At 44.7% G+C, this 57671-nt stretch carries 55 protein-coding genes and 1 other annotated feature (2 of these 56 cut by a window edge); of the genes, 8 read left to right on the forward strand and 47 right to left on the reverse strand.

Annotation, left to right across the window (positions count from 1 at the left end; translation table 11 throughout):
* The 24 genes from IAE45_RS08685 to IAE45_RS08800 all read right to left on the reverse strand — a co-directional run.
* Positions 1-842, reverse strand: the 5' portion of a protein-coding gene (locus tag IAE45_RS08685; RefSeq protein WP_194194948.1) for an acetylxylan esterase. It extends 73 nt beyond the left edge of the window; only the first 842 of its 915 coding nucleotides appear in the window; the start codon lies at positions 840-842; its stop codon lies beyond the left edge, outside the window.
* Complete coding sequence (locus IAE45_RS08690; RefSeq protein ID WP_144771022.1) at positions 835-1437, reverse strand: DUF624 domain-containing protein; 603 nt, start codon at positions 1435-1437, stop codon at positions 835-837. Before IAE45_RS08690 ends, IAE45_RS08685 begins: the two co-directional genes overlap by 8 nt.
* Before the next feature lie 13 nt (positions 1438-1450).
* Positions 1451-1594, reverse strand: a complete 144-nt coding sequence (locus IAE45_RS08695) for a hypothetical protein (protein ID WP_186366366.1) — start codon at positions 1592-1594, stop codon at positions 1451-1453.
* A gap of 127 nt (positions 1595-1721) precedes the next feature.
* The gene (locus IAE45_RS08700; protein ID WP_200125839.1) at positions 1722-3323 is read right to left on the reverse strand and encodes a sugar ABC transporter substrate-binding protein; all 1602 of its coding nucleotides are present in this window, start codon (positions 3321-3323) and stop codon (positions 1722-1724) included.
* A gap of 14 nt (positions 3324-3337) precedes the next feature.
* Complete coding sequence (locus IAE45_RS08705; protein WP_005227173.1) at positions 3338-4219, reverse strand: carbohydrate ABC transporter permease; 882 nt, start codon at positions 4217-4219, stop codon at positions 3338-3340.
* Between the two features lie 11 nt (positions 4220-4230).
* Positions 4231-5142, reverse strand: coding sequence for an ABC transporter permease (locus IAE45_RS08710; protein WP_005232388.1), 912 nt, complete (start codon positions 5140-5142; stop codon positions 4231-4233).
* Positions 5143-5494: 352 nt separating this feature from the next.
* Entirely contained in the window at positions 5495-6496 is a 1002-nt protein-coding gene (ruvB, locus tag IAE45_RS08715; protein ID WP_005227171.1) for a Holliday junction branch migration DNA helicase RuvB, read from the reverse strand.
* A 14-nt stretch (positions 6497-6510) separates the two neighbouring features.
* The gene (ruvA, locus tag IAE45_RS08720) at positions 6511-7101 is read right to left on the reverse strand and encodes a Holliday junction branch migration protein RuvA (RefSeq protein ID WP_200125837.1); all 591 of its coding nucleotides are present in this window, start codon (positions 7099-7101) and stop codon (positions 6511-6513) included.
* A 181-nt stretch (positions 7102-7282) separates the two neighbouring features.
* On the reverse strand, positions 7283-7714 hold the full coding sequence (gene msrB / locus IAE45_RS08725; protein WP_008376288.1) for a peptide-methionine (R)-S-oxide reductase MsrB: 432 nt from the start codon (positions 7712-7714) through the stop codon (positions 7283-7285).
* A gap of 88 nt (positions 7715-7802) precedes the next feature.
* Positions 7803-8201 carry a GFA family protein gene (locus IAE45_RS08730; protein ID WP_086293818.1) on the reverse strand — a complete coding sequence of 133 codons (399 nt, stop codon included), beginning with the start codon at positions 8199-8201 and terminating at the stop codon, positions 7803-7805.
* Between the two features lie 2 nt (positions 8202-8203).
* Positions 8204-8764, reverse strand: a complete 561-nt coding sequence (locus tag IAE45_RS08735; RefSeq protein ID WP_077453872.1) for a Maf family protein — start codon at positions 8762-8764, stop codon at positions 8204-8206.
* A complete protein-coding gene (mutL, locus tag IAE45_RS08740) occupies positions 8761-10869 on the reverse strand; it encodes a DNA mismatch repair endonuclease MutL (RefSeq protein WP_200125835.1) in 2109 nt (702 codons plus the stop codon). The genes IAE45_RS08735 and mutL overlap by 4 nt, the downstream gene beginning before the upstream one ends.
* 15 nt (positions 10870-10884) lie before the next feature.
* Positions 10885-13437, reverse strand: coding sequence for a DNA mismatch repair protein MutS (mutS, locus tag IAE45_RS08745; RefSeq protein WP_096742126.1), 2553 nt, complete (start codon positions 13435-13437; stop codon positions 10885-10887).
* Entirely contained in the window at positions 13421-13810 is a 390-nt protein-coding gene (locus IAE45_RS08750) for a YlbF family regulator (protein WP_005227164.1), read from the reverse strand. Before IAE45_RS08750 ends, mutS begins: the two co-directional genes overlap by 17 nt.
* A gap of 7 nt (positions 13811-13817) precedes the next feature.
* Positions 13818-14615, reverse strand: coding sequence for a TIGR00282 family metallophosphoesterase (locus IAE45_RS08755; RefSeq protein ID WP_005227163.1), 798 nt, complete (start codon positions 14613-14615; stop codon positions 13818-13820).
* A 150-nt stretch (positions 14616-14765) separates the two neighbouring features.
* Positions 14766-16001: a peptidase T gene (pepT, locus tag IAE45_RS08760; protein WP_200125833.1), complete on the reverse strand. Its 1236-nt coding sequence runs from the start codon at positions 15999-16001 to the stop codon at positions 14766-14768.
* A 37-nt stretch (positions 16002-16038) separates the two neighbouring features.
* Positions 16039-16461: a methylglyoxal synthase gene (locus IAE45_RS08765; RefSeq protein WP_008376307.1), complete on the reverse strand. Its 423-nt coding sequence runs from the start codon at positions 16459-16461 to the stop codon at positions 16039-16041.
* 118 nt (positions 16462-16579) lie between these two features.
* Positions 16580-17356, reverse strand: a complete 777-nt coding sequence (locus IAE45_RS08770) for a Cof-type HAD-IIB family hydrolase (protein ID WP_081118860.1) — start codon at positions 17354-17356, stop codon at positions 16580-16582.
* Between the two features lie 135 nt (positions 17357-17491).
* Entirely contained in the window at positions 17492-18241 is a 750-nt protein-coding gene (locus IAE45_RS08775; protein ID WP_233618990.1) for a 5'-methylthioadenosine/adenosylhomocysteine nucleosidase, read from the reverse strand.
* Entirely contained in the window at positions 18223-19095 is an 873-nt protein-coding gene (locus IAE45_RS08780; protein ID WP_142424753.1) for a MetQ/NlpA family ABC transporter substrate-binding protein, read from the reverse strand. Before IAE45_RS08780 ends, IAE45_RS08775 begins: the two co-directional genes overlap by 19 nt.
* 33 nt (positions 19096-19128) lie before the next feature.
* Positions 19129-19902, reverse strand: a complete 774-nt coding sequence (locus IAE45_RS08785) for an SDR family oxidoreductase (RefSeq protein WP_081118858.1) — start codon at positions 19900-19902, stop codon at positions 19129-19131.
* Between the two features lie 8 nt (positions 19903-19910).
* Positions 19911-20384, reverse strand: a complete 474-nt coding sequence (locus IAE45_RS08790; RefSeq protein ID WP_081118857.1) for an S-ribosylhomocysteine lyase — start codon at positions 20382-20384, stop codon at positions 19911-19913.
* 25 nt (positions 20385-20409) lie between these two features.
* Positions 20410-21540: a 5-methyltetrahydropteroyltriglutamate--homocysteine S-methyltransferase gene (locus IAE45_RS08795; RefSeq protein ID WP_200125831.1), complete on the reverse strand. Its 1131-nt coding sequence runs from the start codon at positions 21538-21540 to the stop codon at positions 20410-20412.
* Between the two features lie 50 nt (positions 21541-21590).
* Positions 21591-21848 (reverse strand) — a binding site (T-box leader).
* Positions 21849-21946: 98 nt separating this feature from the next.
* Positions 21947-22744, reverse strand: coding sequence for a formate/nitrite transporter family protein (locus IAE45_RS08800; RefSeq protein ID WP_077453877.1), 798 nt, complete (start codon positions 22742-22744; stop codon positions 21947-21949).
* 368 nt (positions 22745-23112) lie between these two features.
* Here IAE45_RS08800 and rpsD point away from each other — a divergent pair, with 368 nt between their 5' ends.
* Positions 23113-23724 carry a 30S ribosomal protein S4 gene (gene rpsD, locus IAE45_RS08805; protein ID WP_005227158.1) on the forward strand — a complete coding sequence of 204 codons (612 nt, stop codon included), beginning with the start codon at positions 23113-23115 and terminating at the stop codon, positions 23722-23724.
* 153 nt (positions 23725-23877) lie between these two features.
* Here rpsD and spx read toward each other — a convergent pair whose 3' ends face one another.
* The 4 genes from spx to IAE45_RS08825 all read right to left on the reverse strand — a co-directional run bounded on the left by spx (position 23878) and on the right by IAE45_RS08825 (position 28123).
* On the reverse strand, positions 23878-24327 hold the full coding sequence (gene spx, locus IAE45_RS08810; RefSeq protein WP_200125828.1) for a transcriptional regulator Spx: 450 nt from the start codon (positions 24325-24327) through the stop codon (positions 23878-23880).
* Between the two features lie 50 nt (positions 24328-24377).
* Positions 24378-24779, reverse strand: a complete 402-nt coding sequence (locus tag IAE45_RS08815; RefSeq protein ID WP_200125827.1) for an Asp23/Gls24 family envelope stress response protein — start codon at positions 24777-24779, stop codon at positions 24378-24380.
* 286 nt (positions 24780-25065) lie between these two features.
* The gene (locus IAE45_RS08820) at positions 25066-26508 is read right to left on the reverse strand and encodes a peptidoglycan DD-metalloendopeptidase family protein (RefSeq protein ID WP_200125825.1); all 1443 of its coding nucleotides are present in this window, start codon (positions 26506-26508) and stop codon (positions 25066-25068) included.
* A gap of 253 nt (positions 26509-26761) precedes the next feature.
* Positions 26762-28123: a citrate/2-methylcitrate synthase gene (locus IAE45_RS08825; protein WP_185932301.1), complete on the reverse strand. Its 1362-nt coding sequence runs from the start codon at positions 28121-28123 to the stop codon at positions 26762-26764.
* A 234-nt stretch (positions 28124-28357) separates the two neighbouring features.
* Here IAE45_RS08825 and acnA point away from each other — a divergent pair, with 234 nt between their 5' ends.
* From acnA to IAE45_RS08845, 4 genes are all read left to right on the forward strand, one after another.
* Positions 28358-31054, forward strand: coding sequence for an aconitate hydratase AcnA (acnA, locus tag IAE45_RS08830; RefSeq protein ID WP_200125823.1), 2697 nt, complete (start codon positions 28358-28360; stop codon positions 31052-31054).
* Positions 31047-32297 carry an NADP-dependent isocitrate dehydrogenase gene (gene icd, locus IAE45_RS08835; protein ID WP_200125821.1) on the forward strand — a complete coding sequence of 417 codons (1251 nt, stop codon included), beginning with the start codon at positions 31047-31049 and terminating at the stop codon, positions 32295-32297. Before acnA ends, icd begins: the two co-directional genes overlap by 8 nt.
* 104 nt (positions 32298-32401) lie before the next feature.
* Complete coding sequence (locus tag IAE45_RS08840; protein ID WP_200125819.1) at positions 32402-33256, forward strand: helix-turn-helix domain-containing protein; 855 nt, start codon at positions 32402-32404, stop codon at positions 33254-33256.
* 105 nt (positions 33257-33361) lie between these two features.
* A complete protein-coding gene (locus tag IAE45_RS08845) occupies positions 33362-33901 on the forward strand; it encodes a biotin transporter BioY (RefSeq protein WP_200125817.1) in 540 nt (179 codons plus the stop codon).
* Between the two features lie 92 nt (positions 33902-33993).
* Here IAE45_RS08845 and IAE45_RS08850 read toward each other — a convergent pair whose 3' ends face one another.
* The 6 genes from IAE45_RS08850 to IAE45_RS08875 form a co-directional block, all read right to left on the reverse strand.
* Positions 33994-34560 (reverse strand): nucleotidyltransferase family protein, encoded by a 567-nt coding sequence (locus IAE45_RS08850; RefSeq protein WP_200125816.1) that lies wholly within the window; start codon positions 34558-34560, stop codon positions 33994-33996.
* 30 nt (positions 34561-34590) lie between these two features.
* A complete protein-coding gene (locus tag IAE45_RS08855) occupies positions 34591-35340 on the reverse strand; it encodes a 3-oxoacyl-ACP reductase (RefSeq protein ID WP_200125814.1) in 750 nt (249 codons plus the stop codon).
* The gene (locus IAE45_RS08860) at positions 35337-35558 is read right to left on the reverse strand and encodes a DUF2829 domain-containing protein (protein ID WP_005227147.1); all 222 of its coding nucleotides are present in this window, start codon (positions 35556-35558) and stop codon (positions 35337-35339) included. Before IAE45_RS08860 ends, IAE45_RS08855 begins: the two co-directional genes overlap by 4 nt.
* 84 nt (positions 35559-35642) lie before the next feature.
* Positions 35643-36536, reverse strand: a complete 894-nt coding sequence (locus IAE45_RS08865; RefSeq protein ID WP_195265464.1) for a metallophosphoesterase — start codon at positions 36534-36536, stop codon at positions 35643-35645.
* Between the two features lies 1 nt (position 36537).
* Positions 36538-36915 carry an iron-sulfur cluster biosynthesis family protein gene (locus tag IAE45_RS08870; protein WP_005227145.1) on the reverse strand — a complete coding sequence of 126 codons (378 nt, stop codon included), beginning with the start codon at positions 36913-36915 and terminating at the stop codon, positions 36538-36540.
* Between the two features lie 15 nt (positions 36916-36930).
* The gene (locus tag IAE45_RS08875; protein WP_200125812.1) at positions 36931-37500 is read right to left on the reverse strand and encodes a GNAT family N-acetyltransferase; all 570 of its coding nucleotides are present in this window, start codon (positions 37498-37500) and stop codon (positions 36931-36933) included.
* Between the two features lie 107 nt (positions 37501-37607).
* Here IAE45_RS08875 and IAE45_RS08880 point away from each other — a divergent pair, with 107 nt between their 5' ends.
* Both IAE45_RS08880 and IAE45_RS08885 read left to right on the forward strand, forming a co-directional pair.
* Positions 37608-38060, forward strand: coding sequence for a YueI family protein (locus tag IAE45_RS08880; protein ID WP_142962365.1), 453 nt, complete (start codon positions 37608-37610; stop codon positions 38058-38060).
* Positions 38061-38074: 14 nt separating this feature from the next.
* Positions 38075-38494, forward strand: coding sequence for a hypothetical protein (locus IAE45_RS08885; protein ID WP_005232469.1), 420 nt, complete (start codon positions 38075-38077; stop codon positions 38492-38494).
* A gap of 71 nt (positions 38495-38565) precedes the next feature.
* Here IAE45_RS08885 and gshAB read toward each other — a convergent pair whose 3' ends face one another.
* Complete coding sequence (gene gshAB, locus IAE45_RS08890) at positions 38566-40830, reverse strand: bifunctional glutamate--cysteine ligase GshA/glutathione synthetase GshB (protein ID WP_081118845.1); 2265 nt, start codon at positions 40828-40830, stop codon at positions 38566-38568.
* Between the two features lie 246 nt (positions 40831-41076).
* Here gshAB and IAE45_RS08895 point away from each other — a divergent pair, with 246 nt between their 5' ends.
* Positions 41077-41445, forward strand: coding sequence for a BlaI/MecI/CopY family transcriptional regulator (locus tag IAE45_RS08895; RefSeq protein ID WP_077453891.1), 369 nt, complete (start codon positions 41077-41079; stop codon positions 41443-41445).
* Between the two features lie 282 nt (positions 41446-41727).
* Here IAE45_RS08895 and ftsY read toward each other — a convergent pair whose 3' ends face one another.
* The 12 genes from ftsY to recG form a co-directional block, all read right to left on the reverse strand.
* Complete coding sequence (gene ftsY, locus IAE45_RS08900; protein WP_142962363.1) at positions 41728-43020, reverse strand: signal recognition particle-docking protein FtsY; 1293 nt, start codon at positions 43018-43020, stop codon at positions 41728-41730.
* A gap of 1 nt (position 43021) precedes the next feature.
* Positions 43022-43840 carry a Cof-type HAD-IIB family hydrolase gene (locus IAE45_RS08905; protein ID WP_005227138.1) on the reverse strand — a complete coding sequence of 273 codons (819 nt, stop codon included), beginning with the start codon at positions 43838-43840 and terminating at the stop codon, positions 43022-43024.
* Positions 43841-43852: 12 nt separating this feature from the next.
* Entirely contained in the window at positions 43853-47431 is a 3579-nt protein-coding gene (gene smc, locus IAE45_RS08910) for a chromosome segregation protein SMC (protein WP_200125810.1), read from the reverse strand.
* 15 nt (positions 47432-47446) lie between these two features.
* Entirely contained in the window at positions 47447-48139 is a 693-nt protein-coding gene (gene rnc / locus IAE45_RS08915; RefSeq protein WP_005227136.1) for a ribonuclease III, read from the reverse strand.
* A 214-nt stretch (positions 48140-48353) separates the two neighbouring features.
* Positions 48354-50138 (reverse strand): oligopeptide ABC transporter substrate-binding protein, encoded by a 1785-nt coding sequence (locus IAE45_RS08920; RefSeq protein ID WP_200125808.1) that lies wholly within the window; start codon positions 50136-50138, stop codon positions 48354-48356.
* A gap of 16 nt (positions 50139-50154) precedes the next feature.
* Entirely contained in the window at positions 50155-51024 is an 870-nt protein-coding gene (locus IAE45_RS08925) for an ABC transporter permease (RefSeq protein ID WP_153883525.1), read from the reverse strand.
* Between the two features lie 63 nt (positions 51025-51087).
* Positions 51088-52044: an oligopeptide ABC transporter permease gene (gene opp4B / locus IAE45_RS08930; protein WP_086293775.1), complete on the reverse strand. Its 957-nt coding sequence runs from the start codon at positions 52042-52044 to the stop codon at positions 51088-51090.
* Positions 52044-52988: an ABC transporter ATP-binding protein gene (locus IAE45_RS08935; RefSeq protein WP_077453896.1), complete on the reverse strand. Its 945-nt coding sequence runs from the start codon at positions 52986-52988 to the stop codon at positions 52044-52046. Before IAE45_RS08935 ends, opp4B begins: the two co-directional genes overlap by 1 nt.
* The gene (locus IAE45_RS08940) at positions 52989-53996 is read right to left on the reverse strand and encodes an ABC transporter ATP-binding protein (protein WP_060791587.1); all 1008 of its coding nucleotides are present in this window, start codon (positions 53994-53996) and stop codon (positions 52989-52991) included.
* A gap of 323 nt (positions 53997-54319) precedes the next feature.
* Complete coding sequence (gene acpP, locus IAE45_RS08945) at positions 54320-54562, reverse strand: acyl carrier protein (protein ID WP_005227129.1); 243 nt, start codon at positions 54560-54562, stop codon at positions 54320-54322.
* Between the two features lie 110 nt (positions 54563-54672).
* Positions 54673-55692 (reverse strand): phosphate acyltransferase PlsX, encoded by a 1020-nt coding sequence (gene plsX, locus IAE45_RS08950; RefSeq protein ID WP_077453897.1) that lies wholly within the window; start codon positions 55690-55692, stop codon positions 54673-54675.
* A 45-nt stretch (positions 55693-55737) separates the two neighbouring features.
* A protein-coding gene (gene recG / locus IAE45_RS08955) for an ATP-dependent DNA helicase RecG (protein WP_200125806.1) crosses the window boundary here: on the reverse strand, positions 55738-57671 show its 3' portion. Its footprint extends 97 nt past the window's final position; 1934 of the gene's 2031 nt are visible here — the last part of the coding sequence; the start codon falls outside the window, past its right edge; it ends in the stop codon at positions 55738-55740.

Raw genomic sequence — 57671 nt, forward strand, 5'->3', positions numbered from 1 at the left:
TGCCCTTTATTTAAGTAAATACGCAATTCTTTCGGTCCAGGAATCTTTTTATAGGAAACGAAGAAATCTTCCATGGGACAGATCGGATCAGCACTGCCGACCGATGTATAAACAGGACCAGTTATTCGATGAGCAAAATACTTCAAATCAAAATAACTCATGACTTGATAGATCGTTTCCCGCGTTTCTGGAAATTGTTCGATATACTCTTGGATCACCTGGTAACTTCCTGTTTTCTGTTCGATCCGATGGACAAGATTGGAGTGGCTTGGCACATCGGCAAACGTCGCAAAAATCGGGACGTTCGTTAATGCGTTGACCAATAAGGCGATGCCGCCTCCTTGTGAGCCGCCTCTTAAAATAATGCGCTGCGGATCGATTTCCGGTATCTGTTGAAGGACTTCTAGTGTGCGCAGACTATCTGCGACCAATCGCTTCATATAAAAATCTTCTTTTTTCAAGATGCCGCGTCCAAAAGGTGCTTCATGCTGCGTGGTTTCATAAGGAACTTGATCTTGCGTGCGTCCTCCTTGTCCGCGATTGTCGATGACAAGACAGCCGCAGCCGATCAGTAACCAATGAGCGAATTGGAACGGTTCTTGCACATGATTCATATAGCCTAAAAAATCAATCACGATTGGACAATCTGCCGCTTGTTCTGGCAGCAGCAGATGCCCATAGATCGTTTCATTACCAAGACTTTGAAAAGAAATCGTAAAACAATCGATCCCTTTCAGCAAAGGTGCTTGTTTGGTTCTTTCAAAGGCTAGCGGAAGGGCGTCAAGTTCTTGTTGGACCGAAGCCCAAAAACAGGATCGATCAGTCGCTGTGGATTCAGTCATTTGTCTCTTCCCCCTTCGCTAATACTTTATTGAAAAACAACACTTGGATAAAGGCTGAGCCTGAGATCCCTAAACAAACAAATAAGAATAGGTTCACTTTGCTGCACAATACAAAAACAATGATTGGGATCACCAGTAAAATGATCGCATTCGCCGTACTGCTAAGAACCGCATACGCCGTTTCTTTCGCTGTTTCTTGCAATGATTGCGTAAACAAGCTGTACAAGAGGACGAACACGACAAGATACAGCGCAGCCAAGCTGACGAGGATCACAGCTAGAACACCAAAGTAAGGTGTAATCATCATCAAGGAATAGATCAACCCAGCAAAGACTGCCACATACGCAATAACAAGACCTTCTAAGAAGAGCCCACGTTTGAGGTTGCTTAAGAATGCTTGCTTGTATCGTTGCCAAATCGGGACATCCCGTTCCTTGTACAATTGATCGATCGTCTGATACAGCGCGATCAATGCTGGTCCTGCGAGAATCAGCGTCATTGCTGGAATCATAAAGAGAAAACTAACAATGATCATATCTGCTAAAAAAGCAAAGACCCGATAGTACCATCCTTCATAAGAAAATAGTCGATTCATTATGATCCTCCAATCAAAACTTGCTGATTTGTGCTGTGAGTGCTGCGTAAACTTGTTTCTTGCCTTCTTGTGATTTTGGGTCGTTTCTCAACGTACAGTTTTCTGGGTTGCAGGTCTCACTCAGTGTGCCAATCGCAGTGATTCTTTGTACGGTCACTACGCTCCCTGCGGTCGCCTAGTACTTTGAAACATCAGATTTTGCGCAAAGTGCGCGCAAAACCTGTGTTTCAAAGCAAAGGAGAGGAAAGGTCTTTTTTTTGGCTTCCTTTCCTCTCCTTTGGGGGTTATTTTAGTCGTTCGCGGTTTTCGGCCATTTTTTCAGTTTTAATGTCTTTGATTGCATCCCAGTTGTTTGAATCTAAGAAGCTTTCAAAGTCGGTTAGTGTGCTGTCAAATGTTCCTTCATCTTTTGAACGGATCAATGAGATGATCGTGCTGTTGATTTTGGTTTTGATGGCTGTGTTTGAACGTGCTTCAGCAGTTCCGGCATCTGGATCCGTATTTTCGATCACAAAGTGTGGATACAATTTGCCTTCGCCCCATTCTTGCATTTGAGTCAAGGCATTTTCGGTTTTGACTTTCAGTGCATTGACGCGGTCATTGTTAAAGTAGTTGAAACGGCTGATACCATATTTTTTGTTGTAGCCTTCGTTGTCGGTTTGTTCCATTTCTTTGATTTCTGGCAAGTAATCGATTTTGCCTTCATCGTTGTATTCATACGTCACGCCTTCAACACCGAATTTTGTCAAAATTTGTCCTGGTTCATCGATCAAGTACGTGAAGAGTTGGGTTACTTTTGCTGGATCCGCCGCATCTTTTGTGATGTAGTTGATCAACCAGCCAGAGATTCCTGTTTGGTTCAAGGTTGCTTCACGACCAGACGTGCTGGCAGGGCCATCGATTGCGATGTAGCGTGTGTCAGAGTTTTTCATGAATTCAGTGAAGTTCCCACCTTGTCCGCTCGTTCCTGCGACTAAGATCGTTGCATAGTCCCCTTGTTTTACTTTTTCATCATAGGTTGGGCCGTCATCAGTAAAGCTGTCATCACTGATGTTGCCGTCACGATACACTTGATTGAAGGTTTTCAACCATGAGATATATTCTTCATCTAAATTACGGTCGTAGAAAGCTCCATCTTCATCTTCTAATGGAACACCTAAGAAATCTTGCAATTTATCTAAGAATGGCCCTGCTGTTTCGCCGATCGTTGTGAAGCCCATCGGTGTCAAATCAGGGAATTTCTCGCTGATTTCTTTCATGACTTTCACATAGTTTTCTGGAGTCGAAACATCTGGTTTGCCTAATGCTTCATAGACATCTTCACGGATCACAAAGTTGTCATTGACGGGAATATTGCCGTTTTCGTAGTCCGCTGCAGTGTTGGAATAGTTTGGATAGCCATAAGTTTTGCCATCATCTAAAGCAAACCATTTGAAGGTATCTTCGGTCACGACATTCATCAAATACGGATCGTATTGTTCCGCTAAATCGTTTAATGAGTATGCCCAGCTATCAGCTTTTGTGGCTGCTTGACTGGTTTTATCCATCAACGTCACGATATCAGGCATATCACCACTTGAAATCAAGGCATTTAATTTCGAATCATCCCCTGAAATAAATTCAATATCAATGTTCAAATCTTTTTTGATTTGGGCTGTCGTCACATCTTCACCAAATGGCAAAGCTGTCCAGTCTGAATTGATGTACCATGTGATCTTGGTTGGTTCTTCTTTGGTATCGAGTTTCCATGCTGGTGTCTTTTCATCTAACTCATACCGATCTTTGATAGAAAAATCCGAACTGCTGGCATTGTCTGAGCTGCCGCCACATGCTGCTAAGCTGAGTAATGCTGATGCTGCCAATAAACCGCCTACTACTTTTTTCATGTCTATCCCTCTTTCTATTCTTTTACTGCACCGGCCATCATACCGCCGATAAAGTGTTTTTGAAGCAATGGATATATAATTAAAATTGGCACTGTCGTGATGACGATCGTAGCCAACTGAACCCCACGGGTCGTTGCTTGGACGATAAAGTCAGTACTACCGCTTTCAGTCATCGTACTCAAGTTGGATTGGACGATGATTTCATAAATCTTCATTTGCAGCGGATAGAGATACTCTTTTGTGATATACAGTTTTGTCGTCATAAAATCATTCCATTGGCCAACCCCGTTGAACAAGATGATGGTTGCCAATGCCGGTTTCGTTAATGGTAAGAAGATTTTATAGAAGATTTGGAATTCACTTGCACCGTCGATCTTCGCCGATTCTTCGAGTGAAGGCGGAATCTCACGGAAAAAGTTCATTAAAATCACGACATCATAATAGCTGAACAAAGCTGGAATAATGTAGACCCAGAAAGAATCCAGTAATCCTAGCGAGCGAATCAGCAAGTACGTTGGAATCATCCCACCACTGAAGTACATGGTGATGACCCCCATCGTTGTATAGATGTTGCGGCCAACCAAGCGTGATTTACTCAATCCGTAAGCCACGATCGCACAAAACAAGGTATGGGTCGCAGCCCCAAGAACCGTTTTTAACACTGAGATCAAGAAGGCACGAGGGATACTTGCGTCGGAAAAAACTTTCCGATAGTTTTCCCAGGTAAAGCCTTTGGGCCATAACACGAGGCCGTTGCCCGCTAATCCAGAACTAGAAGACACGGAGGAAACCAAGATATTCCAAATCGGTACGATGATCATCAATGAGAATAAAATCAAGATCACGGTATTGAAGAAGTAAAACCATGTGTTTTCTTTTGCTTTTCTTTTGATCATGTTTTTTCCTCCTATAAGATAACTGAATTGCCGTTGTTCAACTTGCGGGTCACTCGATCCGTGATCACCAATAAGATGACGGAAATGACCGCGATCCCCAAGCCGACAGCAGTTGCATAAGAGAAATCACCTTGCGTCAACCCCATTTTATAAACAAAGGAGTTGATGACTTCTGAACGGTTTTGGTTCTGTGAATTCATCAAAACTAATGTTTGATCTAGGTTTGACCCTAAGATACCGCTCACATTCAGAATCAAGTTTAAGGAGATGATCGGTGTCAGTAATGGCAATGTGATCGAGCGAATCTGTCTTAGCTTGCTGGCACCATCGATTCGTGCGGCTTCATAAAACGTTGGATCGATCCGCGACATCCCTGCCAAGTAAAGGATCGTTCCCCAGCCGACTTCTTTCCATAGATCAGAAAGGACCGCGATCCACCAATATTTGCTTGGATCCAATAGATGATTGACCCCTTTGTCCATCAATCCTACAGACATCAGCACTTGGTTGATAAAGCCGTTCGTTGACAGCCAAGAAATCATCATCCCACCTAGCACGATCCATGAGAAAAAATGGGGAATGTATGAAACCGTTTGAATAAATTTCTTCAAGCGGCCATCTTGCATTTCAAAAATCATAATGGCTAACACAATCGGGATCGCAAAACCTAATCCTAATTTCAATAAGCTGATGGCTAACGTATTTCTAACAGCTTCCCAGAAAAAACTGTCATTCATAATGATACGGAAATTCTCTAACCCGACCCATGGTGCTGATGAAATCGTGTCAATCACCGTATAGTTTTTGAAAGCGATTATAATTCCGTAGATCGGAATATAATTAAATACGATCATAAATGCCACGCCGGGAAAAACCATCCAGTGAAGCTGCCGTTGACTATAAAACTTTTGCAGTTTACTCATACACAAAATCTCCTTCTTTCTATCCTCGTAACACTACGTATATCTCCACACTTCGGTGAAACGTTTCTACAAAAAGATTATATCCGCTGCCATTCGAAAATGCAAGCCTTTCCAATTATTTTTTTCAGCTTTTCTTTTTTCACAAATCTTGTTGGGTTCCTCACAAATATAAAAGCTTTTATATCAATGTTTTAAGATGAAATTTTTTCCCTAAGAACTTCTAATTAATCAAATTTCACAAATATCACATTTTTCCAACATCGATTACTCCTCAGAAATTATTAAAAAATAAAAAGAAACGTTTCACCAAATGCACAAAAAAGCAGCAATCATTGCTGATTGCCGCTTCCTTCTATTCGCTTCTTTGCGGATAGCCAAAATGGTCATACGCTAACGGTGTTGCGATCCGCCCACGTGAGGTCCGTTTCAAAAATCCTTTTTGGATCAAAAACGGTTCGTACATATCTTCCACTGTTTCGGTTTCTTCCCCGATATTGACAGCGATCGTACTTAATCCCACCGGGCCGCCTTGATACAATTCGATCATCGTCCGAATCAATTTCTGATCGATATAATCCAAGCCAGCATGATCGACTGCCAAAAGCGCCAATGCCTGATCAGCAACGGTGCGATCGATCAAGCCATCTGCTTGCACTTGCGCATAATCGCGAACTCGTTTAAGCAACCGGTTGGCGATCCGCGGGGTGCCTCGGGACCGACGGGCGATTTCGATCGCTCCTTCTTCCACGATATCCGTTTCAAAGATGGACGCAGTCCGCTGCACGATCTCTTTTAAATCATGGTCTTCATAATATTGCATATGCGAAATGATCCCGAAGCGATCCCGTAGTGGTGCCGAGAGCATCCCCGCCCGCGTCGTTGCGCCGACTAAGGTAAATGGCGGAAGCGGAAAATGAACTGGGTGAGCCGTTGTCCCTTGCCCCACCATGATATCCACATAAAAATCTTCCATTGCCGAATAAAGCATTTCTTCGGCGACACGAGGCAAGCGATGGATCTCATCGATAAACAGAACATCCCCTGGCTGTAGCTCATTCAAGATCGCAATCAAATCCCCTGGTTTTTCGATCGCAGGACCGCTGGTCGTCTTGATTTGCACCTGCATCTCGTTGGCGATCACCATTGCCATCGTCGTTTTCCCTAAGCCTGGTGGACCATATAAGAGGACATGATCCAACGCTTCTTCTCGATTTTTCGCCGCTTGGATATAAATCGAAAGCTCCTGCTTGACTTTGTCTTGTCCGATATATTGGGCAAGGGTTTGCGGACGCAAGGATTTTTCGATGATCTCTTCTTGTTCAGTGCTTTCTGGCGAAACAATTCGTTCATCCATCGTCTACTTGCTCCTTACTTTTTCATCATCAATCGGAGAGCTTCCCGCAAGTACTCATCCGTTGATTTTGTCGTATTCGCCGCTAATTGTTTTTCGGCTTTCTTGACTTCTTTTTCGCTATAACCCAATGCTTTCAAGGCTTCCATTGCTTCATCTAAAGCAGTCGTTGCCACGCTTAGAGGAACGATCGCTTCTTCTCCCACCAATTCAGCCACTTTGCCTTTCAAGTCTAGGATCATTTGCTGCGCCGTCTTTTTACCGACACCTGGGAACTTAGTCAAATAGTTGACGTCCCCATTTTCGACTGCCGTGATCAACCCCGTATGGTCTTCATTGGCCATGATTGCTAACGCACTCTTTGGTCCAATACCTGAGACACTGATCAATTTTAAAAACAACTGCTTGCCTTCGATCGTGGCAAAGCCGTAGAGACTATGGGCATCTTCACGAATCACTTGGTGCAGATAGATTTTTACTTCTTGGTTCAACTTGCCGCTAAATGAATACGGATTGCCAAAAGCGATCTGATAGCCGATGCCATGGGTCTCAACGACGATATACGCCGGAAAGATAGCCGTTACTTTTCCTATGATATATTCGTACATGTGCTTTCCTTTCTGTACATACGTTCCCTTTATTGTAGCACAGACGAGAGGGCAAAAAAAGGACTGTGAACGAAGGAAAAGGCTTAGCAGGAAACAAACGGAGGAAAAACCGTTGTTTCAGTCGCATTTTTTCAAACGAGACATGCTGCTGCGTCTTTTTTTCGCACACAGTTCCTAATACTTACTCAACGAGTGATTTGAATTCGCCATAGCCTTTTTCATCCATTTCTGCCAAAGGGATGAACTTCAATGCTGCCGAGTTGATACAATAGCGCAAACCGCCTTTGTCCTGAGGACCGTCTGAAAAAACATGTCCTAAATGAGAGTCAGCTTCTTTGCTGCGGACTTCTACTCGATGCATGCCGTGAGAAAAATCGGCTTTTTCTTGAATATCTTGGCGACTGATCGGCTTCGAAAAGGACGGCCAGCCACAACCAGCGTCATATTTATCAGTAGAAGCAAACAATGGTTCTCCGTTGACGATATCAACATAGATCCCTTTTTCATAAAAATCATCATACTCGCCAGTAAAGGGGCGTTCGGTTGCATTTTCTTGGGTCACCGCATATTCGATCGGCGACAATTTTTCTTTTAATTCTTTTTTATCTGTCATTTTTTCACCTGCTTTTCCTCTAGACTCATCCTGTATGCTCTATCATGCCTTTTTTCTTAGCGAATGTAAAATGACTTGCTCAAATTATTTAAGGGTTTTGCAGCTTTTCCCAACGAGTCGTTGGTTCCGCAAAATGGTAAAACTGCGGTTGGTCTTTTGTATAGATTTCTTCGGTTAAGACAGCTTCTGGCAAGTTGCCAAATAACCCAGCCGCAAAAAAATAGGTGTGTGTTTCTTTGAGGTAAAAGAACAGACTCGAGCCGCATTGACTGCAAAATCCTCGCTGTGCCCACTCAGAAGAATCGTAACGTCGCAGCCACTTCGCTCCTTGAAGAGCCATCTGGTCCTCAGCGCATGGCGCAAGAGCAAACATTGGTCCGCCGTGAAATTTCTGGCAGAGACTACAATGACAAACCGTGATTTCTTTCGCAACTCCCGTCAAGTTGATCGTGACTTTGCCGCAAAGACAACTACCAGAAACATCCATCCTTATTCCTCCTCCGTAAACTCTTGCAACAACTGATAGACCGTAGCGACAGGAAACCCTACGATCGTATAAAAATCGCCGGTTATCGATGAGACAAATACTTTGGCCGCCCCTTGGATCCCATAGGCGCCCGCTTTGTCTTGGTACTCATCTAAGACAAGATACTTGTCGATCTCTTGATCCGTCAAAGGACGAAACACAACTTCCGTCGAAACCACTGCTTGGCGTTGCTGTTTGCCTTTTTGTAAAACGACGGCGGTATGCACCCAATGGGTCCGTCCGCTCATTTTTCGCAACATCGACCGAGCATCTTTACGGTCTACTGGCTTTCCTAAGATTTCTTCATCCACCACGACCGTCGTATCGCTCGCGATCACCAGATCTTCAGGATATGCTTGCGTAATAGCCGCCGCTTTTTCTGCTGCCATCCGTTGGACATAAGGGATCGCCGCTTCGTTCGGTCGGACTGACTCGTCGATATCCGCTGGTATGACCGCAAATTCCGGGACTAACTCCGCTAATAATTCTTTGCGCCGCGGCGACTGTGAAGCCAAAATAATCATTCCATGCCACTCCTTGCTCGATGAGGATCTTGAATTCGTTTGAACATCCGCTCCATGTCGCTGTTGGTGAAATGGATCAGCACCGGGCGTCCATGGGGACAGTTGAAGGGATTCTCGCATTTCGCTAAGTCTTGCAACAAGATTCGCGCTTGTGCTTCATTCAAATAGTGATTGGCTTTGATGGATCGTTTGCAGCTCATCATGATCGCTGTTGCTTCACGAAACTTTTTGACACTGACACTTCCTGTGGTCAATAACATATCGATCATTTCGCGGATGATGGCTTCTTCTTCACCGCTAGGATACCACGTCGGGTGCGCCCGGACGATGAAACTATTGGTCCCAAAAGATTCCAGATGGATCCCGACTTCTGCCAGCTTGTCACTTTGTTCCTGCAATTGCAGTGCATCGCTGTTGGGATAATCCAAAACGATCGGCACTAACAATTCTTGCAGATCATTGGTCACTTCGCCGATTTTTTCGCGGTAATACTCATATTTGATTCGTTCTTGTGCCGCATGCTGGTCGACGATATATAGCCCCGCCTCGCTTTGGGCAAACAAATAGGTCCCATGCATCTGCCCAAAATAATCCAGTTGGGGAAAACGCTCCTTCGCTGGTTCTTCTTCCAGCAACCGTTCGACCGTTTTCAGGTAGTTGCGGTCATCCCCATGCATTTCCGGGTGAAGAGTCGCTTGACTTTGCAGATCTTGCGCCGTAAGCTCTGGCGTCTCATCTGGAAGAAAGGCAGGCGCTTCTGGCAGCGGCGCTTTTGTTTCCGTCTGTTCTTCCACAAATGGTTTTCGGACAGGCTTATTTGGCAGCGTCTCTTCCAAACTGCGAAAGGTTTCCTCGGTTTCTTCCAACAGGTTGTCGCTAGATTCCTGTGGCATTTCTGGAAGTTTTCCACCTTCCTCCACAGGTTTTTCCACAGAGTTATCCACAGTCTGTTGATAAGTGTTGCCCTGCACCTCAAATTTCCCTGTTTCGCGATTATAAGACAACCCAGAAGTCGAATTTCCTGCTGACTCCAGTTTCAAGCCAAGCTGCTGGGCTTTTGGCTGATCGGCAACTTTTTTCTTAAAACGCAGATTGTCAGCCGCGTTAGGAATCAAATTGATTTCCCGCAGCGCCTCATTGATGGCTTTACTGATTAGTTTGGTCAGTTCTTCTTCTTTTGACAAGCGAACTTCTTGCTTAGTCGGATGAACGTTAACATCGACTAATAAGGGGTCCATTTTGATTTCAAGGACAGCTAATGGAAAACGACCGACCATCAATTTTGATCCGTAACCAGCAACGATTGCTTTATTCAAAGCGAAGTTGCGAATATAACGACCATTGATGATCGTGGATAAATAGTTGCGGCTGGCTCGGGTGACTTCTGGCAGTGACACAAAGCCAGTGACTTTAAAGTCGAGGTCCTCAGTATCGATCGCGATCATTTTTTTGGCGGTTTCCACCCCGTAGATCCCGGCGATGGTTTGTTTTAACTGCCCACTTCCAGTGGTGCTCAACATCTTATTGCCTTCATGAACGAGACGAAAAGCCACTTCTGGGTGGCTCAGGGCGATCCGATTGACGATATCGCCGATGTTCGCTAGTTCCGTTTGCAGCGTCTTGACATATTTCAAACGTGCCGGTGTATTGTAAAAGAGGTTTTCGACAGTGATCTTGGTTCCTTGCCGCAAGTTCGCAGGCAAATGCTCTTCAACAGCGCCGCCTTTTAAGCGCACAAAGGAGCCTTGTTGGGCGCCTTTGACTGCCGTTTCAATCGAGAGGATCGAAACCGAAGCGATACTAGGCAAAGCTTCCCCGCGAAACCCGAGGGTACGTATTCGAAACAAGTCATCTCGATTGTGGATTTTACTGGTGGCGTGGCGTTTAAAGGCAGTCAAGACATCCTCTTCTGCAATTCCTTCGCCATTATCGATGACCTGGATTTTACGCAAGCCTGCTTCTTCAATAAAAATATCGATTTGGGTACTGCCGGCATCCACGGCGTTTTCAACTAATTCTTTGACGACAGAAGCTGGTCGCTCAACGACTTCTCCTGCCGCGATTTGGTTCGCCAGACGTTCGGATAACTCTTGGATCTTTCCCATCTGCTGACCTTCTTTCTAAATTCGTTTTTGCAGCTCGTACAATGTATTCAGAGCATCCATCGGGGTCATTTCCAACAGATTCAATTTCTTCAACTGATCGATAACGCCGATTTCTTCCGTAGATACTTCGCTAAACAACGACAACTGCTGACTTTCTTCGACGACTGGTTTTGGCTGTACCGTCGGTTCATGTTCTTCCAGCGCTTTTAAGATCGTGGCTGCGCGCTGTAAGAGTGCACTTGGCAGTCCAGCGATTTTGGCTACATGGATCCCATAGCTTTTATCTGCGGGCCCTTCCATCATCTTATGCAAGAAGACGACTTCGCCTTCTTTTTCAACGGCACCAACATGGACATTGCGCAAGTGTGCCAATTCCTCATCTAAAACCGTCAGCTCATGATAATGGGTAGAGAAAAGTGTTTTGGCATGAACTTCTTTGTGGATATATTCAATGATGGCTTGTGCCAATGCCATCCCATCATAGGTCGCAGTCCCACGCCCTAACTCATCAAACAAAATCAAGCTGTTAGGCGTTGCATGACGCAGCGCTTGGTTGGCTTCCATCATCTCCACCATAAACGTACTTTGACCGGCGATCAGATCATCGCTGGCACCGATGCGAGTAAAGATCCGATCGAAAATCGGCATCTCTGCAGATTGTGCCGGTACGAAGCAGCCGATCTGCGCCATAATGACTAGCAAGGCAAACTGCCGCATGTACGTACTCTTCCCAGACATATTTGGTCCTGTGATCAACAGGATCTCTGTTTCTTCATCCATCACGATACTATTCGGAATGTACTCTTGGTGACCAAGGACTTTTTCCACTACAGGATGACGGCCGTCGATGATCGATACCGCTCGTTTTTTCGCTACTGTCGGCCGCACGTATTGGTAACGTTCCGAAACCGTGGCGAAACTTTGTAAGACATCGACCGCACTGACGGCTTTGGCTAACTTTTGTAGACGGGTGATACTCTTTTTCACTTCTTCACGAACGTCAAGAAACAGGCGGTATTCCAAATCCACCGATTTCTCTTCGGCTTCTAAAATCAAAGTCTCCAGTTTTTTCAACTCGGGTGAAATAAACCGTTCCGCATTGGCTAACGTTTGCTTGCGCTCGTAGCGAGAGGTATCTAAATTCACTAGATTGGCTTTCGTGATCTCAATGTAATAGCCAAAGACGCGGTTGAACCCAACTTTCAGGTTTTTGACCCCCGTCGCTTGGCGTTCGTTGGCTTCTAATTCCGCCAGCCATTGCTTGCCGTTACGCATCGCCGTACGGTATTCATCTAATTGTTGATGGAACCCGTCTTTGATGATGTTGCCTTCTGTGATCTGCAACGGGGCATCTTCATCGATCGCCGCTTCGATCAGTGCAACCAAATCATCTAAGGGCGTTAATTCCAGCAGCAAGTCATTCCACTCGCCACGGTTGATCCCTTGCAGCAATTGCGCGATCAAAGGCACTTGCTCCAAAGAAGATTTCAACTGCAGCAAATCGCGGCCATTGACATTTCCGAAGGCGACCCGTCCGACTAAGCGTTCCATGTCATAGACTTTCGTCAACGCTTCTTGCAGATCTGCTCGTTCAAAGAAACTGTCCAGTAACGATTGGACCATTTCTTGGCGGGCAGTGATTTTCTTTGGCTGGATCAAGGGACGATCCAACCATTGCTTTAACAAACGGCCACCCATTGCGGTTTTTGTCTCGTCCAACAACCACAAAAGAGTCCCTTGTTTTTTGCCGGTTCGAATCGACTGCGTCAATTCTAAGTTGAATTTGGAATAATGATCCATTTTCAAGGCATGATCCGGCTGATATTCAACGGCTTGCTGAATATGGGCTAAACTGCGTTTTTGGGTGATCGCCAAATAACTTAGCAACTTCCCTGTGACTACTTTTTCTAACTCTTGGGAGAGAGGTTCTGTTAAAAATTGAAATTCAGCATTTTCTTCCAACGTTTCTTGCTTAGAAAACACGACATTCAAGCGATTGGTCAGTGTTGTTCGCAATGATTCAGGGATCTCGCTGCACAAAACGACTTCTTTCGTTTGCAGAGCGGCTGCCTCGTTGACGACGGCTTCTTCATCTTCCAATTGCGCTGCTTTTAATTCACCGGTACTTAGATCGACATAGGCAAAGCCAAAACGCTCCCCTTGCTGCAAAACAGCTGTCAAAAAGTTGTTTTCTTTGGCGGATAGGCCTTTACTGTCCATCACCGTTCCCGGCGTGATCAGTTGAACGACTTCGCGTTTGACCATTCCTTTGGTGGTTTTTGGATCTTCCACTTGCTCACAAATCGCTACTTTGTAGCCTTGCTCGATCAAGGTGTCGATGTAATTGCTGGCGGCGTGGTAAGGCACCCCACACATAGGGATCGGTTCCTCCGCATTTTTGTTGCGGCTGGTTAACGTCAGTTCTAAAATTTGTGCTGCCTTGACAGCATCCTCATTAAATAATTCATAGAAATCCCCTAAACGATAGAATAAAAAAGCATCTTGGTACTGAGCCTTGATGCTTAAATACTGTTCCATCATCGGGGTATTTTTAGTTTTTTGAGGCATTGGTTTCATCCTCCTCGATGGCTTTATTCATTTTCTTTTGGATCTCCGTCGTGACATATTGCAGCAATTCATCTGCTTGCAGTAACGCTTGGCGATAAGCAACCACTAAAGGATGCTGCTCGTATTCGTTTGTCAATGACGCATAACGCTGCTCGGCAGCTTTTTTTGCTTCAGGTTTCTCATAATGCTCAAATTGAACGATCTCTTTTTGCGCTTGCTTCAGCGCTTCTTCCAGCTCCAATAGCCCTTGGTTTTGCAAGGCTCTTGCTTGGATTTCTTGAAATTCTTGAACGATCGGATGATCAGATAAGAGCTTTTGCAAAGCAGCCAGCTCTTGGGCAACGTGTGGTTCTTTGACTAATTGCTCTTCCATGCTTCTCCTATTCTGTAAACGGGCGATCTTCACTGATTTGGATCGGACGGATCGATTTTGCTTTACCAGTGGCTTCATCAATCTCAAGCAAGCAAGCCGACAAAATACTGCGGCCTTTTTCAATCACTTCAAATCGTTGCGGCAACGCCGTCAAAAATTTCTCAATGACTGGTTCGCGTTTCATTCCCAAAATCCCATCATAAGGACCAGTCATACCGACATCTGACAAATAAGCCGTTCCTTGGGGCAAAATCCGCGCATCATTGGTCTGGACATGGGTATGCGTGCCGACGACTGCCGAAACACGGCCATCCAAATACCAGCCCATCGCTTGTTTTTCGCTGGTGGTTTCCCCATGAAAATCCACAAAGATAAACGGTGTACGTTTGCGGGCAATCGCAACCAGTTCATCCATTTTGCGAAACGGATCATCAAGGTCGACCATGAACGAGCGAGCTTGCATGTTGATCACCGCCAATTCAATGGTGTTGACTTTCACAAATACCATGCCGACGCCCGGTGTTCCTTCTGGAAAATTGGCTGGACGAATCATTTTCTTCGCATCGCCAATAAATTCAAAAATGTCACGGTTGTCCCATGTATGATTGCCTAATGTCACGACATCGACACCATCTTGCAAAAATTTCTTATAGATTTTACCAGTGATCCCACGACCCGCCGCTGCATTCTCACCGTTCGCGATCGTCACCTGTGGTCGATACACCTTTTTTAATTTTGGAAGGTACTCCGTGATCGTTTCTCTTCCTAATGAACCAACTACATCTCCAATGAATAATACCCGCACACATTTTTCCTCTTCTCTTTTAGCTTCTTTTCTATTATAAGGGTTTTGGTCCAGAAAAAAAAGGTTCTTTCACTTGCGGTTCTTCCCTGCAGCAAAACAAAAAAACACGCTAGACTCTTTCGCATGGGTCTAGCGTGTCGCTCGATTCTCTTAGGAAACAGTGGTGTCCTCTTGTCCTACATGTTCCACGATCGCCACGATCAAATCACGGGCTTTTTCCATCGCTTCCACGGTAATAAATTCATATTGTCCATGGAAGTTTTCACCGCCGACAAATAAGTTCGGTGTTGGAATGCCTTTATAGGTGATTTTCGAGCCATCGGTCCCACCACGAAACGGCGCTTCGATCGGCGTCACGCCAATCGCTTGCATCCCTGCTCGGGCAGCTTCGATACTGCGGGGATCTTTCTTGATCAAATCCCCCATATTGTAATATTGGTCATACAGCGTATAGGTGATACGTTCTTGCCCATAGGCTGTGTTCAATTCGTCAATGATCCCCACGATGTTGGCTTTTCGCTGTTCAAAAAGCGTATGATCGTGATCACGAATGATATAAGAAACTTCTGCTCGACCAATATGTCCCGTCAAATTGTGCAGTAGGTAAAAACCTTCATACCCGCGGGTGCGTTCAGGAACTTCCTCTGCTGGTAATGCATCGTCGATTTGATGCGCGATTTTCAAGGCGTTGACCAAACGACCGTAAGCAGTCCCAGGATGCACACTCGTACCATCGATCGTTATATCGATACGAGCAGCATTAAAGGTTTCATATTCCATATGCCCCACACGACCACTGTCCATCGTGTAAGCAAATGCCACTGGAAAATCCGCCGCATCAAAGCGATCAGCGCCAGTCCCAATCTCTTCATCAGGACCAAAAGCAACCCAGACATCGCCACGTTTATGCGCATCCATCGTTTGTAAGACGCGCAGTGCGTCAATGATCTCTGCGATACCAGCTTTATCATCTGCCCCCAGCAGGGTCGTTCCATCCGTTGTGATCAACGTTTCGCCAATATAGTCTTTGAGGTTCGGAAATTCAGCAGTTGTCATATAAATGGCTTTTTCTTTATTTAAACAAACATCCTTGCCATCGTAATTTTCATGGATCTGCGGCTGAATATTTTCAGCTTCGAAATCTGCCGTATCTACATGGGCAATAAAGCCAATCGCCGTTTTTTCAGGATTACCAGGTAGACGTCCGATCACAAAACTATTCTTTTCATAGTAAGCAACATCCGCTACCCCCATCTCGATCAACTGATCTTTTAGTAAAAGAGCCAACTCAACTTGTCCCGGCGTCGTTGGGATGCTCTGACTCGTCGCGTCCGAGCGAGTATTCATTTTTGCATAGGTCAAAAAATCCTTTAAGATTGCTTTCAATTCTGCACGTCCTTTTTCTTCAATTATTTTGTTCTCCCTATAACGACAAGGGTCGATTGTCCGTTTCGTGGATCACTTGTCGAAAATCAGCAAAGCCAGCTGCTAACCCGCGCAGCAAGATTTCTGCCGTTCCCATATTGGTGGCTAAAGGAATCTCGTATACATCTGACAAGCGAATCAATGCCGTTACATCTGGTTCATGGGGTTGTGCGGCTAAAGGATCGCGCAAAAAGATCACCATGTCCAAATCATCTTGCGAAATCATGGCGCCAATTTGCTGATCTCCTCCCAGCGGTCCTGATTTGTAGCGGTGGACAGGCAACTGGGTTGCTTCTTCAATTCTCTTTCCCGTAGTTCCTGTTGCAAAAAGTTCGTGCTGCGCTAAAATTTCTCGATAGGCAGTCACTAATTTTACCATTACATCCTTTTTTCGATCATGAGCAATCAATGCGATTTTCATTTGCTGCATTCCCCCTTTTTTTCTATTGTACCAATTTATTTTCTTTGCGACCGAGAAAAAACAAAAAAACATAGCACAGATGCCGCAAACCGGCTGTGCTATGTCTAAAGGATTCCTTTTAAATCAGTTGTAATTCTTTTAAGGCTAACCAGATGCCATCTTCATCATTGCTAGCGGTCACCATATCTGCGACTTGTTGGATCTCAGAGACCGCATTGCCCATGGCCACACCGACACCTGCGGCGGTCAGCATCTCACGATCGTTTTGGCCATCACCAAAGCAGATCACATCTTCTTGCGCTATCCCTAATTGTTCCGCGACACACAGGATCGTTGCTGCTTTGGAGCCTTCTTTTGGAACGACATCCACACTGTTTTCATGCCAACGCACAAAACGCAGTTTGCTGTATTTCTCGTCAAAGAAATGCTCATACTCTTTTCCGTAAAAAGCCAATGCTTGATAGACTTCTTTTTCTTCAGGAAAATCCATGTCCAATTCAGGAAGTTGGGCACCAAAGGAATGCATCGCTGCTTCCATTTTAGCAATATCCAACGAAGACGCTCGTTTCGCTGTATCCATCCCGACAAATGCCGTGTCGATCCCAAGCTCTTGGGCTTCTGCCACGAAAGCAGCCAATTGCGTTTCATCGAGTAAGTTTTTATATACCTGCTGATGCGAAAGAAAAGCAGCTGCCCCATTACATAAAATGTAATTATCAAAGGACAACGAACGAATAATATCTTGGGCGTGGAAACGACTGCGCCCAGTGGCAACGGTCACGAAATGGCCAGCATCTCGTAAAAGATCAAGGGCTTTTAGCGTACTGTCTAGTGGCTGTTTGTTCGAGTCAAGCAAGGTTCCATCAATATCAAAGGCAAAGAATTTCCGATTCATAAAAGGTTAAGGCTCGCTTTCTATTAAGAAGTAACTAAGATTTTGGTCTTGGTTGCGGTCATTTTTACAAAAAACAGCAAGAAAAACCGTACATACTTATTCTTAACACAAATAGGCGCTGATTTCAACGCTCCGTTAAGGGATGATAGCTTCTTTCAAGAGAAATTTCAGAAACTGCTGAACTTCTATGAAGGCATGTCTCGCAGCAGTAGCTAGCTGCTGCTCAAAAACTTGCGGTGCCTCTGCCCCCGCAAGATCGGAGATCCCACGAATATTCACTACAGGTACCCGATAAAATTTTGCTATTTGTGCAATCGCTGTACTCTCCATATCCGAAGCCAGTGCCTCAGGAAAACGCGTTTTTACTTGCTCAACAAAGGCAGGGCTACTCATAAAGGAATCCGCCGTCAAAATCATTCCTTGGTGGCGCTTATAGGTTGCAGTTGATTGCGGAGTGTCGAAGTACCTTGTGATTTTCTTTTGCCAGTCTGACGGTAATGGATACACAGCAGGCATTTGCGGTACTTGTCCGAAATCATAGGAAAAACCCGTTGCATCCACGTCACTGTATAGCAGTTGTTGGGCAAAAACAACATCTCCTACAGCACACTTAGGATTCAGCCCACCTGCTGACCCCGTGTTGATGATGACATCCGGACGAGCCCCTTCACAGAGCAGGCCAGTCGCAAATGCGGCATTGGCTTTTCCAATGCCTGTTTCTATTAAAACCAGTGATCCTGTCATCGCCTCGTAGAACCACTGACTCTCAGTGATGCAACATTTTCCTTGTTTTCGTAACAGCTTTCCAGGATATATTTGATGAAAGGGTGCCAGCTCCTCCGACATTGCCGCCACAATTGCGATCGTTATTGGAGTTCTTGCCATAAGGGTTCAATCTCCTCTTGTACATCTACTTTCGTTCCACCAAAGTTTTCTTCAATATATTCTTTAACCGCCTGACTGTGGTATAATGCAGCCAATTTTTGGAGCGCTGGCTCTGCTTGTCTGTCTTTTGTCGTGACTAAGACATTGATGCTCGTTTTCGTATTTTGGTCGATCTCTTCTTTATAAAGGGAGTCTGTCAGCACATTCAGTCCTCCTTCAAACGCAACAGTGTTGCTGATCAATGCTAAATCAACGTCTTGTAAAATACGCGGGCCGGTTGTGTCATCGATCAAGCGAAACGAGAGATTTCTAGGATTGTCACTAACGTCTGAGGGTGTCCCTGTGCCATTATCAAAATCAGCAGATAGCGTAATCAATCCTGCCGTCTCCAACAAACGAAGCCCTCGTGCGGTATTAGCGGGATTGTCAGCTATTGCCACAGTAGCTTCTTCGGGAACTTCGGATAACGCCTCATATTTGTCAGAATAGATACCCATCGGTTCCATGTACGTCGTAGCAATCGGCACCAAAGCCGTCTCACTGTCTTGATTGAAACTCAGTAAATACCCTAATGACTGGAAGGCATTGACATCTACTTCACCATCAACTGTAGCAGTGTTAAGTTGGGGACCACTATCAATCTCCTTGACTTCGATCGTCAAACCGGCTTCACGAGTGGCATCCAGATCAGCGATAAATTTCCATATCTGAGCATCGCTGCCCACCGAACCAATCACAACTTTTTCTGTCTCCCCTTGCTCCTTTTGATCCTCTGTTCTTGTTTCTACTTGTTGCCCACAACCAACCAATAAAAGACCTGCACTCACTAAAGTTAGCCAAATCGCTTTTTTCATTACACAACCACCCTTTCTACTTTGATCCTTTTTTCATCCATGCATCGTCATTCCACCAGTAACGTTGATCGCCTGCCCTGTCAGATAACTAGCTAAGGGACTAGCTAGGAATAAAACCACATTCGCAACATCTTGTGGTGTCCCTGTACGTCTTAAGGGCACTTGTGAAGCATCTTCTGCTTCAATTTCTGCTACTGTGAGCCCCCTAAGCTTAGCACCGTCAACTCGTTCACGCTGTTTCATTTCCGTTTCAATGATCCCGGGGCAAACAGCATTGACCTGAATACCGTCAGCAGCTACTTCTAACGCCAAATTTTTCGTCAACCCAATGACCGCATGTTTAGAGGCTACATAGGCTGTCATCCCGCGATAAGGATTTTTCCCTGCTTGTGAAGCAATAACGACTACCCGGCCAGCTTTTTTGACCTGTTTCATCTCAGCAGTAAATGTTCGCAAAACGAGGTAGGCACCTCGCGTGTTGACAGCAAATACCCGATCGAAGTCTTCCGTTTGACTTGCTAAAAAATCATCCATGATCGAAATTCCCGCGACATGAATCAAAACGTCAGGAACCAGTTGCCGTTTAACTAATTCATCGCGCAGTCTCAAAACGGATGCTTCTTCACAAATATCGAGAAAACATTGGTAAGCATTAGCCGATGTTTGACTGAACGTATCTTTGTATTGACGATCCGCATCGATAACGACCGCTGATTCCGTCAAAAATGTACGCCGAACCGCTGCACCAATCCCTTGAGCACCACCAATGACAAGAACGATTTTCTGCTTTAATTGGGGAAATACCATACCGTCACCTAAACAACTTTCCGTTCAAAAGCATCTTCACTGATTCCTTGTTCGAGTACTGATTTTGCCCATTCTTTTGCAGAAAATAATGAATGATCTCGATAGTTTCCACAGCTTTTCGCATCTGTTCCTTGAACGTCTTCCCACTCGATCTCCGTTACGATTTGGGTCAATGTATCTTTTAATGCCCGTGCAACTTCAGCTGGCTCATAGCGTTCCCAAACAAGCAAATGAAAGCCGGTACGGCAACCAAAAGGAGAAATATCAATGATTCCTTCTAACCGATCCCGCAACAGTGCTGCTAACAGGTGCTCCAATGTATGGATCGCTCCAGTAGGGATCTCTGCTTTGTTGGGTTGAGCAAAGCGCAAATCGTAGTTGGTGATGGTATCTCCCTTTCCTCCAGTTTCTGTCGTGATCACACGAACATATGGTGCAATCACTTTGTTGTGATCCAGTGTAAAGCTTTCTACTTCTGCCATAGTTGTTCTCCTACTTTCTCATTTTTTAAACAGCGGGTACTCCCTGAAGCCCCCAAACTTCTTGGGCAACTTCCGTAATCAAGTTTATTTTTTTCCATTGCTCTTCTTCTGATAAAATATTGCCTTCTTCTGTTGAAGCAAAACCACATTGCGGGCTCAGGCTGAGACGATCAAGGGGGATATAGGCACTGGCTTCATTGATACGAGCAATTAGGGAAGCTTTGTCTTCTAATTGGCCGTCTTTGCTCGTCACTAATCCTAAAACAACCTTTTTGTCAGCCGGCACGTAACGCAATGGTTCAAAGCCACCGGAGCGCTCGTCGTCAAACTCTAAGAAAAAGGCCTCCACAGTCTCACGACCAAACAAAGTAGCCGCTACTGGTTCATATCCCCCGGAAGTAGCCCACGTCGAGTGATAATTGCCACGACAAATGTGGGTCGTCACATGAAGATCCTCTGGTAGATCTACTAACGCACGATTATTCAACTCCACGTATATTTCTTGTAATGCGGTTGGATCGAATGAACCATTGGTCATCGTTTGCCAGAAATTCTGATCAACTAGCATTCCCCACGTACAATCATCCAGTTTGATCTGTCGGCAACCAAGTGTATACAAGGCAAGGATCGTTTCTCGATAGGCACGACCAATATCCTCAAATAATACTTCTCGATCTGGATAAAAGCGGTCTACATAAGCTTCATTTGTATCACGAACCAATTCTGCATAAAACTGTGCAGGCGCCGGTATGCTTTGACGCACCGGTACTCCCTCGGCAACTTTGGCCGCAAACAGATACTCATCAAATACAGGATGCGAAGGATCAAAGGCAACCTTGCCAACAAGTCGCGCTGAATCCGCTCGAGTCTCTTCTCCCTGGAACAAGTATCCTTGCTCCATGAGCGTATGCTCGACCCCAGCAAGCCCCCAGAAGAAGTCAAGGTGCCAATAACTTCTCCGAAACTCGCCATCGCTTACCACCTTCAGGCCGGCTGCTTTTTGCTTAGCAATCAACTCCTTGATTGCTTGATCTTCCACTTCTTTCAACTCTTTTCCAGAAATAACACCTGCGGTATAGGCCTCTCTGGCTTTCTTGAGGGGTTCTGGCCGCAGAAAACTTCCAACGATTTCATGGTGATTGATTGATTGACACATCTGAATTCCTCCTTTTTTTGGGTAAAAAAAAATCCTTAAGAGAGTATTCTCCTAAGGATGTAATAACTTACATGGTACCACCTTTGTTTGTATCTGCCTTACAGCAAACACCTCTGCTCCAATGCGACGCTACTGCGTGATATTGGGATCCATGATAACGGAGATCGCCGTGCACCTCTAAAAAAATTTTTCTCGAAGTACCCACTCAAAAGCCATTTTCAGATTCGTTTTCTTCCGCCCATTTTCAGCTGTCAGGGCTCTCTGTCAGGAATTCCGCAAAATCTTACTTTCTTTATCAACGTGTTTTCTGTTTGATTTTTAACAAGGATATCAGAAGGTCGAAGAGCTGTCAATCCACTTTTTCGTAAAAAAAAGAAGCATCGCTGCTTCTTTTCCTTGATTATGATTAGTCGACATAGGTCGATTTTGAGTTGTTCAACCATGCATAGCCAAGTCCCATGACCAAGCCACCGCCGATATAGTTGCCGATAAAGGCAAAGACTAAATTATGGATCACACTGCCGACAGTCATACCTGCCAAGTGTCCGCCTGAAGCCCAGAAAGCTAAAGTAAATGCTGGGAAGTTAGCAATAACGTGTTCAAAGCCTAAGAAAGCAAAGATGAAGATGATGAAAATGATGGCCGCTATTTTTCCGGCGTCATCTTTCATCCGCATACTTACTAACACGGCTGTGTTTACTACGATATTGGCAAACATCGCTTCTACTAAAATTTGGATAGTGGATTTTTCTAATTTCGCAGTGATCGAGGTCAGCATAAAGTTATCTGCTGTCAGTCCTTGGAACGGACCTGTCAGCGCAACGATCGAGCCAAAGATCACGCCGCCGATCAAGTTGAATAAGACGCACGTAAACAAAATTTTCAATGCCAAAGGAATACTTAGACGTTTCCGGTAAACCCCAACAGTCATATATAACATATTCGATGTTCCTAATTCTGCGTTCATATAAAGAATCATGACTAAAGACCAGCTAAACATAAATGCATACAAAATTTTTCCTAACCCGTGAACCATCGATTCACCTTTCATAGCGATCGCAAAAGCAATAGCTGTTCCGAGGGTCAAGAATAAACAAGCCATCATCGCACGTACAGCGTAACGCAAATAACTACTCTTGATCAGATCGATTTTCTTTTCTATGGAAGAATCGATCTTCTCAAATAATGGGGATACTGGATTCATTTTTTCTACTCCTTTTATGAATAATTTCACTTCGTTATCATTTGCACAATACTTTCATATTCTAATGACGAAAAGCTGTTTTGTAAAGAGATATTTGAAAATATAAGTAATTAATGAAAAATTTCAAGATTTGTTTTCATCAAATCCAAAGTCAGTTCCATCTTGACTTTTGCCCCTAGTTTGTCGTATACTATTCCTTGTGTAAAATAATGCAGCAGGAAAATAACAGCTCGTCACCAGTTCGTTGCCCCTCGGGTGCAATTGCGTAACCGCGGCTGCAAAGGTGAAGATTGAAGAACGAACTGCACGAATGTGAGTTTTTCAACGGATTATTTTACTCCAAACTATTTTATTGGAGGAACTAAATTATGTCTCGTTATACAGGACCATCATGGAAAATTTCTCGTCGTTTAGGAATTTCTTTATCAGAAACTGGAAAAGAATTGGCACGTCGCCCTTACGCTCCAGGTCAACACGGACCAAACAGCCGTGGCAAAAAATCAGAATACGGCATGCAATTAACTGAGAAACAAAAATTGCGTCATATGTATGGCATGAACGAACGTCAATTCCGTACATTGTTTATCAAAGCAAGCAAAATCAAAGAAGGTAAACACGGTGTTAACTTCATGATCTTGTTAGAACAACGCTTAGATAACGTTGTTTACCGTCTAGGTTTAGCAACTACTCGTCGTCAAGCACGTCAATTAGTAAACCACGGTCACGTTTTAGTTGATGGCAAACGCGTTGATATCCCTTCATACCACGTTGAAGTTGGACAAGTCATCAGCGTTCGTGAAAAATCACAAAACATCTCAACAATCAAAGAAGCAGTTGAAGCAACAGCTGGCCGCGCGTCATTTGTAAGCTTTGATAGCGAAAAATTAGAAGGTTCATTAACTCGTTTACCTGAGCGTGATGAATTGTCTGCAGAAGTTGACGAAGCACTAGTCGTTGAATTCTACAACCAAAAACTTTAAGATTTCAACCGACACGATTCCTTTTTGGAATCGTGTTTTTTTTTGGAATCAACGGATTTACGGATCCTCTTAAGAAGACCCTTGAAAAAATACTAAAAAACCGACAATGATACATCGCTGTATTCATTTGCCGGTTTTGTTCCTATTATTTTATTAGATAAAGTTCGCAACAGATTCGCCTTCTTCTTGCTTTTGGCGATAATTAAACATGAGCAGCTCTGTTTGGCGTCGTTTGAAAATGATCTTTCGTAAGCTTCGTGGCACGAATTTACGAATATCTTCTTCATTGTACCCCACTTGGAGTTTGTTCTCATCTAATATAATTGGTCGTTTCAATAAGTTCGGGTATTTTTCGATCAATGAAAGCAGCTCTTCTAGCTTCAACTCTTCTAAATCAATGTCTAACTTTTGGTACACTTTCGAACGAGTAGATATAATGTCTTCCGTTCCATTTTTCGTTAAAGAAAGAATCTCCATTAGTTCATCACTATTTAATGGATCGCTAAAAATGTTTCTCTCTTTAAATGGTAGTTCATTTTCGGTCAACCATGCACGGGCTTTACGACATGACGTACAGCTGGGTGTTGTATATAGTGATATCATTTGTTCATTCTTCCTTTCTCTTTGATGTACTTCGATTTTTTGTCTGGTGCTCAACCTTCGATTTGATGGATCGTTTCCTGTTTGACGATATCGGCGATTCGAATATTGATCTCTTTGACTTTCAAAGAAGTCAAGCGGCTAATTTCTTCTAAGACCACTTCTTGGACTTGCGCAAAGAGTTTGGGGATATCTTTGCCGTAAGCCACGATTACTTCCAAATCAACTGCAACCTCTTCTTTGCCAACTTCCACATCAATACCAGACGCGACTTGCGGCTGTTCTTCAAGGTTTTCGGTCATATCTGAAAGAAATCTGCCATTTACACTAATCAAGCCATCAATTGACTGCAAAGCGACACCAACAATTGTTTCAATGACTTTCTCTTCAAAGGACAGTGGACTTGCTTGCGCTGCTTCATTAGACACATTCGTTGTTTGCTGATCGTCAGTCATTTTTCACACTCCTTGGTTAAATAAGAAAGGATACTAGAGACATCGCAAAGTCGCATACACGACCTTGTCTAAAGTGGACATTCCTCTTGGGAATTTTTTTCCCTACCTTTCTAGCATAAATTCTTTTTGTTTTTTTTACAAAGAAAAACACTTGTTTTCGGAATAAATTTATCATGCGAAATAAAATGAATGCGCTAAAAAAATCTCAAAGCATAATTTTCTTGAAATGATTCGTTTTTCTTGACAAAAAAAAGAAAGCAGCTACACTGCTCTCCTTTTTTCTTTGTTATTTTGACAAGGCATCTAATGGATCAATCAGTTGATGCCGGGCTAAACTAGGTGAAAGACTAACTTCAAAATGCAAGTGAGGACCTGTACTGTTCCCCGTACTTCCCATGGAAGCAATCACTTCGCCTTGTTCCACCGTCTGCCCAACCTCTACTAAATTGCGGTGATTGTGAGCATACAGTGTCGTCAAGCCATTTTGATGTTCGATCGCTACATAATTCCCCCAGGAAGCATGATATTCTGAGCGAATCACCGTTCCTGAAAGACTAGCCATGATCGGGGTTCCTTGAGGTGCTGCAAAGTCGACCCCACGATGGAACCCGCTACCCCGTGGACCAAACATTGATGAGATGACCGGATCACTAACCGGATAAATCATTTTTTCATTACCCGTTGGCAACTCTGCTTTCTCTTTGTCATAACTCGTCAACGCATAAGCTTCGATCAAAGCGTTCAATTTTTCATTGTATTGCGTATCTGATGCATACCGTCCCGTCAAATATTCCGTGGCATCTTCATAGGTTTCGGTTTCTGACTTCCAAGCGCCTTTATAAAAATTCGGATTGTGAGCCAATCCTTCTTTCAACAATTTCGCATAATCTTTTAAAGAAGATTCGATGCTGTCATACTGACGGAAGGTCGAACGGATGGTGTACAAATTGCCGTTTCCATCGTCTTCTTGTGTTGGGAAAGAAACCCCATTTCCTTCATATAGTCCTTTGATCCCAAAAAGATTATAGAACGGCTCCTGACTCAACTGACTTTGCCCACTACCGGATTCTAAGATTGCTTGGGCAATCATCACAGATGCGTAAAGATCTTCTTCTAAGCCGACTTTACGGGCATCCTCACCAATCTCCATAATAAAGTCCCATGTTTCTTTGACTGGGGTGACTTCAAATTTTGACGTGCCACCAGTCTGAGGTGTTGTGATTGTCAATTCAGGTACATTGGGCACTTCCTTGATCTCAGGCGTTGGCTGGCTCGGGTTCGTTTCTGGTTTTGTCGGTTGACTTGGTTCCCCCTCTGGATCTTGTTCCTCCGGTGCCGGTGCCGGAATTGGCGTAGGCTCGGGTTCTGGTGTCGGTTCCGGAGCAGGCTCAGTTGGTTCTGACGGTTCTGGACTTGGCTCAGGTTCCGGTGTTGGTTCCGGACTCGGCTCAGGTTCTGGTGTTGGCTCCGGGCTGGGCTCGGGTTCCGGCGTCGGTGCTGGTTGTGCCGGAACAGCTTCATCATTTTCAGCTGGCGTTCTTGGCACGTCAGACTCTCCGGTCGATGCTTCTGTAGTTGCTCCTCCGTCTTCACTTGACACAGACATCAATGCACTCGTTTGATCAACATTTGATTCACGACTCACAGCAGAAGCCGCAGCAGAAACCGGCAACAGGGTCAACAATTGACTGGAAATGACAGAGATTGCCATCCATTTTTTCATTTTCATTAAATAAGTCATCCTCCTTTGTCACACCTTCTATCATACCTAAAAAGCACCTAATTTTATAATCATTTTTTGCATCTCTGTGTGAAAAAAAGGAAAACACTGATATAGTGACGTTTATAACAATTTCCTTCACCAAATCTAGCATTTTATTCTCTTTTCTTCTATAAAAAATACGCCAAAAACCTGCTTTATTTATGTAAAAAGTGCTTTTCCTATGAAAAACAGCAGCGAGCGTCCTCCCTGCTGTTTTGATCTACCTTGATTCAATATCGATATATTCGCGATCGCTGGACACTTCTTTATAGGCGGGGCGCATGATTTTTTGTGCGTTGACCAGCTCTTCGATCCGATGGGCGGACCAACCGACGATCCGTGCAATAGCAAACATTGGTGTATACAGTTCTTCTGGTAGATCCAACATGTTATAAACAAACCCGCTGAAAAAGTCGATATTGGCACTGACTCCTTTGTAGATTTTGCGCTTTTCATTGATGACTTGAGGAGCAATACGTTCCACCATCGTATACAATTGATATTCTTGCCAAGCTTCTGATCCTTTTTCTTGCGCCAGTTTTGCCACATAATTCTTAAAAATCGCCGCACGGGGGTCGTTGTCGCTATATACCGCGTGGCCCATGCCATAAATCAAGCCTTTACGGTCAAACGCCTCTTTATCTAAGACTGCTTCCAAATAGCTGCGGATCGCCTGTTCATCGGTAAGGTCAGCAACGTTGCGCTTCAAATCCCCCATCATTTCTGTCACTTTGATATTGGCACCACCGTGTTTAGGTCCTTTCAAAGAACCTAGTGCTGCGGCAATCGTTGAATAGGTATCCGTCCCACTGGAGGTAACCACTCGTGTCGTAAAGGTCGAATTATTCCCGCCGCCATGTTCCATATGCAAAACGAGTGCCATATCCAATGTTTGGGCTTCTTGGAAGCTATATTCTTTCGTTGGGCGCAGCATAGTCAAAATCGTTTCAGCTGTACTCAACTCTTCGGTCGGGCGGTGGATATACATACTCTCCCCTTGATTGTAATGATTGTAGGCATGATAACCGTAGATTGCCAAGAGCGGAAAGACACTGATCAGCATCAGACTTTGTTCCAATACATTTTCAATGCTGATGTCATCTGCTTGTGGATCATAACTTGCCAGTGTCAAGATACTGCGAGATAAACTATTCATGATATCAGAAGAAGGTGCTTTCATAATGACGTCACGAACAAAATTGGTCGGCAAAGTACGTTTTTCTGCTAATAGGCAATGAAACGCCGCAAGATCTGTTTTATTTGGCAGTTCGCCAAAAAGTAATAAATATGCAACTTCTTCAAAGCCAAAGCGTTTTTCATTGACGAAGCCTGCAACTAACTCGTTGATGTCAATTCCGCGATAACGCAGTTCGCCACAAGCCTCGATCGGCTTCCCGGCAATGATTTTTTCTGGATAAATAGTCGAGATTGTCGTTAATCCAGCTAATACACCAGTTCCATTCAAATCCCTTAGACCACGCTTAACATCATATTCTGAATAAAGATTCACATCGATCAAATTGTATTTCTCACATTGCGATGCCAGATATGCCATTTTCTCTTTCTTTTCTAATCTTTCCACGGTGATGTTACCTCCAATCTTTCTCCGAACCAGCTACTTCAATGTTATTTAACCGTATACAAACATCGTTAAAATAACCATCCGAAAGAATCGCTGCTTTTTAACAAACTTTCACACATTATAGCATGATGTCGAGAAAATGAAATATTTTTCATAAATTTAATTGATTTTTTAAATTATCAACGTATAATTATTCCTAATAAGTACGATTATCTTCGTAAAAGGAGGATTCTTATGAAGTGGCAAACTCAATTAACCGTCAATGACACCCAATACACGTATATTGACTTAGCGAAAATCACCCAAGACTTAGGGGCTGATTTATCTCGCTTGCCCTACTCCATTCGAGTTTTATTGGAAAGTGTTGCTCGTCATCAAGACGAGGAAATTACAGAGGATTATTTACCATTTTTAGCGAATTGGCAGGCAGAAAGCCCTACTGGCGTCGTGCCATTCAAACCAGAGCGGGTCGTCTTGCAAGACTTTACTGGGGTACCGGCAGTCGTTGATTTGGCTGCCATGCGGGATGCGATGGTCGCTTTAGGCGGTGCCGCAGAAGACATCAATCCTGAGATCCCCGTCACACTCGTCGTCGACCACTCTGTGCAAGTCGATCAAGCTGGTAAGCCTGGGGCGATCGCTTTTAATACGGAGCGGGAATTTGAACGCAACGCAGAACGCTATCAATTCTTGAAATGGGCGCAAGGTTCTTTCGACAATTTCGAAGTCGTTCCGCCTGAAACAGGGATCATTCATCAAGTCAACATCGAATCATTGTCTGATGTGATCTTGCAAAAAACACACGAAGATCAACGTCTGCTGTTTCCTGATACATTGCAAGGAACCGATTCTCACACCACGATGATCAATGGTCTGGGGGTTCTCGGTTGGGGGGTTGGCGGTATTGAAGCGGAAGCTGCGATTCTTGGCGAGCCTTCTTTCTTCCCTACACCTGAAGTCATTGGAGTGAAGTTTATCAACGAGATGCCTGCAGGTACCACCGCTACCGATTTAGCACTAAAAGTAACTGAAGTGCTGCGAATCGAAAAAGTGGTTGGAAAATTTGTCGAATACTTCGGTCCTGGCTATCGTCATTTAAGTTTAGCTGATCGAGCAACGCTAGCAAACATGGCTCCCGAATATGGTGCGACTTGCGGCTTTTGTCCGATCGATCAAGAGACCTTGAACTACTTAGCAACGACCGGTCGCTCCACCAAGCTGATCGAACTCGTTGCCGCTTACGCCAAAGCCAACCATTTCTTTTATGATGAAACGACCGTGCCGACCTATACTAAGACGATCACCATTGATCTAGCAGAAGTTCAGCCGGCATTAGCGGGCCCCAAACGCCCGCAAGATCGGATTTTGCTTCCGGCGGTCCATCATGATTTTGAGCAATCTGTCACGGCAGCCGTTGGTCCTAAGGGCTTTGGTCTTTCGGAGGATGAATGGCAAAAAGAAGCCACCGTTGCTTGGCCAGATGCTGCACCTGACAAATTAGCGACCGGCGATATCGTTTTGGCGGCAATCACTAGCTGTACGAATACTAGCAATCCTTTCGTCATGCTCTCTGCAGGCTTATTGGCCAAAAAGGCCGTTGAAAAAGGTCTGACTGTTCCGCGTACGGTCAAAACCTCCCTTGCACCTGGCTCCCAGATCGTGACCACCTATTTGCAAAACAGTGGTTTATTGCCGTATTTAGAGCAACTCGGCTTTTATTTAGTGGGCTACGGTTGTACTACCTGTATCGGAAATTCCGGTCCTTTAGAAGCGCCGGTCGCTGAAGCAATTGAGGCAGAAAATCTATTGGTAGCATCGGTTCTGTCAGGCAATCGGAATTTTGAAGGAAGAATCCATCCACAGATCAAAGCCAATTATTTGGCTTCACCGCCGTTAGTAGTTGCCTATGCGATTGCTGGCAGCATTCGCAAAGATCTGACAAAAGAACCATTAGCTATCGTCAATGACGAGCCGGTGTATTTGTCTGATATTTGGCCTAGCAATGAAGAAGTCAATGCTTACGTTCAAGAATACGTCGGACCAGAAGCATTTCGCGCTGCCTATGAGCATCTTTTTGATGCCAATGAACGCTGGAATGCGATCGAAACCACCACGAGCGCATGTTATGAATGGGAGGAACAATCTACTTACATTGCTCATCCGCCCTACTTTGAAACATTGACCAAAGAATTGCCTAAACCAGATGTCTTAGCCGATCTGAAAGTCTTGGCAAAATTGGGTGATTCGGTCACCACTGACCATATTTCTCCTGCTGGCAGCATCAGTATGGATTCTGCAGCTGGAAAATTTTTACAAGAAAAAGAGGTTCCGTATCGTGAATTCAACTCCTTTGGCTCGCGGCGCGGCAATCATCAGATTATGATGCGGGGAACTTTCGGCAACATCCGTCTGCAAAACCAGCTGGTTCCTGGCAGTACTGGCAGTGTCACGCATTATTTTCCAACTGGGGAAACCTTGTCGATATTTGACGCCGCTATGAATTACCAAAAAGCCGGCCAAAGCTGTATCATTTTAGCCGGTAAAGATTATGGCATGGGTTCTTCTCGCGACTGGGCCGCCAAAGGAACACAATTGTTAGGCGTTAAAGTCGTTTTAGCAGAAAGCTTCGAACGGATCCATCGCAGCAATTTGGTCATGATGGGGATCATTCCTCTTGAATATCTGGCTGGTGAAAGTGCCGCCTCGTTTGATTTGGACGGCAGCGAAGCATTCTCGATCGCTTTGCCAGAAGAGCCAGTGGTCAAGCAGCTGATCGAAGTCACTGCGCAACGGACCGACGGAAAGACTGTTTCCTTTATGACCCGCCTGCGCTTTGATGCCCCTGCAGATATTCGCTATTGGAAGCATCAAGGAATTTTGCCAATGGTCATTCGAAAAAAAGCGGAATTAGGAGGAGCTGCCCATGCCTAACCAAACAACCCATCAAGCAACGACGATCACCATTCCTTACATTGCAGGAGACGGCATCGGTGCCGAGATTTGGCAGGCTGCGCAACCTGTGATTGATGCCGCTGTAAATAAAGCCTATGAAAATCAGCGCCACATCGAATGGCTAGAAGTTTTAGCTGGAGAAGCCGCCTTTGAACAGACAGGGGAATGGCTGCCGCAAGCAACCATCGATACGATCAAGGCCCAGCAATACGCCTTAAAAGGACCGTTGACTACCCCAATTGGCGAGGGCTTTCGCTCCTTGAATGTCACCTTGCGGCAAACGCTAGATCTTTATGCCTGTGTCAGACCTGTTCGCTATTTTACAGGAGTCCCTTCGCCTTTAAAACAGCCAGAAAAAACCGATATGGTGATCTTTCGAGAAAATACTGAAGATGTTTATGCTGGCATCGAATTTGCCAAAGACGACGACGCAACACAGCGTTTGATCCAGACACTGCAAGCAGACTTTGCCGTCAAGGCGATTCGTTTTCCTAAAACTGCCGCTATTGGCATCAAGCCGATCTCTTTAGAAGGCAGTCAGCGCTTGATCGCTGCTGCCATTGAGTATGCGATCACTCAAAAGCGTCCCACGGTGACACTAGTGCATAAAGGCAATATCATGAAATTTACAGAAGGCGGCTTTAAAAACTGGGGCTATCAGCTTGCAGAGACCACGTATGCCGCCCAGTGTTTTACAATAAATCAATACAACAAAATCAAAGCAGAAAACGGCTCAAAGGCAGCCGAAGCCGCCCTTGCTTCGGCAAAAGCGGCTGGGAAAATCGTTGTTAACGACGTGATCGCCGACAACTTTTTACAACAGATCCTTTTGTATCCAGAAAAATTCGACGTCATTGCCACTTGTAATTTGAACGGCGACTACATTTCTGATGCACTGGCTGCACAAGTCGGCGGCATCGGGATCGCCCCCGGCGCCAATATCAACTACGCTACTGGGGCAGCCATCTTTGAAGCTACCCACGGAACGGCACCGGATATCGCAGGACTTGGCAAAGCCAATCCTTGTTCCCTGTTGCTATCGGCGTGCATGCTATTAGAACATTTGAACTGGCCGGAAGCTGCTGCGATACTGACGCAAGCCATTGAACAAGCCTTGCAAAGTCAGCACGTCACTGCCGACTTCGCACAGTTGATGCCCGAAGCAGTCTGTTTAACGACACAAGCGTTTGGTGAACACCTCCTTCAGCTCATCCATTCGTAAACTCAAGCTGTGATTGAGTCGGCATTCGCCTGCTCAATCACAGCTTGATTGCGTTTCCACCTTCTGAGAAACTATACTTAGAGCATGAAAGGGGGAATTCATTTATGAGTGAATTCAACATGAGAAAAATTGGTCAGCAGATCGCTACCAAACGCAAAGAAAAAAATCTGACCCAAAGCAACTTGGCAGACCAGTTACTCGTCAGCTATCAGGCGGTCAGTAATTGGGAGCGGGGCAACTCACTGCCGGACATTGAAAAATTGCCGCAGCTAGCAGCGATTTTAGACCTATCCATCGATGAGCTGTTAGGGAAGCCAGCAGCTGCGGTTCAACATTATCAAGCAGGAACCGCACAGCCAGAAGAAATCGCCGAACTAGCTCCGCTGATCAAACCGCAAGAATTGTCGGCATTGATTCAAGAAGAGCCGTTTCAAGAAACTTCTTTAGACCTAGACTTATTGCCTAGACTAGCACCTCATTTGACCAGCGCCGACTTACAACACCTGTTAAATGGCGCCGAGAATATCCCAGAAGAGGTACTGGAAGAACTCCTGCCGTTTTTGAAAAAGCCCCAAGTAGAAGAGCTCCTGAAAGGCAACCACTATTCCATGGCTTTTTGGGAAGAGGCGGCGCCCTTTTTAACCCCCAACTTTTTGGCGGGAGAAGTCAAAGGTTGGCTTGAAACCCCTGACTTTCACTTTTCTGAGATTGAAGAACTGCTGCCCTTTTTACCTGCACCGTATCTGGATGAGCTCCTGCTGACCGCCCTAGAACAGCCAAACGTTGTCGCTTCAGAGCGCTTATCTTATGATAAAATCGAAGAACTGCTGCCTTTTCTGACAGAAGCAACGATCTGCCGGCTTGTTCAAGCACTGCCCTTCTCAACAGATGAGTTGGAAGAAATCGCCCCTTTCCTCTCCTCAAAGAACTTACTTGTCCTATTAAAAAAAGGACACTAAAAAAACAAGATTCTTCTTTACTTTTGGTAAACCACCGTTTATAATTTCGTTAACCAAATAAAATGATTTCAGGTTAACGAAATTATTATGAGAGAGAAGGATTCGATGAAATTATCATTACGTGAACAAATCCATGCCGCATTATTTGCGATCATTATTGCTGGTCTTTCCCAATTGACGATTCCGTTAGGTTTGATCCCATTGACAGGACAAACCTTTGCGATCGGCCTGGCGGTGACTTTCCTTGGCACGCGAACAGGAACGATGGCGATCATCATCTACTTGCTGTTAGGATTGATCGGTTTGCCCGTTTTCGCTGGTTTTTCCAGCGGTATCGGTGTTTTATTAGGACCAACTGGCGGCTATTTAGTCGGCTTCCTCTTTAACGGATTGCTTACTGGATTGGTCGTAGAAAAAACGGCGTTTCGCTACACAGGAGCAGTGATCGGCAATATTGTCGGTGCGCTGGCAACTTTGTTGTTTGGTACATTATGGCTGAAATGGAGCACGGACATGGCGTGGCCGGCTGCTTTTAACGGTGGTTTTGTTTTGTTTATTATCCCCGGGATCATCAAAGCCGTTGCCGCAGCTTATCTAGGTATCTTTTTAAGAAACCGCTTGGCGCAACGATTGGCTTTGCGTTAATAAAAAAACACTCGCGTCATATGCAGCGATTCCCATCAGTTAGCTTTTTCGTCTAACTTTTGGAAATCGCCGCATCACGCGAGTGTTCTTTTTTAGTTGTCGATCTCTTCAATCGACAACTGCGGCAAAATTTTCTGCCACTGCTTGATCGCTTGGCGTTGTCGGTAAACCGCAAGGTACTGTTCATTTTGGGCGAAATGCGGTGTTGGCCGCACCCGAATACTGCAAACATCCTGCCAACCAAAAGGCGCCATCAATTCAAGCTTGCCTTGATTCATTCGTGCCGCCACCGCTGTACAACGCTCTGGAAATTTCGTTAAAGCATCGAAGGTACTTGTATAAGGCGGCTCCTCGGCAAAATTGTGCTGGTGCATCACCGCTTGATTTCGAACCTCCCAAGGAAATTCAGGAAACGAACGACGCAGTTGCGCTTCGATCGCTGCTGTTTCTTCTACGCTTACAGTCGGATCATAAAACACGACATCAATATCCGTTAGCGGCACCTCCGCTATTTTTCCGCTGAGAAAACCCCATAAATAATTCCGCAGGTACCCGGCACAGAGCCAGCAATCCGGCAGCTGCAACGCTTCAATGATCGTAAGCAGTTGTCGACATTCACGATTTTTTGCAAACAAGTTCTGGATTGCTTGTTCCTTCATTGGCGTCCTCCTCTAATGGGCTCAGGCTAATTATTTCAAGGTCCAACCACCGTCGATGGGCACGATCGCCCCCTGCAAGTAACTAGCTTGCGGACTGGCAAGAAAAAGGGTCAGTGCTGCAACTTCTTCTGGTTGCGCCCAACGCTTGACTGGCGTCTCTTCTGCCACCCATTGCGCCATTTTCCCGTCACCGGCAAAATCAGCCGCATTCATCGGCGTTTGAATCGCACCTGGCGCGATGCCCTTCACCGAGATCCCTTGATCTGCAACATCCAATGCCAACTGTTTGGTAAACCCGACGATCGCGTGTTTTGCGGTTGTATAAGCGATCCCGCCCCCACCTGCGACCATTCCAGCGATCGATGCCATATTGATGATCGTTCCGCCGCCATTGGCTTGCATCAGCGGCAAAATTTCTTTCGTTAAATAAAACATGCTGGAGACATTGGTTTGAAATATCTCCTCCCACTCCATTGAGGTCGTCTCAGCGATCGTATGATAGTCGTCAAGCTTTCCTGCTGTATTTAACAAGACCGTGATACCGCCAAAGTGCGTCACACAAGCTTGGACCGCTGCAAAACAATTTTCTTTCACCGCTAAGTCACAACACGTGCCGAAAAAGCGGGGTTGGGCTAAAAGCGTATCAGGAAACGATTGGCAGTCAACCCCAAATACTTGGGCGCCTTCTGCAAGAAACGCCTCTGCTTGCGCTTTGCCGATGCCTGAAGCAGCACCTGTGACAAACACAATCGTTTTGTCATCGATCCACGCTGCCGTCATTCCACGATTTTCCAATCTTCCGCAAGAATGTCGCAAACAGTCGGTGCGAAACTCGAGAATCCCTCATCCGCTGTTTTGATCAAAAAGTAAGGGGTGACTGGTGCATTGTCGTAGACTTCACCTTCAACGAATGTCACATAAAGTTCAAAGCCGCCCCAACCTTCGCGAATGATTTTTTTGCCGGCTTTTAATTCTGGTAAGATTTCTTCAAATGTCATGATTTTTCTCCTTTGTGTGTTTCTTTTTTGTTTTAAATTGCGTAGGAATTCAATTACGAAACCAAGCAGGACTCGGTTGCTGCGCTAATACGGCAGCAGCGTGATCGCTTGCGCCAATTCCTCTACAAGATGCGCCGTTTTATAGTCCTCAAATGCCTCATGATGGTTTCGCAGCAGCGTCCGAACTTTCGTTGGCGAATATGCTTCTGCTAAGTGGTTTTCCAAAACGAAGCGTCGGGTCAACTGCCATTCATAATAGTAGCCGAAGGGACGGCAATAGTAGCTGGTTCCCGCAAGCTCTTTTTTCTCAAAGCGTCGATGGGTATGCCCAAAGACAACTGCCCGCACATTGGCGTACTGATCGATCACTGCGCCAAAATCAGGCGACCCCAAAAACGCATTTAGGTGGTTCCAGCGGGCGTACTTGCCGGTCTGCCGCACAATAAACGCTTCTTGAGGCACAAAATGGGTAGAAAGAAGAATTTCTTGGTCTTGCGGCAAATGGGCCAATGTTTCCGCTAAACGCTCATTGATGGCTTGGCTGATCTCCTTATCCGATCCCTTTCGTTGAATCATGCGGTCATACCAAAACAGATTTTTCAGCCGCAAGATCTCAGCTTCACTGGTCAAATCAGAATATTGGTAGTCATACCAGCCATTGATTCCCAACAGCAGTGTTTTTTCTGATAAGCGATACGTCTGAAAATTAAGAAAGGCGGGATCATCGAAAGCCTCGATCTCTTGTTCCGTCAAGTCCACCATTTCATGATTGCCCCAGTGAAAGGTTGTTGGCACCTGTCGACTTTGAAAAAATGCGACCACGTCTAATAGCCGTTGCTTTTTATTCGCCACATCTCCTGCCAGATGCAGATGGGTCACCTGATTTTGCTGCAAATAATCAGCGATCAGCTGCAGATGGGGGTCGAATAATTGGTTGATATCGACGTGCAAGTCGCTAATAACAGCCAGCGTGCCCATATCAGCGGCCCGCCGTCTGCTTTTCGATCCGTAACAATTGGACATCATTAGCTAAGATCCCGCTATTTCCCACCAATTGCAACCGTTGATAGGTCGGCTCCACCTGCATCCGAGTCTGTTCTTCTAAATACACCTGAGCCCCTTGCTTCAACCAAATCGTGCCTAAGGGTGTCGTTAAAGGGGTGTCGTAGATCGCCAATCCTTCTTCTGGATAGCTTTGCGGCACGATGATCAGGCGAAAATGGATGTCCAAACGGCAGGTGATCTCCGTTGCGGGAAACGGACCGACGCCGTCTTCAAAATCCAAATAGAGACGATCGTCTGGCTGCACATAAGGGGTTATTTTTTCAATTGCTGCTGGCTCAATGTTCAGTTCCAAGACGAGAGCCCTCCTTTACATAATACGTTTTTTCCATTCCTCAAGGGTGATGCCGCGCGTGACTTCATCGATGATTTCTTCACCCGATTTGCGGGCAGCTGGGATCGTTGCTTCCAATTTCATCCCAATTTTCTCCATGACCCGTCCAGACTTGGGATTTCGGGCATCATGTCGAGCAAAAATTCGAATCAATTCGAGTGTTTCAAAACCAAAATGCAGCAGTGCCATTGCCGCTTCTGGCATGATCCCTTGTCCCCAATAATCGCGACTTAATGTATAACCGAGCTCAGCGATCTCTTTTTCTGATTCTACTCGCAAATCGATGGTCCCGATCATTTTGCCTGAGTCTTTTTCTTCGATCGCATATTTTCCTAAGGGTGCAGCAACAAAATACTCGGCGATGCGCAGTTTTGTTTCGTCAACCGACCCATGTCTAGCAAAGACGAAGGTCGTCGTTTCTTCATCATTTGCATAGGCAAACATGTCCGCTGCATCCGCCAAGGAAACGGGGCGCAAGAGCAGCCTCGGTGTCTCCAACTGCTGATTTTCTGCTAATAATAGCAAATGTCGTTCTTTTGTTGTCATAGGATCCCTACTTTCTATCAAAACTCTCTCACGATCGCACCCCACTTTTGCTATTTGCTGGATATGCTATAATAAGCATAAGTAAACGCTTTGAGGAGGATACTTCAATGTCAGACGAATTAGAAAAACGCCTTGATACAGGAATGTATGGGACGCCTCGCGTCAACCCAGATGAACAGCGCAAGTATTTAGGCACGTTTCGTGAACGGTGTTATCTTAGTATGACAGTAACAGAAATGAAGAAGAAGGACAACCAGAAAACGCTCTTGAACGCCTTACCAGATTATCAAGGAGCGCTCGTGCTGCTCAACGGAAAATTGCCAGAATCGATCCAGACCGATTACATCACTTTACTGACCAAACAACAGATGGAATTTCGGATCGTCTCCGATGCCCAAGATGCCGGTCCAGACAGTATCGGCTTGCTGATTGCCGGGAAAGAAGCCGTCAATCAAGACGTCATCGATATCGAACAAAAATACCCTGCAACTACTACGCAATCGGATAAAGAGCACGAACAACCAGAGAAAACGTCATTTTGGAAACGTCTTTTCCATTAAAAGGAGGAACTATCATGGAACAATCAACACCGCCCTACCTTTCATTAAAGAAAGAACTGCTTGATGCTTTGGATTTGCATATCGATTTGTTGAAAACGGCCCCTACGATCGAATCGAGCCATCTGGATGGCGTATTGTTCATGATGCGCAGCTTAGGTTTTATGCTGGATCGCGCTCCGAAAGTACTCCTACTGGAGGATCAGAATGAAATGAACTTTATGATGTTTCAATATTATAGCCTCCTGTCGGAACTGAAGTACAATCTCGTTTTAAACTTTCCCTATGCCTCAATTCAAGGCGTACCGTTATTGACCTTGATCCAACGTTTTCCTACCACGTATGAAAAAGAAATGAAACAATGGTGGGAAGCCCGAACAGGTCTCAAGGTGGAAGAAACAAAACAAACGATTGAGATCGCTGCTTTTGAATCCTAATAAAAAAGACTGCACACTTTCGAAGGGAATCACCTTCCAAAGTGTGCAGTTCTTTGCTCTCTAAGTTTCCATCAGCTTTCGAAGACTTCAGGGAACAACAGGCGTAAAACAGACATAGTTAAGCGTCGGCCTTTCCCGCTGTATGGATAAACGTGCATATGCATCGCCGGGTTGAAATTGGCTTCAATGATCCCATAAGCCCCCGGTTCATTGGCTGGCTTGGTTTTATCTGGAATAATCAGATCGATTCCACTGATAGATGCTTGTAATGCGGCTACCGCATCGACTGCTACTTGTTTGTAGTCATCGTTGAAGTCATCCGTTACATCGATAGAATCACCGCCAGTACTGATATTCGAGTTTTCTCGCAAATAAACGATCTGCCCCTCTTCTGGCACTGAATCAACTTGATACCCTTGCTCTTTTAACATCAGTTGTTCCAGTTCCCCTAATTGAATCAACTCTAATGGGGTCCGATGATGGGTGCCGCGCAATGGATCGAGATTTTTCTCTGCGACGAGTTCCGTGATCGTGCGCTTGCCGTCACCCACGACATTGGCTGGGATACGTAATAAAATCGCATCAACTCGCCCATCGATCACGAAGAACCGATATTCCGTCCCTGATAAAAAGGTCTCAACGAGGATCGAATCATCTTCCGCAAAGGCAATGGCGACCGCCGCTTGATAATCCGCTAAAGAGGCGCCTTCTTTGAAAATCGAGATACCGATCCCATAATTGGTGGTTTTCGGTTTTACCACAAACCCGCTGTGGGCGATCTGCGGATAAAACGCGATCGCTTCTTCTGCCGAAGCGAATTCAGCACCACCTGGTACATGAAAGCCATTTTCGGCTAAGATTTTTTTGGTGACCGTTTTATTCGCCATGATCAATGGGACGATGTACTGATCCTTACTGGTCATATTGGCATTTTTAACATATTCAACGTGGTCTTTCACGGCTAATTTCAAGAACTGATCCGTTTCATCCAGTACCGTCACTTCGATACCTTTTTGGATCGCATCGAACAAGAGAATCTGGGTCGACAATTCCATTGCTCGAAAACCAGCCAATTGATACGGTTTTTCCCAAGCAGCATGATGATACTTTTGTCCCAGCAATGTTGCTGTCTGCGCTTGGCTGGTTGCTTGACTCGCTGAGAAAAGACGTCCAGCGAAGGTTCTTTCTGGTTCAGCCAGCATCTCAGAAAGCTGATCCAAAAATGGCGGATGCGGCAGCTCAAGGGCTTGGGCAAAGTCCATCATTTCAGCAATCAGTGCTTGCGCTTCTTGCTGATACGTTAATGGTGCTAAGGGATGCTCTAATGCCACCTGATCATTTTTCTGATTGCCTTCTTCGATCCACGCATCGGCATCGTTGCCTTCTTCTTTTGTACTTAAAAACAATAAGAAGAAATGTAAGAACGCGACTTGCTCTTTGGAAATGCCATAGCGGGCAAAGGGATCGATATCGATATTTCTTAACTCAATATAACGGATACCAGCTGAGGCTAGATCTGCGACCCGTTTTCCCCCACGTAAACGCACTGGCGCATAAAATTCTTTTTCTTCTGAAAGCTTTCCTGTCTCCACTAATTTGGCAATATCTGCAAGATAGGTCTCTAACGAAGCATAAGATACCTTGACGTCTTCGTGATTCGTGTAGCCATAACGGCTATTGCGAATACTGCGGACTGGTTCTTGCGGTCCGTTTTCTGTCGTAAAATAATTGGCTTCTGAAGCAGGGGTCGCCCCAAAGAAATACGTCAAAAACCAGCGATAATGCAAATAATTGCGAGTTACTTTCAAATAAAGCGCCGTTTTAAAGGCTTGATAGCTTTCATTCGTTTCAGATAAAGCATACAGTTGCTGCAAAAAGTCTTCCGCAAATTCAAAATTGAAATGTATCCCACTGACCATTTGCTTACGGCGACCATACGTTTTGGCCAAATAGCGGCGGTAGAGCACATCTTCAAATTGGTCTAATTTTGCAATGACGATGTCTTCTTCTTTTTCTGGTAAAGCTGGTGGCATGCTCAAAGGCCAGAGCATTTCTTCTGCTGCCATTGAACGATATGCCACATCGTGGATGGCCCCTAAGAAACGGAACAATTCATCCACTGAATCCGCGACCGGCGTGATCAGTTCCAGTTGATTTTCCGCAAAATCCGTTTGGATATAGGGATGGAAGCGACGATTACCTAGCTTTTCAGGATGATTCGTTCCAGCAAAGGTTCCGTCTAATCGTACCCGCTGTGCTTCTCGCTCAATCCCGTAACGCCCTTTCAATAAATAGGGAAAAAGCTCTTTATGTGATAATAATGTTTTTATTTTCATGCGAATGCCCTCTATGTTCTTCTACTAGATTTTTTCTTATAATCTGTTTATTTCCATCCATTATAGTGAAAAATGGCGAAAAAAGCAGGAATTTGCTCTTCACTTGTAGTATCTCTGAATAAAATTACCAAGAATTTATAAAATACTTGAATAAATTTGATATTTACCTTCAAAATAAAGTATACTGCTTATAGAACAGTAAAATATTATGTCCATATTACTCTTTTTTGAAAGGAAGAATAGTGAATGAAGCCACTTAATCTTACCAAACGTGAACGTCAAATCATGAATATCTTTTGGAATTCAGACAAACCTCTTTCTGCAAATGACATTGCTGTCCAACAGCAAGATCTAAGCAAGAATACCATTCAAGCAGTCGTACGTAAACTAAAAAACCACGACTTATTGAAAGTAGCAGATATCGGCTACAGCGGTACTGTTTTGACTCGGTTGTATTCTCCGAATGTGACCCAAGAAGACTTCTTAGCAGCAGAGTTGTCTGATCAATCGTTATTGAATTTGATTACGAATTTTATCGAAACCAATAAAGATATCGATACGTTGAACAACTTAGAAAAAATGATCATCGAGCGCCAAGGGGAGCTAAAAAAATAATTTTTTGTAGCTGAGCTTTTCATTTTATTCTATCTGATACTTCCCAGACTTTAGAAGAACGAAAAATGTTAGCCACTCAAAAAAAATCGTTTTATACTTTAAGGCAAATTCGTACATCGCTGTATCCGTATTTGTCCTAGCTAAACATTGTAACCTTTCCGCCCCAGATTGATCGGCAATAGCTGAACGGCAAATCGTTTGCTATTGCCTTCATTTGAAATAAAAGCAACAATAAAGGAGAGCCATGTGCAGGTATTTTACCTGACACAGGGCTCTTCTTTTTTATTCCTTGATCAAGCCTTTGAATAAGCCGACAACAAATTCATTTGGATCAAATGGCTCTAAATCATTGATGCCTTCTCCGAGTCCCACTAATTTGACGGGCAGCCGTAGCTCGTTACGGATCGCCAAGACGATCCCCCCTTTGGCTGTTCCATCAAGTTTCGTTAAGACGAGACCAGAAACATCCGTCGTTTCTTTAAATTGTTTTGCTTGATTCATGGCGTTTTGACCCGTTGTTGCATCCAACACAAGCAGGACTTCATGAGGGGCCGTTGGGTCCACTCGCTGAATGATCCGTTTAATTTTTTCTAATTCGTTCATCAAATTGACTTTGTTTTGCAAACGACCAGCTGTATCTACTAATAAAACGTCCGCATTTTCTCGTTTTGCGCGCTCCATCGCATCAAACACGACCGCTGCTGGATCGCCTCCGGCATTGCCACGAACGACTTCAACACCAGCCCGTTCACCCCAGACCACTAATTGATCGATGGCACCGGCACGGAAAGTATCCGCTGCAGCCAATAAGACTTTCTTGCCTTCGGCTTTGAATTGGTGGGCTAATTTCCCGATACTGGTGGTTTTTCCAACACCATTCACGCCAACAAATAAAATGACAGTCAACCCCGGTTGCATATTCAATTCGTTGACTTCACCGACACCCGCTTCCCCATATAGGTCAACTAATTTCTCGATGATGACATTTTGGACATCCGCTGTTTTCTTTACATTACGTAGTTTGACTTCTTGTCTCAATGCATCCGCGATCTTCATCGCCGCATCAAAGCCAACATCTGCACCAATCAACGTTTCTTCCACTTCTTCGAAGAAGTCTTCGTCCACCGTACGGAAATTGGCGAACAACTCGTTCATCCGTTGCCCAAAGGTTTTTCGTGATTTCGTCAATCCTTTGGTGTATTTGTCCTGCACACTTTCCGTCTCTGGCGCTGGTTGAAGGATTGGTTCAGAAGCTGGTGCATCCTCTGATGGTGTGTTCTCGGTCACTTCTACTGGAACACTTGGTGCTTCTTCTCCTTTATTCGCTACCGTTGCTTCTTGCTGTGGGGACGCTTCGGCAGTTTCTTGCTCTGCCTTCAAATCACTGGCGTCGGCGGCATCTGTAGGTGCCACTGCTTCTGAAGCTTCTCGTTCAGCAGGTGTTTGTGCTGGCTGGCTTTCTTCTGAAGGCTGATTCTCTGGTGAATCAGCATCAACGACTGGTTTGTCGGCTTCTTGCTCTACTTCTTTGGTTTCTCCAATCAGCGCTTTTTTGATTTTGTCAAAAAATCCCATCTTACGCACCTCCCTTTAAGACATATTCTTCAATCACTGCTGCCACACCGTCTTCTTGGTTTGAAACGGTGACAACGTCAGCCGCTTCTTTAATGATTGGCACGGCATTGGCCATCGCTACGCCAATCCCTGCATAGCGAATCATTGGCAAGTCATTTTCTTCATCACCGATCGCCATCACTTCTTCTTGCTTGATCCCTAAATCTTGCGCCAATAGGCTGATGCCATAGGCTTTGGTGATTCCTTTAGGCATAAATTCTAACAGGTTATTCCGGCTTTTGATGATTTCATATTTCTCGCGGATCTCTGAGGAAATCTCAGGGATCTTAGGATCCAAGACTTCCTGATGGTAGGCGATCACCGCTTTATTATAGAGCATCGATTCATCCAGATCAGCTACGGCAAAAGGACGACAATCCAACAAAGGGTTCAACGAGCCATAAATCGATGGATGCGCTGCTGAAGTCGGTAAACTCAAGACGATCTCTTCTGATACCACGTCTAGAGGCAAATTCAAGTCTTCCGCCACTGAAACCAATTCATGGATATCTGCCAGCTGCATCGCTGCTTTTTCAATGATCTCGCCAGTCTCATTTTTTTGAACCAAACCGCCGTTAAAGGTGATGCTATAGTCGCCGGGTTCTTTCAGCGATAATTCTTCTAAATAGGGACGGATCGCCCGCAATGGACGTCCAGTACAAATGACAATTTTTACGCCTTGTGCTTTGGCACGAGCAAGTACCTCTTTGTTGCGAGGAGTCACTTCTTTTTTGTCATTCAATAACGTTCCGTCTAAATCGATCGCAATCAGTTTAATCATATCATTCCTCCTCTATGCTTGATCTGCTGCAAAACTACCGCCTTCACGCACTTCTTCTAAGCGTACGGACACGGTCTTCGACACTCCAGATTCTTGCATGGTCACACCATACAACACATCTGCTGCCTCCATCGTTCCTTTGCGGTGAGTTACGACGATAAACTGCGTATCATTTTGGAAAGCACTCAAGTAATGACCGAAACGAGAGACATTGGCTTCATCCAATGCTGCTTCCACTTCGTCAAGCACACAAAACGGTACTGGACGAACTTGAATAATGGAAAACAATAACGCAATCGCAGTCAGCGCCCGCTCGCCCCCTGATAGCAAGCTGAGGTTTTGCAATTTCTTGCCCGGCGGTTGGGCTTCGATCTCGATCCCAGTGTTCAATAAATCTTTCGGATCTGTTAAGACTAATTCCGCATGACCGCCGCCAAACATATTAGGAAATACTTGTTTGAATTGCAGACGGATCGCATCGAAGACTTCGCCAAAACGGGTTTTGACTTCTTCATCCATTTCAGACATCGTATCAAACAGCTGTGCTTTAGCCGACAGCAGATCATCTCGCTGACTCGTTAAGAACAAATGCCGTTGATTGACTTGTTCATATTGTTCGATCGCATTTAAATTGACTGGACCAATTTGCTCGATCGCATGTTTTAGTTCCTGAATGTCGACTTTGGCTTGTTCTGCATCCTCGATTTCAGGGAAATCTTGTGCTGCCTTTTCAAAGGTGAGATTGTATTCTTCTTGTAAATACAACAAACGATTATCCATCACCAATTCTGCGCGATTTTTTTCGATCTCAACTTCGGTTTTTTCTGACAGCTTTTCTTTTTGCGTTAAGTTTTCAGCACTCAGGGCTTCGTCTAATGCGCCGATTTCTTGTTGAACGACTTGACGTTGTTCCCGAATCACCGTCAATTCCGCTGTTACCTGCTGCTTGGTGGTTGTGAAGGCCTCAATTCGCTGAAGAATGCTTTCTTCTGAAAACTCATGATCGCTGACGTTGCTTGTCAAGGCAGCTAACTGCCGTTCTAAGGAGTGTTGACGCGCTTCGTTTTCTTCCAATGCTTGATTCGTAGCGGCAATTTTTTGCTGCAAATGCGCCACTTGTTCTTTTTGAACGGCGAAAGCTGCCTGCAAGCGCGCACTTTCTTGTGCTAAGGTTTGGCGTTTTTCCTCGATCAAGTCTTCTTCGGCATTCATTTGATGAATATCTTGATCGATTTTCGCCAATTGCGCCGCAATATTCTTTTGCTGTTCTTCCAAACTCGTCTTCTTCTCATCGTACTCTTCAAAGAAGGCTTGCACTTCGCGATGTTCAAAATCAAACACTTGCTGCTCTTGCTTCAAGCGGCTCAGGTCATTCTCAAGATTTTGTAAGCGGCTTTGCAGCTCATGCTCCGTCATGCGAGCCTGTTCGCCTTGGGTCCGCAATTCTTCTAGTGCTGCTTGTGCTTCTTTGGTCGCTGCTTCAAAATGCTGGACTTGCTTTTCCGTTTTTAAAAGCCGCTCATCCAGTTGCACCGCTTGTGCCGTCAATTGTTGCAGCTCATTGCTTTGGCTAAACAAACTACCGGCATTTTTCTTCGTTGCGCCACCCGTCATGGAACCACCAGCATTCATGACATCCCCTTCTAAAGAAACGACCCGATAGCTATAGTTCATTGCTCGTGCTAACGCATTAGCACTTTGCAAGTCTTCGGCAATCAAGATACTGCCTAACAAGTTATCCGTAATGGTTTGGACGTGTTCCGGCGACTGGACCAATTCGCTGGCAACGCCGATAAAGCCAGACACTTGCTTGGCTTGATTGCGGGCATAATCTGGCAAATGTCGGGCTTTGATAGTCGTCAACGGCAAGAAAGTCGCACGACCGCCGCGATTTTCTTTCAAATACGTGATGGCTGCCCGTGCATCCCGTTCATTTTCAACGACAACATGCTGTGCAGCGGCGCCTAATGCGGTCTCGATCGCCACGGTATAGTCTTGTGGCACATCGATCAACTCCGCTACTGCGCCAACGATGCCGCTGATTTGCTGTTTGTTTTTCAAAATCAAGCGAACGCCTTGATAAAAGCCGCTATAATTTTCTTGAATGTCTTGCAGACTGCGCTGTTTCGCTCGTACCTGCTGCACTTGACTCATTAACTGATACATTTTCTTTTGTTCTTCATCAAAGCGTTTTTTGTTGGTCTGAGCTTTTTCTTGAAGATGGATGTATTGCTTGCGTTGTTCTTCTAAAATCGCCTTAGCCTGCGTCAGTTGTTCTTCCACGATTTGCGCTTCCGTCGTCTTTTCTTTCAACGACGTATTCATTTGCGTCTGCTTGCTTAACGCTGTTTGATTTTTCGCGGCTTCTTGTTGGTATTGACGCTCCAAGTATTTCAATTCGTTTCCGATCGTTGCCTGCTCCTGCATGGCTTCGACATATTGGCTACGCAACTCTTCAATGATTTCTTTTGCTGAACGTTGGTACTTTTCCTGCTCTTGCTGACACGCCAGCATCGCTGCTTCAACTTCCTGCACACTACGATTCTTTTGTGAAAGCAAGCCGATCAGTTCTGCTTTTTCTTCATTTAAAAGTGTGACCCGTTCCGTGACTTCCTCTAAGGTTTCTTGGTATTCCGCAGAACTTTTTTGCGTATGTTTTGATCGCTCATCCAAGACTTCTTTTTGTCCTTCAGCTTGCTTCAGTCCTTCAGTGACCTCTAAAAGCTGCTGATTCAAACGCTCCAACGTTTCATCAAAGGCGGTCCGTTGTTGCCGCAAAGAATGTAGCGACAGTTCCCCTTGGTTGATCTTTTCGGAAATCTGCGCCAGTTCTTGGTTAAAGGTACTCAGTTGAGCTTTGGCTGTCTCCCACGCTTCTTTTGCTTTCGTGATCTCTAAGACTGCATAGGCCACATCAACCGTCGTCAATTTTTCTTTTAACGCTAAAAAACGGTTGGCTGCTTCACTTTGGGCTGCCAAAGGCACCAACTGATCTTCTAGTTCATAAATGATATCTTGTAGACGGCTTAAATTGTCTTCCGTTTCAAACAACTTTTGCTCAGCTTTCTTTTTCCGCTGTTTGTATTTCAATACCCCCGCCGCTTCTTCAAAAATCCCACGACGATCTTCTGGTTTGCTGCTGAAAATTGCTTCTACCTTGCCTTGGGAAATGATCGAAAATGATTCTTTCCCCAACCCAGAGTCCATAAATAACTCTTGGATATCCTTTAAGCGGCAAGCTTGTTTATTTAAGAAAAAGTCGCTTTCGCCGGTTCTTCTCAAGCGGCGAGTCACGCTGATCTCACTGTAATCCATCGGTAAATAATGATCGCTATTGTCTAAAACGATCGTCACTTCCGCTATATTTAGCGCTCTGCGGGTGTCAGAACCTGCAAAAATAACATCAGGCATTTTGCCACCACGTAGATTTTTGGCAGATTGTTCTCCTAAAACCCAACGAATCGCTTCGGTAATATTGCTCTTGCCGCTGCCATTTGGTCCGACGACTGCAGTCACACGATGTTCGAAATCAATGACTGTGCGGTCGGCAAAGGATTTAAAGCCGGCAATCTCTATTCGTTTTAAATACACTCCGCCAGTCCTCTCTTACTGTTCAAGATCTGCCAAGGCATTCGCCGCGGCGTCCTGTTCTGATAATTTCTTCGATTTTCCTTGTCCTTTTCCGATCAAGGTATCATCGCAATAGACTTCCGTCCAAAAAATCCGTTCATGGGCGGGGCCTGCTTCTTTGATCAAACGATAATTGATGGAAACATCGCCGCCACGCTGCAAGACTTCTTGCAAGCGGGTCTTGTGATCCATCTCATGGGAAAAAGCACCTGCTTTTACTTTTGGAAAAACAACTTTCGTCAAAAAGCCGCTGACACTTTCCAGTCCTTGATCCAAGTATAACGCACCTAAAAAGGCTTCAAATAGATCACAAAGCAAAGAAGGTCGTTTACGACCGCCAGAGTTTTCTTCCCCTTTGCCTAGACGAATGTATTCATCGAATCGGCAATCTTTGGCAAACATGGATAAACTGTCTTCGCGAACGATTGCCGCCCGTAGCTTCGTCAGCTTACCTTCGGGCAGATCTGGCAATTCACGATACAAATACCGTGAAACGATCAACTCTAAGACAGCATCGCCCAAAAACTCTAAACGTTCGTTATCTGACAAGTGCAAGTTGCGGTGCTCATTCACATAAGATGAATGCGTAAACGCTTGTTCAAGCAGATCTACATCATGGAACACAATATCAAACTTTTCTTTTAGTTCTTTCGTTAATTGTGTATTCATTTGTCACATTCCTTCATTAGTTTATCGACACTTCCCTATTATACTGGTTTTTGCCGAATTATGAAATGTTTCCTCCAAATTCTTGGAAAGACTGTAATAAAAATTTATCTACTTAATCTTCTCCTGTATAAAAAAGCCTGTTTTCCTCAGATACCCGCAAAAAAAACAGAAAAAAAAGACGTCCCAGAAAGGACGTCTTTTCACCGATCATTGATTAACGAGATTCAGCTGTAACTGAAACTGTTGCCCATCTGTTGTGGTCAATGTCATAAGCCCATGAGAAGTCTTTGACACGGTTTGAAACAGGCATTACTTGGTTTCTGTAAAGAGTAGGAATAACAAACGCTTCGTCTGCTGCATACTCTTGCCAAGCATCAAATGCTTCTTTACGTTTTGCATCATCAAATGAATCTTTTGAGTCGATTGCATCTAGAAGTTTTGTATTTTCTTCAGATTCAAAACGAGTGTAGTTGAATGCTGCATTCGGCCCGTAAAGTCCACTTGGAGAAGGATCTGAACCAGTTCCCCATGCTGCTTGGAAGACATCGATCTCAGGATCATCATTTTTCAACTTGTCATAGAATGCTTGGAAGTCGATCAAACGACCTGTAGTGTATTGTACATCAAGGCCGATTTCATTCCATTGTTGGATATAGTAATCAGACAATGGTTGTGCTGTTTCGCCACCTGACATTGAAGCAAAGTTGATGGTCAATTTCTCACCATTTTTGTCTTCACGCATGCCATCGCCATCGACATCTTTGTAGCCAGCATCATCAAGTAATTGATTTGCTTTGTCGATGTTCAATGTGTAGCCTTCTACTTCCGTATTGTGCAATGTACCGAATACTGGTGGAATCAACGTCGTAGCATTTGAACGCAAGCCATTGTAGAAACGACTTCCGACTGCATCGTTATCGATTGCGTAGCCCATTGCTTGACGCAATGCTTTATCCGCCATTTTAGACTCAGGATTGTAGTTGACTTTTCCTTCTTCTTCATTCCAAGTACCTAATTTAAAGCCTAGGTAAGTGTATGCTTGTTCAGGACGACCTAAGATTTGGTAACCATCTACATCTTTGTAAGTTGGGTACGTATCTGTCGGCATTGAATAAACAACGTCATATTGTTTTGCATTCAATCCTTCTACGATTGATGCTGAAGGAACAGCTTTAAATGATAATTTATCCATTTTAGGTGCGCCGCCGTAGTAGTACTCATTCGGTACGTATTCAACAGACTCTCCCGCAACGATATTTGACATCACATAAGGACCAAAGACGATTGGATTTTTACGAACTGGATCGCTTGATTCCATATCTTTGACTTCGATACCTTCAAAGGCATGTTTTGGTAAAGCAGATTCATACACTCCACCACCAGCTTGCAACATACCTGGGTGAACTTCTTTGTATTGGATTTTAACGACTTTGTCACTTTCTTTGGTGATACCAGAAATTGTATCAGCTTTGCCATCATGGTAATCTTCCATACCAACGATATTGGTAAAGTTGTTGTCATAGCGGATACCTGTATAATCTTTATGACCGATTACTTCATAAGAGAAGATCACGTCATCAGCGGTAACATCTTCGCCATCTGACCATTTCAAGTTATCACGTAATGTGATCGTTGCTGTGTTGTTGTCTTCATCTAACTCAAGATTTGCTGCACCACCGTCAACGATTTTGAAGTCAGAATCGTATAAGAACAAAGTTTCATTACTTGGTTCCATGAAATAACTGTCATAACTGTCTTGATAAAACTCCGGTACGAATAACCCTTGGAACTGCGTATCCATCACTACTGCAACATCCAACGTACCACCTTCGATTGCATCCTCGTCATTCTTGACTTCGATTGGCATTGTGCTGATATCTTCTGTTTCTGTCGCTGCATTGCCGCCACCAGAAGAATCGGTTCCGCCGCCGTTGCTGCCACACGCTGCCAATGCTAACACTGACAAAAGAGTGACCATACCAAAAATATTTTTCTTCATCCTGTATCCTCCTTGTTTATCCTAGTCGTTGGCGCGCATCCGCTGAACGCTTAAATGCTTGACCAACGTAATTGATACTCAACATCAAGACTAAAATTAGAATTGATGCGGGTAACCAGATCCACTGTCTGTTGACCAGCACATCACCGCTGCTGGCATACCCGATCAGTGTCCCCAAACTTGGAACATTGGTCGGCAGACCAAAACCTAAGAATGTTAGTGTCGTTTCAATACCGATATTCGCTGCAAAGTTCATTGTTAAGTTGGTGATGATCAATGAGCTAAGGTTCGGCATGATTTCGCGGAACATGATGACAAAGTCATTGGTTCCGAGAGTTTTCGATGCACTAACATAGTCGCGACGGCCTTCTGAAAGGGTCTTACTTCGGAAGAGCCTTGCTTTTCCGACCCAGTAAAAGGCACTCATGACCCATATAAAGGTCCAAACGTTATAACGAGGTACGATCGATACGATAACGATAATGATCAGCATGATCGGTAAAATCATAACGAAGTCAACGATACGCATCAAAATATTATCAATGATGCCGCCGTAGTAACCTGAGATGATCCCTAGTCCGACCCCAACGATCGACGTAATGATCGTGATTGAAAAACCAATCAAGATTGAGTTACGCGCACCGATGATCAATTGTCCCCAAACATCACGGCCACCTTCATCCGCCCCTAAAAGGTAGGTGCCGCCGTTTGGCGAAATCGCGCCAGGTACAGCGTATTTATCAAGGATGCTGACACGCATCACTTGTGATTGATCGATAACTGCCGAGCCGATAAACACGAATAATAAAACTGCGACTAACAAAACTAATGAAAAGATCGCCATTTTATCTTTTAAGAATTCGCGAAAAATCATTTTCAATCCCATAGGCGGGATGCTCTCTTGTTTTAGTACTTTTTCTTTCTTTTCAGACACATTTATCCCCTCCTATTACTGGATTCTGATTCTTGGATCGACAATACTCATGATGATATCTGACAGTAGTGTACCGATCAAGGTCGCTAGTCCTAAGATCAATGTTAGTGAAGTGATCACGGCATAGTCCCGTTGGACGATACTATCGATAAACAGTTTTCCGACACCTGGGTAGGCGAAGATTTTCTCAATGACCACAGAACCTGCGATCAATGACGTGATCTCATAGCCCATTTGTGATGCGATCGGCAACGATGCATTCCGGAAAACGTGACGTGAGAAGACTTTATTCGTTGGTACCCCTTTTGAACGAGCGGTACGAACGAAATCCAATGATTTCGAATCAATGACTTCACTTCGCAAGTATTGGATCGTCACTGCTGTTCCTAATAATGCAGAAGTGATTGCCGGTAATAGTAGGTGATACAAACGACTCCAAAACTCAGCCATGCCGCTGACCCCCGGTGCAACGGAACCACCCGTTGGGAACCAAGCCAATCGGTAACCGAAGATGAACAATGCGATCAACGCAAAGATAAACAACGGTACGGCGAAACTGAAGAAGTTGTAAACAACGACGACTTTATCAAGCAATGAATTTTGGTAACGTCCTGCCCACATCCCTAAAGGAATGGCAATCACGTAAGTCAAAATGACCGTCAATAAAGATAACCACAATGTATTGCTGATACGTCCTGCTAATAATGTTGAAACAGGCAATTTATAGATAAAGCTTTGTCCAAAGTCCCCTTTTAAGGCATTTCCGATCCAACGGAAATACTGGGTATACCATGGGTCATTCAAACCAGCGGCTTCACGCATCCGCTCAATAACAGCTGGATCTTGGTTTGGATTGATCAAACCAGTAAATGGATCCCCAGGCATTGCTTGTGCGATCAAGAAAATCAAGATACTCAAAATAATGACTTGCGGGATCATCAACAACAAACGACGTAGAATTGTTTTCCACATTATTCAGCACCCCCGTTTTTCAATGCGACTTGGTGCGACTCGGTGATTTTACGCAAGTCATACACTCTGCCAGATTCGTCGTAGTAATCTTTTTGATGGGTCACATATTCCAACTCGACCTTGCGGCGGTTTTCTTTGTGAGCATCGCGATTTTTTACGTCGATTTGAGGAATCGCTGATAATAAACGTTTTGTATAGATGTGACGCGGGTCTTGGTAGATGTCTTCCCGTGTCCCGATCTCAACGAAGCGGCCTTTGTACATGATGGCGATATTGTCGCACATGTGTTTTACGACCCCTAAGTCATGAGAGATAAATAAGAAACTTAAGCCAAATTCTTGCTGGATCCGTTTCATAAAGTTCAGTACCTGCGCTTGAACGGATAAGTCAAGGGCTGAAACCGGCTCATCGGCGACGATCAGTTTTGGATTGGATGCTACCGCGCGGGCAACCCCTAACCGCTGACGTTGGCCACCAGAGAACTCGTGAGGATATTTGTATAGGGCATCTTCTGGCATCCCAACGATATCCAACAAACTTTTCACACGTGTTTTCTCTTCTTGATCGCTTAAGCGTTCAAAGTTGCGCAATGGTTCGGCGATAATGTCTACCACGCGTTTTTTAGGATTCAAGCTAGACATTGAATCTTGGAAAATCATTTGGACATCTTTGTTGTAGTTCATTTTTTTGCGGACGGAACGTTTGGTCACGTCTTGCCCATCATAAATGATTTCACCGCTAGTGATTTTTTCTAACCCAACGATGGCTTTTCCCGTCGTGGATTTACCAGAACCAGACTCACCAACCAATCCGTAGGTTTTTCCTTTTTCTATGATGAAGTCCACACCGTCAACGGCATACACATGGTCCGTGACGCGGTTGAAGAATCCGCTGCGAATAGGATAGTGGACTTTCAGATCTTTGATTGTAATTAATTCTGTCATCTACACTTCTCCTTCTTCGTCTCTAAAATGAAAATGCTTGTAGCATGTGCAACGGACCAAATGATCAGGTGCTACTTCATGCAAGACTGGGTTTGCTTCGTGGTCGCTTTCAGGGATCCAAGGAATCCGTGCGGCAAACCGACAACCGGTCCGAGGCATATTTTTCAAGGAAGGAACCACGCCCTCGATCACATGCAGTTCACTGTCTTGTGAGTTTTCTTGAGGGATCGAGTTAAGCAGTGAGCGGGTGTATGGATGTTTCGGATTGGCAAACAACTCTTCGGCTGTTGCGACTTCCACAAACTGTCCCCCGTACATTACGGCTACTCGGTCGGCCATCTCTGCTACGACACCTAAATCGTGGGTGATCAAAATGATCCCCGTTTGCGTTTCTTCTTGCAAATCTTTTAGTAGATCAAGGATCTGTGCTTGGATCGTCACGTCCAACGCGGTCGTTGGTTCATCGGCAATAATGATTGGTGGTTTACAAGCAATCGCGATCGCAATGATGACCCGCTGACGCATCCCACCTGACAATTCATGAGGGTATTGACGTCCTACTCGCGGTGGATTCGGGATCCCAACTTGTTCTAATAATTCTAATGCCCGTGCTTGGCGCTGTTCGGCATTCATATCTGTATGATAAGACAAGCCTTCTTTGATTTGGTCTTCGATCCGCATCAACGGATTCAGTGCAGACAACGGATCTTGGAAAATCATCCCAATATCATTTCCGCGAATTTTGTTGTATAACGTTTCGTTTAAGTTTGACAAGTTTAAATCTTTATATAAGATTTCTCCAGTGATTTTCGTGTTGTTTGGGTCATGTAGCCCCATGATCGTTGTAGCTAACGTACTTTTTCCGCAACCAGATTCTCCTACGATTGCTAAGATCTCATTACGATCCAGTGTAAAAGAAATACCATCTACTGCGTCATAGTAATCGTCTTTGATACGAAAACCTGTGTGAAGGTTTTGAACATCTAGTAATTGATTATCTCTGGACAATCGAATACCCCTCTCTACTTTCTAAGATGTCTTGCGTTTTAATGTAAAAAAAGAAGGAACATGCATTTCATTTCCAAAAGCTTTCTTAACATTGTATAATATATTCTTAATAATTATATAGAAATGCTAACAATAATGCAAGTCCCAGAAAACTTAAAACACTGAATTTTCAGAAAATTTACATTACGCTTCCAACGCCGTTATGTCAGGTTTAACCATCGTTTTTTAGATTTTGATTTTAAAGAAAAGCCGCCCAAATCACGGCGGATCAATTATGAGAAAGAAAGAGCTAAGTCATCTAGGACTTAGCTCTTATGTCTGTCTTAAGCAAGATGGCTTGAAATATAATCAACCGCTCCACCGACTGTTTCGATCTGCTCGGCATCTTCATCAGAAATCTCGGTACCAAATTCATCTTCTAGTTCAAGGACGAATTCCATCACACTGATCGAATCAGCGTTCAAGTCGTCTTTAATGCTCATCGTATCCGTTACGTTCTCTGCGTCAATTTCAAAATGATTGGCGATCACGACCGCAACTTTCTTGAATACTTCATCTCGTGTCAACTGGCTTCACCTCCACGCGTTTGCACAAAACATAGAATGGCTAACAAACATTGTACTGCTTTCTATGCTTTTTGTCTAGATATTTTTGCAATTTCATTACAATGATTGCATTATGATTGCGTTTCGTCTTTTGCAGTCGGCATTTCTTCAAAGTGGGCGACTAATTGGGCCACAACATCTGTTGCTAGCATCGTATGGATCTGCTTGATGGTGTACGCTACCGCTTCTGGTCCTGTCGCCCCATGGGTTTTGATGACTGGTGCTTTCAAACCAAACAATACGGCCCCGCCATGTTTCGCATAATCCATCTCATTTTTTACTTTTCGCAACGCATCCTTCAGTAACAACGCCCCTAATTTCCCTTTGGTACCTGAATCGAGAATCGATTGCTTCAACAACGCCATTAAGTTCAAGGCAGTTCCTTCGATCGATTTCAAAACAGCATTTCCAGTAAAGCCATCTGTCACGACGACGTCAGCTGCACCATCCAATAATTCCCGAGCCTCGACATTGCCGATAAAATGGATCGTAGGGTCTTGCGAAAGCAGTTCAAAGGCTTTTTTCGTCAATTCGCTGCCTTTGGTTTCTTCCGTTCCGTTATTTAACAAGCCGACCCGTGGTCGATTGATCCCGCGAACTTTTTGGGCATAAAAGGACCCTAAGACGGCATAGTTTGCCAAATGTTCTGGTTTATTGTCGGCATTAGCGCCTAGATCCAGCATATCAAAGCCAGCATCTTTGCCGATCACTGGCATTGTGGACATCAATCCGGGACGGTCGATCCCTTTGATCCGACCAACGATGAACAACCCGGCCGCTAATAAAGCACCGGTATTTCCGGCTGAAAAAATCGCATCTGCTTCGCCATTTTTCACTGCTTGTGCCGCTAAGACCATTGAGGCCGTTTTTTTTCGTCTGATTGCTTTAACAGGTTCATCATCACTATTGATTTTTTCATCTGTGTGGATAATAGTGACATTTTTATCATCCGTCATGTATTTTTTGATTTCATTTTCTTTTCCGTAAAGGAGGAATTCAATCTCTGGAAAATCTTTTTTCGCCAGCATGACCCCTTCTACGATCGCTTTTGGGGCGTTGTCTCCGCCCATTGCATCAACAGCAATCCGCATCTCGCTGCCACTCCCTTCATTTTCCCAATCAGTATAGCATATTCTTTAATCAAAAAATTGTTTGTCTGCTTTTTTTGCTGCTAAATAGTTCGCCAATGCCGAAAATTCCGGCAATAGCTGCCAGCCATTTTTTTGCCAAAGCTGGGTTGCCTCAACTTGAGCCACTTCTAGAATGTGGGCATCCGCGACTAAATCGGCAGCCGCAAACTCTGGCAAGCCCGATTGTCGATTGCCGAAGACTTCTCCTGGCCCCCGCAACTGCAAGTCTTTTTCGCTGACTATAAAGCCATTGGTGGTTTCTGTCATGATCTTCATTCGTTCGACCCCCGTCTCATTTTTCGGGTTTGCGATCAATATACAGTAAGAAGCATCGGCGCCGCGTCCTACCCGTCCACGTAATTGGTGGAGCTGGGCTAACCCGAAGCGATCAGCGTCAATGATCAACATCACTGTCGCATTAGGGACATTGACCCCTACTTCGATGACTGTCGTGGAAACCAAGATCTGCAGTTGATTTTCTTTGAAGGCTTCCATAATAGTGTCTTTTTCTTGATTCTTCATTTTCCCGTGCAGCATCCCTACTTGATAGGTTGGGGAAAAATAACTTTGCAGCTGCTCATAAATCTCCGTGGCATTCTTGACATCCAGCATTTCGGATTCTTCGATCAAAGGACAGATGACATACATCTGGTGCCCTTGGGCCAATTCTTTTTGCGCCCACTCTAAGATCGATTCAAACTGCGGCGGTCGGACCCAGCGCGTCTCTACAGGAATCCGTCCTGCCGGCATCTCATCGATCACCGAAACATCCATTTCGCCATAAGCCGTGATCGCTAGCGTACGAGGGATCGGCGTGGCGGTCATAAAGAGTACATCAGGAAGATAGCCTTTTTCCCTTAAGACTTTTCGCTGATTGACCCCAAAACGGTGTTGTTCATCGGTGATGACTAAGCCAAGATGTGCAAAGTCTACCCCTTCTTGGATCAGCGCATGGGTCCCAACGATGATGTCGATCTCCCCAGCTGCTAATTGTTCTAAGATGACCCGCCGTTCTTTGGGTTTGGTCGAGCCTGTCAAAAGAGCGGTGGTCACTTCTAAGGGGTCAAAGAGTTGATTTAAGCTCTCTAGGTGCTGTTGGGCCAAAATCTCAGTCGGCACCATCAGCGCCCCCTGAAAGCCAGCCGTCATCGTAGCATAGAGGGCGATCGCCGCCACAACTGTTTTCCCACTTCCTACGTCTCCTTGCAAGAGCCGCTGCATGTGCTGCGGACTTTTCAGGTCATGGCAGATTTCATTGGTCACGCGCTTTTGCGCATTCGTCAATTCAAAGGGCAGTTTACGAGTAAATTCTTTCAAGCGTTGCACATCGTAATCGATCGCCAAGCCGTTTTTCTCGGCTTTTTCACTTTTCTTCAGTCCTTGGATCTGCATTTGGAACAAAAAGAACTCTTCAAAAATCACCCGCCGCTTCGCTTGATGGCTCTCTTGGGGATCTTTGGGAAAGTGCATCGCAAACATCGCGGATTTCCGATCCAACAAGCGATATTTTTCGATCAATGACAAAGGCAAGATCTCTGTGATCTGGTCACCAAAATCAAGAAATGCCTGTTTGATCAGTTCGATCAACACACTTTGACGCACGGCTTTATTGACATGATAAATGGGGGCAAAGTCCTCGCCACTTTTGCTGCCAAGAATTTTCATCCCCGTCAGACCTTTGCGTTTGGCGTCCCATTTGCCATAGACGGCGATCTCTTCTGAGACCTCTACTTTGTCCTTCAAATAAGGCTGATTGAAAAAGGAGACATTAAAGACATCGTGGTCTTGCATCATGCGAAATTGCAACCGACTTTTCTTGTAGCCAAAGCGATTGACGACCGGTGGGGAAACGACGATCCCCTTGATCGTTACTTTTTCTTGGTCTTGAATCTCCGCTAATTGCCGTTCTTGAATGTCTTCATAACGAAACGGATAATACT

Origin of the sequence: Enterococcus sp. S53 (assembly GCF_016516865.1) — a bacterium.
Classification (GTDB): Bacteria; Bacillota; Bacilli; order Lactobacillales; family Enterococcaceae; genus Enterococcus_D; species Enterococcus_D innesii.

Coding starts and splice junctions, on each gene's coding strand:
- IAE45_RS08690 (WP_144771022.1), bottom strand. CDS start 1,437: ATGAATCGACTATTTTCTTATGAAGGATGGTACTATCGGGTCTTTGCT.
- IAE45_RS08700 (WP_200125839.1), bottom strand. CDS start 3,323: ATGAAAAAAGTAGTAGGCGGTTTATTGGCAGCATCAGCATTACTCAGC.
- IAE45_RS08705 (WP_005227173.1), bottom strand. CDS start 4,219: ATGATCAAAAGAAAAGCAAAAGAAAACACATGGTTTTACTTCTTCAAT.
- IAE45_RS08710 (WP_005232388.1), bottom strand. CDS start 5,142: ATGAGTAAACTGCAAAAGTTTTATAGTCAACGGCAGCTTCACTGGATG.
- ruvB (WP_005227171.1), bottom strand. CDS start 6,496: ATGGATGAACGAATTGTTTCGCCAGAAAGCACTGAACAAGAAGAGATC.
- ruvA (WP_200125837.1), bottom strand. CDS start 7,101: ATGTACGAATATATCATAGGAAAAGTAACGGCTATCTTTCCGGCGTAT.
- msrB (WP_008376288.1), bottom strand. CDS start 7,714: ATGACAGATAAAAAAGAATTAAAAGAAAAATTGTCGCCGATCGAATAT.
- IAE45_RS08730 (WP_086293818.1), bottom strand. CDS start 8,201: ATGGATGTTTCTGGTAGTTGTCTTTGCGGCAAAGTCACGATCAACTTG.
- IAE45_RS08735 (WP_077453872.1), bottom strand. CDS start 8,764: ATGATTATTTTGGCTTCACAGTCGCCGCGGCGCAAAGAATTATTAGCG.
- mutL (WP_200125835.1), bottom strand. CDS start 10,869: ATGGGAAAGATCCAAGAGTTATCCGAACGTCTGGCGAACCAAATCGCG.
- mutS (WP_096742126.1), bottom strand. CDS start 13,437: ATGCCTCAAAAAACTAAAAATACCCCGATGATGGAACAGTATTTAAGC.
- IAE45_RS08750 (WP_005227164.1), bottom strand. CDS start 13,810: ATGGAAGAGCAATTAGTCAAAGAACCACACGTTGCCCAAGAGCTGGCT.
- IAE45_RS08765 (WP_008376307.1), bottom strand. CDS start 16,461: ATGAAAATCGCATTGATTGCTCATGATCGAAAAAAGGATGTAATGGTA.
- IAE45_RS08770 (WP_081118860.1), bottom strand. CDS start 17,356: ATGAATCGGAAATTCTTTGCCTTTGATATTGATGGAACCTTGCTTGAC.
- IAE45_RS08775 (WP_233618990.1), bottom strand. CDS start 18,241: ATGGCAAGAACTCCAATAACGATCGCAATTGTGGCGGCAATGTCGGAG.
- IAE45_RS08780 (WP_142424753.1), bottom strand. CDS start 19,095: ATGAAAAAAGCGATTTGGCTAACTTTAGTGAGTGCAGGTCTTTTATTG.
- IAE45_RS08785 (WP_081118858.1), bottom strand. CDS start 19,902: ATGGTATTTCCCCAATTAAAGCAGAAAATCGTTCTTGTCATTGGTGGT.
- IAE45_RS08790 (WP_081118857.1), bottom strand. CDS start 20,384: ATGGCAGAAGTAGAAAGCTTTACACTGGATCACAACAAAGTGATTGCA.
- IAE45_RS08795 (WP_200125831.1), bottom strand. CDS start 21,540: ATGTGTCAATCAATCAATCACCATGAAATCGTTGGAAGTTTTCTGCGG.
- IAE45_RS08800 (WP_077453877.1), bottom strand. CDS start 22,744: ATGAATCCAGTATCCCCATTATTTGAGAAGATCGATTCTTCCATAGAA.
- rpsD (WP_005227158.1), top strand. CDS start 23,113: ATGTCTCGTTATACAGGACCATCATGGAAAATTTCTCGTCGTTTAGGA.
- spx (WP_200125828.1), bottom strand. CDS start 24,327: ATGATATCACTATATACAACACCCAGCTGTACGTCATGTCGTAAAGCC.
- IAE45_RS08815 (WP_200125827.1), bottom strand. CDS start 24,779: ATGACTGACGATCAGCAAACAACGAATGTGTCTAATGAAGCAGCGCAA.
- IAE45_RS08820 (WP_200125825.1), bottom strand. CDS start 26,508: ATGAAAATGAAAAAATGGATGGCAATCTCTGTCATTTCCAGTCAATTG.
- acnA (WP_200125823.1), top strand. CDS start 28,358: ATGAAGTGGCAAACTCAATTAACCGTCAATGACACCCAATACACGTAT.
- icd (WP_200125821.1), top strand. CDS start 31,047: ATGCCTAACCAAACAACCCATCAAGCAACGACGATCACCATTCCTTAC.
- IAE45_RS08840 (WP_200125819.1), top strand. CDS start 32,402: ATGAGTGAATTCAACATGAGAAAAATTGGTCAGCAGATCGCTACCAAA.
- IAE45_RS08845 (WP_200125817.1), top strand. CDS start 33,362: ATGAAATTATCATTACGTGAACAAATCCATGCCGCATTATTTGCGATC.
- IAE45_RS08850 (WP_200125816.1), bottom strand. CDS start 34,560: ATGAAGGAACAAGCAATCCAGAACTTGTTTGCAAAAAATCGTGAATGT.
- IAE45_RS08855 (WP_200125814.1), bottom strand. CDS start 35,340: ATGACGGCAGCGTGGATCGATGACAAAACGATTGTGTTTGTCACAGGT.
- IAE45_RS08860 (WP_005227147.1), bottom strand. CDS start 35,558: ATGACATTTGAAGAAATCTTACCAGAATTAAAAGCCGGCAAAAAAATC.
- IAE45_RS08865 (WP_195265464.1), bottom strand. CDS start 36,536: ATGGGCACGCTGGCTGTTATTAGCGACTTGCACGTCGATATCAACCAA.
- IAE45_RS08875 (WP_200125812.1), bottom strand. CDS start 37,500: ATGACAACAAAAGAACGACATTTGCTATTATTAGCAGAAAATCAGCAG.
- IAE45_RS08880 (WP_142962365.1), top strand. CDS start 37,608: ATGTCAGACGAATTAGAAAAACGCCTTGATACAGGAATGTATGGGACG.
- IAE45_RS08885 (WP_005232469.1), top strand. CDS start 38,075: ATGGAACAATCAACACCGCCCTACCTTTCATTAAAGAAAGAACTGCTT.
- gshAB (WP_081118845.1), bottom strand. CDS start 40,830: ATGAAAATAAAAACATTATTATCACATAAAGAGCTTTTTCCCTATTTA.
- IAE45_RS08895 (WP_077453891.1), top strand. CDS start 41,077: ATGAAGCCACTTAATCTTACCAAACGTGAACGTCAAATCATGAATATC.
- ftsY (WP_142962363.1), bottom strand. CDS start 43,020: ATGGGATTTTTTGACAAAATCAAAAAAGCGCTGATTGGAGAAACCAAA.
- IAE45_RS08905 (WP_005227138.1), bottom strand. CDS start 43,840: ATGATTAAACTGATTGCGATCGATTTAGACGGAACGTTATTGAATGAC.
- rnc (WP_005227136.1), bottom strand. CDS start 48,139: ATGAATACACAATTAACGAAAGAACTAAAAGAAAAGTTTGATATTGTG.
- IAE45_RS08920 (WP_200125808.1), bottom strand. CDS start 50,138: ATGAAGAAAAATATTTTTGGTATGGTCACTCTTTTGTCAGTGTTAGCA.
- IAE45_RS08925 (WP_153883525.1), bottom strand. CDS start 51,024: ATGGGATTGAAAATGATTTTTCGCGAATTCTTAAAAGATAAAATGGCG.
- opp4B (WP_086293775.1), bottom strand. CDS start 52,044: ATGTGGAAAACAATTCTACGTCGTTTGTTGTTGATGATCCCGCAAGTC.
- IAE45_RS08935 (WP_077453896.1), bottom strand. CDS start 52,988: ATGACAGAATTAATTACAATCAAAGATCTGAAAGTCCACTATCCTATT.
- plsX (WP_077453897.1), bottom strand. CDS start 55,692: ATGCGGATTGCTGTTGATGCAATGGGCGGAGACAACGCCCCAAAAGCG.